The sequence below is a fragment of the Mycobacterium sp. P4_H6 genome, assembly GCF_056400845.1.
On the sequence record NZ_JBFUKN010000049.1, the window covers coordinates 1 to 44,004 of the forward strand.

Genomic DNA, 44,004 nt, shown 5'->3' on the forward strand with positions numbered 1-44,004 from the left:
CCACAGTCCAATCCGCGCAGCACGACCGTCGACTGTGCCTCCGCGGTGGCAGGCTCGTCGACGATCGCGCCGCCCCGTCGCTCCAGGTAGGCCTGCAGTCGGGGTGCCGCCGCAACGACGGCCGCGCGGAAGAAGGTGAAGGTGGCCAGCCATCGGGTCACCAGATAGCCGGCGTGCATATCCCAGCCCTGGTAGTAGCCGCGTTCCAGGGCCCGGGTCACCAGCCGGTGATGCCTGCGGATCGCGGCCACCACCTGGTCGTCGTCACCGACAGGGAACACCTGGGTGGAGCCGTCGGCGATCCACACCCCGGTCTGCGCGGCGGCGGTCTGCATGACGGCCTTGGCGTGGTCGGCGATGGGATGATCCAGGGACTGCTGCTGCGGCGCGATACCGCACGCCGCGCTGTAGTCGTAAGTGCCGTAATGCAATCCGCTGCACCGGCCGTCGGCCAGGTCGATGGCACGGGCCACCGTCGCGGCGCCATCCGCACCGATGACGGCCTGCGGGCTCTCGATCTGCAGTTCGAATTGCAGCGTGCCGGGCGCCAGGTCATGTGCCTGCTCGAGGGCCTCGCACAGCCAGACGGTGGCGGTGACCTGTTCGGCCGCACGCAGTTTCGGCACGGTGAACACGAAACCGGGCGGTACGCCGCCATCGAGCACCAGTTCCAGGGTGCGCACCGAACGTCGGCGGTCCGCTGCGGTCAACCCCTTGATCCGGATGCCTGAACTGCCCAGTGCCAGCGCACGCAGGGTGTCCCCGGCCTGCACCGCGTCGGCGTCCTCGGCCTCGTCGGCCCGCCGCCCGTAACCGTCCTCGAAATCCAGCCGCAGATCCGCGATGGGTGCGGTGCGCAGCCGGTCCCTGACCATCGCCAACGTGGTTTCGTCACCGAGCTCGGCGAACACCTCGGGGTGGCGGTCCAGCAGTTCCAGCGCGTGCGCGCCCCATTCGATGACGGTGGCCGGGCCCGCGTCGGCGGCGCTGATGTACACGGTGTGCACGGGCTGGCTGCCAGGGCGATCCCCCGGGTACCTGGCCGCCAGCGCCGCATCGACACCCTCGAGCAGGGCGTCGACGCGTGTGAGCGTGTCCTCGGGGACTCGGCGCACAGCGGGCATCGGTCCATCCTGCCGTGTCAGCGTGACTTGAGCACCTCCAGGCGGCGGATCGCCTCGTCCATCGTCTCGTCGCGTTTACAGAAAGCAAAGCGCACCAGGTGATTCCAGCCATGATCGCCGCTGGTGAACGCCGACATGGGGATCGCCGCCACCCCGGCGCGCTCGGGGAGTTCGGCGCAGAATGTGGTGGAGTCGGCGTATCCGAGCGGCCGTGGGTCCGCGCACAGGAAATAGGTGCCGTGGCTGTCGTGCACGGCGAATCCGATATCGGTCAGCGCGGCGGCCAGCCGGTTACGCCGGGCCTCGAAGGTATCGCGCAGCGCCAGCGACCAGCCGTCCTCGTCGTTGAGGGCCTGGGCGACGGCGGGCTGGAACGGGGCGCCACCCACATAGCTCAGGTACTGCTTGGCCGCCCGCACGCCCGCGATGAGGTCGGCGGGCCCGCACGCCCAGCCGATCTTCCAGCCGGTGACGTTGAACATCTTGGCCGCACTGGAGATGGTGACGGTGCGCTCCGCCATCCCGGGCAGCGCCGCAAGCGGCAGGTGCCGCAGGCCGTCGAAGACCAGGTTCTCGTACACCTCGTCGGTGATCACCAGTAGGTCGTGCGCGATCGCGAGCTCGGCGATCGCAGCAAGCTCCTCGGCGGAGGCGACGGTGCCGGTCGGATTATGCGGCGAGTTGAGGATGAGCGCCCGGGTGTTGGGCGTCACCGCAGCGCGCAGCGCCTCGACGTCGATGGCGAACCCGCGGCCGTCGGCCACCATCGGCACCGCGACCCGATGACAGCCGGCCATCGCGATCACCGGGGAGTAGGAGTCGTAGAACGGCTCGATCACCAGGACCTCGGAGCCTGGTTCGACCAGCCCGATGACCGACGCGGCGATGGCCTCGGTCGCCCCGACGGTGACCAGGATCTCCGAGTCGGGGTCGTAGCTGACCCCGTAGAGCCGCCGGCGCTGATCGGCGATGGCCTCGCGCAGTGCCGGGATGCCCAGGCCGGGTGGGTACTGGTTGGTGCCCTCGGCGATCGCGTCCTGGGCGATCTTCAGCATGCCCGCGGGCCCGTCCTCGTCGGGGAAGCCTTGGCCGAGGTTCACCGCACCGATGCGGGCAGCCAGTGCCGACATCTCGGCGAAGATCGTCACCGCGTACGGCTGGAGTCTGCGCACGGTCATGGCGTCGACCCTATCCGTGCTGGGACTTGAACCCGGGCGGCACCACCCGCAGCTTGCCGGCGATCCGGGTCAGGGCCGCCAGGTCGGCGCTGGTGAGTGGGTCGATGACCAGTTCGCGGACCGCCCGCACATGGATCGGCGCGGCCGCGATCACCAGCCGGTAGCCGTCGTCGGTGAGTTCGGCCAGCGTGTAGCGGCCGTCGTCGGGGTCGGGGAAGCGGGTCACCCAGCCGCGCTGCTCGAAGCGCTTCACCACATTGGACAGTCGGGACAGCGATCCGTTGGCCAGGAACGCCAACTCGCTCATCCTGATTCGCCGATCCGGGGCGTCGGAGATGTGACTCAGCGTCAGGTATTCGAAGAGGGTCAGGTCGACCTCCCGCAGCGGTGCCTCGAGCTTCCCCGGCATGAGCAGGATCAGCGAGATCAGACCGGTCCACGCCTGCTTCTCGTCCTCGGACAGCCATTGGGGGTCATCGCCGCTCGCCATCCCCATGACTTTACGCATGAAGTCATCAGGTGTACGTTTTACTTCATGCATGAAGTAAAACGAGACATCGAGTTCTTCACCACGCCCGGTTACGGCGAGACGGCCCTGGTCGAGCGCCACTACCACCAGGCCGTGCGGATCGGCGACCGCGTCGAGATCTCCGGCCAGGGCGGCTGGGACGACGACCTGAACTTCCCGGAGTCACTCGAGGACGAGATCATCCGGGCCTTCGAAAACGTGGAACGCACGCTGGTCGCAGCGGGCGCATCCTGGCGCGATGTGGTGCAGGTGAACTCCTACCACGTACTGCACGAGCCGGACGAGAACTTCGACGCCCACAACGAGGTCATGTTCGCGCAACTGCGTAAGTGGACGCCGGACCGGCCGCCCATCTGGACCGAGATCGGCGTCACCGCGCTGGGCGCGCCCCGGATGCGCATCGAGATCCGCGTCACCGCGGTGATCGAAAACTGATGCGCGCCATCGTCTTCGACCCCGACGCTCCGCGCAAGTTCGCGATCGCCGACGCCCCCGACCCGGTGCCCACGGCGCCGAACGAATTGCTCATCGCCGTCAAGGCCATCTCGCTGAACTTCGGTGAGGTGTACTACGGCGACAACGCCGAACACCCCGGCGACATCCCCGGCTGGGACAGTGCCGGCGTCGTGGTCACCGCCGCCGCGGACGGATCGGGCCCGCCGGTGGGCGCCAGGGTGGCCGGTGCCGCCTGGTCGCAGGGCTGGGCGCAGCGACGGGTGCTGGCAGCGGAAAACGTTGCGGTGATTCCTGATTCGGTCGACTTCGAGACGGCGGCCGCGTTGCCGGTCGCCGGGGTGACCGCCGTGCAGACCATCCGCCGGCTCGGACCCGTGCTCGGCAAACGGGTGCTGGTCACCGGCGCATCGGGCGGTGTCGGCCGGCTGGCCGTCCAGTTGGCCGCCCGGGCGGGCGCACACGTGATCGCCGCGGTCGGCAGCCCCGAGCGCGGTGCGGGCCTACACGAACTCGGGGCCGACGAGATCGTGGTCGGCCTGGACGGGGTCGCCCCGGTGCACGGCGTGCTCGAACACGTCGGCGGCGCCATGCTGGCCGACGCGTACGGTCTGCTCGAAGACGGCGGCACGGTGATCTCCGTGGGTGCGGCATCCGGTCAGCCGACGGTGATCGACTTCGAGGCGGCGCGAATGGCGCACAAGAACAACAGGATCGAGTCGTTCATGGCGAGCTGGCCGGTGGGCGAGGAGCTTCAGTACGTCCTGGACCTCTCCGGCCGCGGACAGTTGGACGCCCAGGTCGGCTACCGCGATTCCTGGGACAACCTCGACGCGGCGATCRATGCCCTGCTGGGCCGCCGGGTGGCCGGCAAGGCGGCGCTCACGGTCAGCTGAGCAGCGGGCGCAGATCGGTGTCGATCCAGTCGGTGAAGCTCTGCCACCCGACCTGCGGGTACTGCGCGTGCAGTGCCGGGATGTCCACGGTGTAGCCGCCGGCGGCCAGGAATCCGAACATGGCCCGCATGTCGTCGGAGCCGATATCGTCCGGGTCGCTGGTGGCCAGCCGCACCGGCTTGCCCAGTGCCGCCGCGATCGCCGCGGTCATCTGCTGCGGAGTCGGTTCGTCGGAGGCGATGTCGATACGCATGCCGCGGACCGGATCCGGATCGGTCAGCACCGCCGCGACGAACCGCCCGAGATCGCGACGGGACAACTGTTGCAGCGTCGTGTCGGCGGGCAGTGGCAACGCGAACACCCCGGCCTTGATGTCGTCGAGGCCGCCGAGCATGTTGTCGTAGAAGTACGAGGGCCCGACGATGGTGTACGACAGCCCGGACCGGGCGAGCGACTCCTCCACTTCAGCCTTGCTGTCGAAATGCGGTATGCCGGTGTGCTGGTCGGCATCGGCGACCGAGGAAAACACCAGGTGCGGCACCTGCGCCGCCAGCGCGGCGTCCAGGATGGTCCGGCCCTGGGCGACCTCGGCCTCGGGACCGTCCTCGAACGGCGTGGTCAACGCGTAGGCGCCGTCGACCCCGGTGAAGGCCTGTGCCACCGAGGTCTCATCGGACAGATCCGCGGCGACGACCTCGACACCGGCTGCGCTGAGACGTCGGGCCGAGGCGGAGTCGGTGCGACGGGTGATCCCCCGTACCGTCGACCCGCTGTCCAGCAGCGCCCTCACCACGGCACCGCCCTGCGCGCCGGTGGCGCCCAGCACTACGAAATGTCCTGTCATCACTGCAGCCTAATGGCCGCTTATCCCACGCCTTCCAGGGTGTCCGTCTCGGTCTGGCCGATCCTGGCGATGACCTCGGGACGGTTGCGCACCAGGTGGTAATACCAGGCCAATGCCACGGCGACCGTCGCCAGGAACAGGTACGGCAGGATGTTCAGCGGGAAGCTGGGCACCGGGTACACGTTGGCGAAGAAGGTGTAGGCCATCGCCAGGATCGCGATGACGGCGGTGACCCACACCAGCCGGTTCGGCTGGCCGGTGCGCCGGGTGTAGACCACACAGGCGGCGGCGACCAGCGAGTAGGCGACCATGTATCCGTAGGTGGCGTAGGTATCGACCCACACCACGATGTCCATCGGATGCACACCGACGGCCAGCAGGACGACGTCCAGGACGATGGCTGCCGGCCCGGCGATCAGCAGCACCCGGTGCGGCGTCAGGTGGCCTTCGTGGGTGCGGCCGAACCTGTCGGCGACCACGCCCTCCTTGCCCATCACGTAGACGATGCGGCCGACGACGTTCAGCGGGGCGACCACCACCGCGAAGAACGAGGCGCCGACTCCGAACAGCAGGATCGGATTGAACCACGAGGGCATGCCGATCAGAATCGCGATGTCCTGCAACGGATTGGCGCTGTCGGCCAGCCCTTCCTGGAGCACCGCGATCTGGGTGTAGGCGGCGAACACGTACAGCACACCCACCACCAGCGCGCTCCACATGATGGCGCGCGGGATGGCGGTGTACGGGTTGCGTGCCTCCCGGCCCAGCGCATCCGCCGAGGAGAACCCGACGAAACCGAGGATGCCGAGCACCATGCCCGCGGCCACACCCTGTCCGGGGATGTTGCTGAACGAGAACTGGGACGGATCCCAGGCCGCCGGTCCCGCCCACACCAGGGCCAGCACCAGCAGGACCGTGATGATGGTGACCGAGACCAACTCCAGGGTCAGCGATACCCGCGCCGAGAGCCGGATGCCACGGATGGTGAACAGCGTTGCGAGACCGCCCAAGACGATCGCGAGCACGATCKTCGACCCGACGCCGCCTGCCGGAATCCCCAGGGAGATCAGGAAATCGCTGGTGTAGGAGATCGCCCCGCCGAGCGAGCCGGCGGCGATGCCCCAGCAGCCCACCAACAGTGCCACCCCCGCCAGGTAGGCCCCGAACGGCCCGAGGCCCTTGGACACATAGGTGTAGAGCGAGCCGGCCGACGCATTGCGGCGGGCGAACACCACCACGCAGTACCCGACCGACAGGATGACCACGGTCGCCAGCGCGAACGACACGATGGTGCCGGTGCCCGCGCTCAGGTAGATGGCCGCCGCCGTGAAGGCGATGACGGCACTGGGCGCGATGTTCGCGATGGCCTGCGCGGCCAGTTCGGGACCCGACATCACACCGTGGCGCAGGCCGGCGTCGACGGGAGGGGTTTCGGTGGCCATTCGGCTCCTTGAGGTTCGAAAGTCGTTATCGGCGAGAGGTTTCAGGGGATGAGCAGGGTACGTAGCGCTTCGCCGGACTCCAGGTCGTCGAACGCTGCCGCCGCCTCCTCCAACGGTCGGCTGGCCCAGACCAGCGCGTCGAGTTTGAGCTGGCCGTCCATGTAGCGGTCGACGAGCGCGGGGATGTCGATGGAGGGACGCACCGATCCGTAGTTCGAGCCGAGGATGCGCTGATCGGCTTCGGCCAGCACCAGYGGTTCGAACGACGCCTTGGCCCCGGTGGGCGGCAGGCCGACCACGACGGCCGCCCCACCCAGTCCGAGCATCCGGATGGCCTGCTCGGTGGTGCCGGTGTGGCCGAATGCGTCGAAGGCGTAGTCGACGCCGTCGGGGATCAACTCCCGCAACTGCTCCTCGGCATCGCCGGCAGAGGCATTGATGCGGTCGGTGGCGCCGAACTGCACGGCCATCTTGGTCTTGTCGTCGCGGACGTCGATGGCGATGATCCGGCTGGCGCCGGCCAGCTTCGCGCCCTGGATGACGTTGAGACCGACGCCGCCGCAGCCGATCACCGCAACGGAGGCACCCGGCTCGACCGCGGCGGTGTTGAGCACCGCGCCGACCCCGGTCGCCACGGCGCACCCGACCAGCGCGATGACGTCCAGCGGCGCATCCTCGCGCACCTTCACCGCGCCGGACGCCGGGACGACGACCTCCTCGGCGAAGGAGGACACCCCGAGATAGTGGTGCACCACCTCGCCGTTGCGCGACAGGCGCGAGGTGCCGTCGAAAAGGGTGCCCAGCGGTGCGACCACGGTGGCGACCTTCTGGCAGCGCGCCTCGTGGCCGGACCGGCAGTAGCGGCACTCGCCGCACGGCGGTACCCAGGAGAGCACCACATGGTCACCGACCGCGAGCGTGGTGACGCCCTCACCGAGTTCGGTCACCACGCCGGACCCCTCGTGCCCCATGACCAGGGGCGCGGGTGCGTCCCACTCGCCGCGTTTGACGTGCAGATCCGAGTGGCACACCCCGGCGGCGGCGATCCGCACCCGCACCWCGCCCGGTTTGGGGCCGGCCAGGTCGACGTCCACGTACTCGATGGGCGTGGCGGGATCTCGGAAGACGATCGCTTTCACGGTGCTCCTTTACAAGCGGGAATCCACCGAATCGTAGGGAGCACGCAGCGCCGGCGACAGCCGCAAAAAGTGTGATCGGAGGAGCCTGATCCATCATTTTGTACACTCGGTCGTGGCCTATGACGTGCGGGCGATCGCCGAGCATTTCGGTGCCGAGCTGATCACCGGTGCCGTCGACGGCGCGACGCCGGTGGAGGGCAGCGTGGCCCTGGCCGACCTGGCGCTGGCGAGCTCGCCCGGTTACGCCACGCTGGTGGTGGCCGCCCCGACGGACTGGGCGGCAGCACTGGAGTCCGGCGACGCGCGGACGCCACTCGCCGGATCCGTCGCGATCATCGCCGGCGGCGCCGCGGCCGACACACTCCGCACACTCCTTGTCGACAGGGAGATCACCGCCATGGTGGTGCCCGAGCTGGCCGCCGACCTGGTGCGCGCGCGGCTGACGGCCCTCATCGCGGCCGACCAGGCCGCCGAGGACCGGCGGGTCACCACCGGGACCAAGGTGCTCACCCAGGTAGCCCGGCGCGGCGGGGTGGTCGCGGTGGTGGCCGAGCTGGCGCACCGGATCGACGGATGGGCGGTGCTTCTCGATGCGCACGGCGAGGTGATCACCACCGCAGGCGCCGGCAGCCTGCATGTGCGTGACGCGGGCTCGGTCGCCTTCGGGCGCCGGGTACGGATCCGTCATCCCGGGCTGCAGGTGCATCCGGTCGGTCAGGGCGAGGACGTCAGCGCCTATCTGGTCATCGGTGCCCGCGGTTCCACCAGCCGCAGCCGGGATCTGGCATCTCAGGTGGCCGCCCTGCTCGATCTGCTGCTGCACACCACCGACCATCCGGCGACCGAGCGGCTGGGCCGCGAGGTGATGATGTCCACATTGCTGCGTGGTGGCGACGAGGCGTCAACTCTGCTGCGCCGCTGGGGAGTTCACGATCAGTCGTTGACGGCGTTCGCGGTGGCGTCGAGATCGACGGCGATCGATCCGGAACGGCAGTCCATCCGCTGGCTCGACGAACTCGGTGCGGTGCACATGGTGTCGGCCGAGCGCGGGCGGGTGCTCGGGTTCATCGGCGCCGACCGTGCGCAGGAACTAGCCGCCCTGGTGGAGCGGCTGACGGCCGACGCGAGCCTGCCGCTGAGGATGGGGCTGGGGTCGGCCGCGACGCCACAGGTGTTGGCCCGCAGCGCCGCCGAAGCCCGGCAGGCACTGGAGACCGCCGTCGTCGACTCCCGGCCGGTCGTCTGGTACCGCACCTTGGCCACCGTCTCCTACGTGCTGGACCACCTGGACCACAGCGCGATGACCCGGGTGGCTGCGGTGCTGGATCCGTTACGCGACGACGGCGGCCGGCACGGGGCGCTGACCCGCACGCTGGAGGTCTACCTGGCAGAGCACGGGGCGTGGGGTTCCTCGGCGACCCGACTGCAGGTGCATCGGCAGACGCTGGCGGCGCGGATCCGCCGCATCGAGGAGCTCACCGGATTGTCGATGGCCAGCCCGGACGACCGGGCCGCCGCCTGGCTGGCCATCCGCGCCCTGAAGAGCCCGGCGCTGGGCTGAGGCGCTCTTATTCCCGCGCGAGGGGGTACATCGTGTGACTCCCTGATCTGTGCCCACCGAGCTGGAATGAGTACATGACCAACACTGATGACCCCATCGCCTTGGTGACCGGTGCGAACACCGGCATCGGCTTCCATCTGACTCAGCAACTCGCCCGCACCGGCGCGCGCGTACTGCTGGCATCGCGTGATCCCGAACGCGGCAAAGCGGCCGCGCAGCAGCTGGCGGCCGAAGGTCTCGACGTTGACGTCCTCACCCTCGATGTCACCGACGACGAGACCATCACCGCCGCCGTCGGCCACATCACCGACACCTATGGGCGCCTCGACATTCTGATCAACAATGCGGCGATCGTGGGTGACGGGTTGCCGGCGTCCCAGGTGAGCCGCGCCTCCCTGTTGCAGACCTTCGACACCAATGTGGCGGGTATCGCCGCCACCACGAATGCCCTACTGCCGCTGCTGCGGGCCTCGTCGCGGCCGCGGATCCTGAACGTGTCCAGTGAGCTCGGATCGACCCGACTGGTCAACGATCCCGAATGGCCGCACAGCGATGTGGCCGCAGCCGCCTATCAGGCGTCCAAGAGCGCTGTGGACATGCTGACCGTCCTGTACGCCAAAGAACTGGCGCACGAGGGCATCTCGGTGGTATCGGTGAGCCCGGGCTACCGGGCGACCGGCCTGAACAACGGCCAGCCGATGGAGGGCGCCGGTGATCCTGCGGTGGGCGCGGCCGGCATCGTCGGCGTTGCGCTGTCCGCTGAATTCCGCACCGGTCAGTTCCTCAGCGATCAGGGGGAGCTCGTCGCCTGGTGAGGCGTGCCAGTATCGAGGTATGGATGGACAGGTGGCCGGGGAGTTCCTGCGGGCGGTTCGGGAAAGCCGCGACCCCGGCGCCTTCGGGTTCGCGGCGAACGGGCGGCGCACCAGCGGGCTGCGGCGCTCCGAAGTGGCGGAGCTGGCGCACATCTCGGTGGAGCACTACACCAACCTGGAGCGTGCCCGGGGCAGCGGCCCGTCCGAGCAGGTACTCGGTGCGCTGGCCGATGCGCTGCGCCTCGATGACGATGAGCGGCGGCATCTGTTCCAGCTCGCCGGCCGCAACGTCCCCGCGGGGAGCGAACCCAGCACGGAGGTCAGTCCGAGCGTCGCGACGATGGTGCAGGGCCTCGGGAGCACCGCGGCTCTGGTGCTCAGCGCGCGTTTCGACATCCTGGCCTGGAATGCCGCTGCTGCGGAGTTGATGGAGGATTTCGGCGCGCTGGCGCAGGCCGAGCGCAACATCGCACGCCGCCATTTCCTGTCCGAGCAGGGGCATTACGGCATGAGCGAGGCGCAGGAGTTCTCCCGGATGGTGGCGGGCCAGCTGCGCGCCACGGCGGCCCGCTACCCCCGGGACGCGGGTACGCAGCAGTTGATCGCCGATCTGCTGGCCGGCAGCCCGGAGTTCGCCGGACTCTGGTCCGACGCCACGGTGGTGAACACCACCCACATGATCAAACGGCTCGACCATCCCGAGCGCGGCCGTCTGACGCTGTCCTGCGACGCCCTGATGGACCCGCACCGGGATCAGACGATCGTGCTGTTCGYGGTCGTCTCGACCGGTTGAAGCTGCCCCTACGTCAACGACGTCAGGACAGCTGCGGTGCCGGTTGCGGGAGCGGATGCGCACCCTGCGGGCGCAGCCCGTCGAAGATGATGGCGAGGTACCGCTGCCACAGTAAAGGCTTTGGCGTCGAGAGGTTTTCGACGATATGGACCGGCGCACACATCATCAGGAAGACGTCGGTTTCGGTGATGTCATCACGGATGGCACCGGCAGCGCGGGCGCGGTGAACGAGCGTGCCGAGCCGGGTGTGCAACTCGTCTCGGAGCGCGGTCACCGTCGGGTGGTGATCGCTGACGGACTGCAGGAATGTCAGGTCGTGCTGTTGGCGTTGATCGGCGGCCACCGTCAGGAATTCCAGTAGCGCTGCACCCGGATCCGGTGCGCTCTCCAGCTGGTGGGCGACCGTCGTGAGGGTCGTGAGATGACCCGACACGATCGCCGCGATCAGGTCCTCCTTCGAGGCGAAATGCCGAAAAACGGTGCCCTTGGCGACACCCGCCCGACGGGCGATGTCGGCGATCGAGGCGGACGGTCCCCGATCGGCGAACTCGGCTTCCGCGGCAGCCAAAAGCGACTCGCGGTTGCGAGCCGCATCCGCACGGAGCGTGCGATCTGGCGTGGACACACCTCAGCGTATCAAGTTGACCGATCGGTCACCTTGGCGTTACGGTGACGGCACCAAGGTGACCGATCGGTCACCTTGAGCTTCGGTCAAACTCTCGGAGGACATATGCAGTTACGCGGCGCCACGGTCCTGGTCACGGGCACGAACCGGGGAATCGGTCGGCATTTCGCCATCGAACTTCTGCGTCGGGGGGCCAAGGTCTACGCCACCGCGCGGCGGCCCGAACTGGTCGACATCCCGGGTGCCGACGTGCTGCACCTCGACATCACCGATCAGTCGTCCGTGGAGGCGGCCGCCGCACTGGCCCAGGATGTCGACGTCCTGATCAACAATGCCGCCGACACGGCCGGTGGCAATCTCGTCACCGGAGATCTGACCGCCATCCGATCGACGATGGATTCGAACTACTACGGCACCCTCGCGATGATCCGGGCCTTTGCGCCCATCCTTGCGCGCAATGGCGGAGGTGCGATCCTCAACGTGTTGTCCGTCGTCGCGTGGAACACCGTGGACGGCAACACCGCATACGCCGCAGCCAAGTCGGCGCAGTGGGGCCTGACGAACGGAGTGCGTGTCGAGCTCGCCGGGCAGGGCACCCTGGTCGCCGCACTCGTCCCCGGACTGGTGGGCACCCAGACCCTGCTCGACTACGCCGAGAAAACCGGCGTGGACCTGCCCGGTGAGGTGGTGACCGATCCTGCCGATCTGGTCCGGCTGGCTCTCGACGGCCTGGAAGCCGGGGACATCGAGATCCTGGACCAGCTCGCCGTCGCCGCCAAGGAGTCACTGAGCGGTCCGCCCCGCGCTCTCGCGTGGTGATTCAGGTGGCGAACAGCCGCGACGTACGCTCTTCGTGACACATCCCGCTGATCTCGAGGGTGGGGGACAGGCTGCTCAGCTCCGACAACGGGCGCTCGCACGCCGATGCCGCCGCCCGCGTCATCGTTGCGGCAGTACGCAACTGGATACGCTGGCTCTGCAGCGGGCCGAGCCGGCCCAGCCGTACCGCGGCGCTGAGCATCGAGGCCATCAGCGACCGCAGTGATCCGAGGACCGCGAGCTGTTCGCTGACACCCAGATAGGCCTGCACCACGCCGTCGACGACGGCGGCATGACCGGGGGTGCTGCCGGCCAGCACGGCTCGCAGGTACGGGTGCTGCGCCGCGATGCCGATTTCGCAGGCGGTGGCACTCAGCTGCCTGCCCGCCGACACCGACGCCGTGCGGGCATTGTCGAACAACTTGTAGGACGCCATCAGCTCGTCGAGCTCGCCCAGGTGTTGCGCCGACTGCCAATCCCGCCACGCTGCGGCGGTGACGGTGGCATCCAGCGTCGCGTACCCGTGGAGGAGGTAATTACACACCGCCGTCTCGATCGCTTCCGCGTCGGCGTCCGGCCGCTGAGCCAGCCACTCTTCCAGGCCGTGGCTGTGCACCATCCGCCCGGCCGGAAACGCGCTGTCGTGCAACTGCACCCACAGTGCGATCGCGGTGGCCGGGTCAGTGGTGATGGCCGGCATGGTGATTGGCCGCGCGGTGATCGGATGACGTCGCCGACCACCCGTCGGCGGCCATCGCGATCTCGGTGACCTCACCGATCACGCCGAGCCCGGCGAGCATTTCCCGGGCGGCGGCCGCGCTGGTGAACAGCGGCACGGTCAGCGTGTCATGGTCGACGTCGATGGGTGCGTGCTGATTGCCCAGCGTGTGGCCCAGCAGCAGCATGGCGCGGGCGGTGTTGTCGGCGAAGCGGACCCGGATGGCCGGTTCGTGCGGGCGCCGCACCACCACGGCATCGTAGCCGTCGTCGGCGATCACCATGCCGTGGCGCAGGAAGGCGCCGCGCGGCAACATGATCCGCACCTCGAGTCCGGTGTCGGTGGTCACGAGCTGGCGGTGCTTGCCGGCATCGCCCCAGCCGATGTCGACATGGTGGCGGCGGCGCCCGGCGAAGGCCGGGTCATCGGCGGTTCCGAGAACGGCATCGGCTATCACGTCAGGCGCTCCTTGCGATCGGCGGGGACAACACGCTGTGGCGGGCCGCGGCGTGCAGCGCGCGACACACCTGGTTCAGTTCGGGTGCGCGGCGGGCCGTCAGCCGCGCGAAAACACCGGCCCGGTGCGGAAGTTCGCCTGCCCCGCCGAGTACGCCCGGAAAACGACCGAGGGTGGCGCGGACCGTGGACAGTGCGGGTGCGGGCGATCGACCGGGGGTGACGATGAGCAGGGTGGCCAGATAGTCGCTGTCCAGACCGGCTTGCGCGGTGATCAGCTGGCGGTCCCGCGCGATGACGCGGCCCTGCACCCGCACGGTGAAGGAGTTGTCGACGCCTGCGTACCGGAAGCGTTCACCGTGCGCGATCCGTCCCCCGGCGATGGCGTCCCAGCCGATATAGGTTCCGCCCTCGTCGACGTCGAGTTCGATGCTTTGGGTGAACGTCGAATCCGATTGCGGAATGATCGTTTTGGGAAGGTACTCCAGCACGGCACCGGAGTCGACGGCGAAACGCAATCGGTGCCGGGCGCCCGGTCCTGTCCCGGCGAACACCTGGGTGGCCGCCTGGCTGGTCATGTAGAGATGGGTGCCGCCCGCGGAATGGACGGTGGTCTGCAGATCGTCATCGGAGAACGTGCCACCGCTGGGGCTCTGCACGCACAGCACCGCCGCGCGCGGGTAATCGGCGTCGGTGTGCAGCGCGGTGGTCACCCGTTGCGGATAGCGTTGCCGCAACTGCGCGATCCGGGTGGTGCCGGTGGCATCGGCCAGGGTGTGCACGGTCAATTCTCCGGGCGCGATCATGCTCTGGCCGTGAGCATCACACCGCGCAACAGTTCGTCGGTCAGCGCGTCCAGGCCGGTACCGGTGCGCAGGTCGGTGAACACCGTGGGTTTCACCGGGCGGGCGATGGCGCAGTCGCGGCGCATGCCGTCCAGATCGGCACCCACCAGGTCGGCCAGGTCGATCTTGTTGACCACCAACAGATCCGCCTGCAACAGGCCGATGCCCTTCTTGCGGGGGATGTCGTCACCGCCCGCGGTGTCGATGACGAAGATCCAGTAGTCCACCAGGTCGGAGGTGAACGTGGCGGCGAGATTGTCGCCGCCGGACTCGATGAGGATGATGTCGAGGTCGTCGAACTCGGCGCACAGCCGCCGTGCCGCGGCCAGGTTGGCGGACGGGTCCTCGCGGATGGCGGTGTGCGGGCAGGCCCCGGTCTCGACGGCGAGTACCCGGTTCGGGTCGATGACGCCGCTGCGGCGGACCCGCTGGGCATCCTCGTCGGTGACCAGGTCGTTGGTGATGACGGCGACGCCGAGGCCCTTGCCGATGAGCTGGGGTACCAGCATCTCCACCAGCCGGGTCTTTCCCGACCCGACGGGTCCGCCGATGCCGACCCGGAGTACCTCAGACATGGTGATCTCCTCGCTATTTCAGTGTGTAGCGGCGGCCCAGCGGCACTGTCGTCATCGGTGTGCTGGTACACACCTGACCGTCGACCATGACCCGGTAGGTGTCCGGTTCGATGCTGATCTCGGGCAGGTAGTCGTTGTGCAGCAGATCGGCCTTGGTGAGCGCGCGGGCGCCCCGGCACGCCACCAGCGGGGTGTTCAGTCCCAGCCGGTTGCCTAGGCCCGCCGCGATGGCCGCTGCGGCGACGAAGTTGACCGACACATCGGCCGGGGTGCGGCCGTAGGCGGCCCACTGCGGCCGGTACTTCAGCGGCTCGCAGGTCATCAGGGAGGCGTTCGCCTCGCCCATCACCGACCAGGCCGGGAACCCACCCTTGAACACCACTTCGGGGCGGATGCCGAAGAACTTGGGTTCCCACAACACGATATCGGCGAGCTTGCCCGGTTCCAGCGAACCGACCTCGTGATCGATGCCGAAGAGCTTGGCCGGGTTGATGGTCAGCTTGGCGACATAGCGCAGGATCCGGGCATTGTCGGCGCCGGTGCCCTCATCGGCGGGCAGCGGCCCGCGGGTGGCCCGCATGTGGGACGCCAGTTGCCAGGTACGCGCGATGGTTTCACCGATGCGGCCCATGCCCTGGGAATCCGAGCCCATCGCCGAGATGGCGCCCAGATCATGCAGCACGTCTTCGGCGGCGATGGTCTCCCGCCGGATCCGCGATTCGGCGAACGCCACATCCTCAGGAATTCGCGGGTTGAGGTGATGGCACACCATCACCATGTCCAGGTGCTCGTCGAAGGTGTTCAGCGTGTACGGGTTGGTCGGATTAGTGGAGGACGGAAGGCAATACGGCTCACCCACCACCCGCATGATGTCGGGTGCATGACCGCCGCCGGCGCCCTCGGCGTGGTAGGTGTGGATGGGCCGGCCGCCGATCGCGGCCATGGTGTCCTCGAAGAACCCGGACTCGTTGAGGGTGTCGGTGTGGATCTGCACCTGCAGGTCGAGTTCGTCACCGGCGTCCAGGGAGGCCCGGATCGCGGCCGGGGTGGCGCCCCAGTCCTCGTGGATCTTGTACCCGATGGCGCCTGCCAGACCCTGCTCGATCAGCGGTGCGGTGCTGGAGGCGCTGCCGTTGCCGATGAAACCGAAGTTCATCGGGAAGGCCTCGGCGGCACCGAGCATGCGGGCCAGGTTGTTCGGTCCCGAGGAGGTGATGCCGACGGTGACCGGCCCGAGGCCGCCACCGATCATGGTGGTGATCCCGCTGGAGATGGCCTCCTCGACCAGTCCGGCGCTGTCGAAATGCACGTGCACATCGATGGCGCCGGCGGTGGCGATCATGCCCTCACCGGAGCGGATGTCGGTGCCCGCACCGATGATCAGTTCCGGATCCACCCCGTCCATGGTGCGTGGATTGCCGGCCTTGCCGACCCCGACGATACGCCCGTCGCGGATCCCGATATCGGCCTTGCGGATGCCGAGCACCGCGTCGATGATCAGCGCGTTGGTGATCACGAAGTCCAGTGCGCCTGCGGCATTGGTGAGATCGCCGTGCACCGCCATACCCTCGCGCATGGTCTTGCCGCCGCCGAAGACGGCCTCGTCACCGTAGACCGTCGCGTCGGCCTCGACCTTGGCCAGCAGCTCGGTGTCGGCCAGGCGCACCCGGTCGCCGGTGGTCGGTCCGTACAGTTCGGCGTAGCGGGCCCGGCTGATGCGATAGGCCATCTCAGGAGCCCGTGTCCAGGAAGCCGAGGGCGTGCATGTCGGTCATGAGCTCCTCGCTCGGGGTCGTGTCGGTGGGTGCGTTGGTGACATCGTTCTGGCCGATCACCAACCGTTCGCCGCCGTAGCTGGTCAGCGAAACATCCTGTGCTTCACCCGGTTCGAAACGCACCGCGGTGCCGGACGGAATGTCCAGGCGCATGCCGAAGGCCGATCGCCGGTCGAATCGCAGTGCCCGGTTGGTCTCGAAGAAATGGAAGTGCGACCCGACCTGGATGGGGCGGTCGCCGGTGTTCTCCACCGTGACCGTGGCGGTCGGCCGCCCGTCGTTGAGTTCCAGATCGCCCTCGGCCGGAAACAACTCCCCGGGGATGACGGCCAGTTCCTCGGCGCTGCGGTTCCCGGGTCCGATGGCGTCGTGCACGGTGACCAGTTTCTGGCCGTCGGCGAAGAACGCCTCCACCTGAACCGAACCCAGCAGGGTGCGCACACCGGGCAGCACATCGTCATCGGTGAGCACCCGCGCCCCGTGCGCCGCCGCGTCGGCGACGTTCGCGCCGGCGCGGGCGGCCTCCACGACCTCGTCGGCGATCAGCGCACGGGCCTCGGCGTAGCTGAGTGCCAGCCCGGCGGCGCGGTGCTTGCGGGCCAGTTCCGCGGCCAGGAAGAGCAGTAGCCGGTCTTCGTCCTTGGGGGTTAGATGCATGGTGTCAGCCCGTGATGCCTTCGGCCCAGGGGTATTCCTTGAGGTAGGGGTCCGGGGTGATCGGCTGCGGGGATTCCCACACCTGCTGGATCAGGCCGTCCGGCGCGACCTTCCCGATGCGTGCGGTCTTGGTGACGTGATGGTTCTCGCCGTCGATGGTGACGGTGCCCTCCGGTGCGTCGACGCTGACGCCGCCGGCCGCGCCCTGGATGTCGGGAACCGCGAACGACTGCGCCTTCTCGACGCTGGCCTGCCACAGTTTGACTGCGGTGTAAGCGGATTCCATCGGATCGGAGGTCACCCGGTCGGCACCGAAGCGTTGCTTGAAGTCTGCGACGAACGCGGCGTTCGCGGGGGTGTCCAGGGTCTGGTAGTAGTTCCACGAGGACAGCTGCCCCACGAGGGAGGCGGCGCCGATGCTCTTCACCTCTTCCTCGCCGACGCACATGGAAATCACCGGCATCATCTCGGGAGTCAGCCCGGCGCTGTTGTATTCGCGGAAGAAGGAGGTGAGGGACCCGCCGACGACGACGTTGAACACGGCGTCCGCGTCGGCGGAGCGGATCTTGTTGACGATGGTGGAGAAGTTGGTGCTGTCCAGCGGCACGTAGTCCTCGCCCTTGATCTCGATGCCGTTGGCCGCGGCGTAGGCCCTGACGATGGCATTGGAGGTGCGCGGGAACACGTAGTCGCTACCCACCAGGTACAGCGACTTCACCCCCTGCTCCTTGAGATAGTCCAGGGAGGGAATGATCTGCTGGTTGGTGGTGGCGCCCGAATAGTAGATGTTGGGCGAGGATTCCAGGCCCTCGTACTGCTGGCCGTAGTACAGCAGTGCATCCGAGCCTTCGAAGACCGGCAGCATCGCCTTGCGGCTGGCGGAGGTGTACCCACCGAAAACCGCTGCGACACAGTCACTGTTGACGAGCTTCTGCGCCTTCTCGGCGAACGTGGTCGGCTCTGAGGCGCCATCCTCGGAGAGCAGGTCGAGCTGCTTGCCCAGCACCCCGCCCTCGGCGTTGATCTGCTCGACGGCCATCACGATGGCGTCGTGGATCACCGATTCGCTGACCGCGAGACCGCCGGACAGCGAGTTGACCGCCCCGACCTTCACGCTGGCGCCCGAGGTGTCCACACAGTCCTGTGCCGCCGCGGTGTCGGTGTCACCGGCCCGGCTGCCGCATCCGACGGTGAGCATGGTGGTCGCCGCGAGCAGTGCCACGCCGACGCGCAGTCGTTTCATGAGGAGCCGCCTTCGAGGTCAGGGATCGTTGGCGCCCAGCGTAGGAATAGCCGGTGGCCGGGGGCTATGGGAGGAATCTCCCATTTGTGCCGCCACCGTTTCGTGTCCGCCGCAGCCCGGAAACATCCTCGAAACATGGCCTGCACATGATGCTTTCGAGGGGCAGAACCACGCGAAGGATGACCGATGGGAGCATACGGCGAGGTGCTGGGCAGCACGTCCAGTATCGAGACCCGGGCGCACGAGATGCTGGACGCGCTCGGCGCCAAAGCGGCGTCCTCGGCGTCGGCGATCAGCCTGTGGGATCCCATCCGGCGCTGCCATGTCGCGGTGGCCAACCACGGATATCCCGACGCGGTGATGGATCACCTGAACACCTGGTTCATCGATCACGATCCGCTCTTCGAGACCATGCGGGCCCGTGGTCTCGGCGCGCTGCGCTGGCGGGACTTCCCCGAGTACCGCGACACCTATTCGGTACAGGGTGTTTTCGCGCCCGCCGGCTTCGACGAGGGCCTGTCCGCACGACTGATCACCGCCGACGGCACCTACGCCGGTACCATCCACGTCAACTGTGACGACGCCCGTTACCCCAGCGATGACGATGTGGGCGAGATCAATTCACTGCGCGCACAGATGGCCGAGCATCTGGACTTCTCGGTGCGGCCCCGGATGGTGGCCGAGCTGCTGGCACCCCAGGCCCAGGCATGGGCGGTGGATGCCGCCGGCCGTGCCCATCTGCTGAGCCTCGGTGACACCTTCGACCGGCCGATCGACCGCGACCTGGTGGCCGATATGGCGCTGGCGGCGCACACCCCCGGGCTGGGCTTCCGCCCCGAAACCACCCGCTGGAACGACGGCACCGGCTGGCTGCACGTCCGCCACATCGCCACCGCTCCGCGCTACCACCAGGACAGCCTGGACGCGGTGATACTGATCACCGCCGACCCTTTGCCGTTCGCGATCACCCCGCGCGAACTGGACGCGCTGACCCTGGCGACGCAGGGTCTGACGAACAACCAGATCGCCGCGCAGCTGTTCATCAGTGTCCGCACCGCAGGTCACCACCTGGAAAGCGCGATGTCCAAACTCGGTGCCGGAAACCGGGCGTCCTGTGTGTCGCAGGCGGTCTCGTGGGGTTTGGTCTCGGGCCGGTTGCTGGCCGGGAATGAATCGGCCGCCCGCAGCGCTTAGCCCAGGGTGACCGATCCTGCTTTCCGCCTCGCCCCCGATGCCACCCTGCTCAAGCCGCTGCGCGTCGGCGCGACCGAAGCCGCCAACCGGATCTTCATGGCGCCGCTGACCCGCTCGCGTGCCCAATCCGACGGCACCCCATCGGATCTGGCCGCCGAGTACTACTCGCAGCGGGCCGGCGCCGGCATCATCATCAGTGAGGCCACCGCGGTGTGCGAGCAGGCCAACGGTGCCTACATGAACACCCCGGGCATCTACACCGACCGCCACCAGGCCGTGTGGGCCGAGATCGCGCAGGCGGTGCACGCCAAGGGCGGCAAGATGTTCGTCCAGCTCTGGCACGTCGGCCGGATGGCCCATCCCGAGATCAGCGGCTTCGACGTCGTCGCCCCGTCGGCCATCGCCGCGAACGCCGTGACCCACACCCCGTCGGGCAAGCAGCAGCTGACGGTCCCGCGGGCGCTGCGGGTGGACGAGATCGAGTCCATCGTCGGGCAGTTCCGTTCGGCCGCGCGCCGTGCCGTCGACGCCGGGATGGACGGGGTGGAAATCCACTCCGCCAATGGCTACCTGCTGCACGAATTCCTCTCCGATGTCGTCAACGTCCGCACCGACGCCTACGGCGGTTCGCCGGAGAACCGGGCCCGGTTCACCGCCGAGGTCGTCGAGGCCGTCGCCGACGAGATCGGCGCCGAGCGGGTCGGGCTGCGGATCTCACCCGGGGGAACTGCCGGGGACATGCGCGAGAACGACACCGTCGGCACCTACGAGGCCCTGCTGGGCCGCATCGCAGGTCTGGGCATCGCCTACCTGCACGTGCTGATCGATCCGTCGACCCAGACGTTCGGGGCGCTGCGGGCGCTGTGGAGCGACACCCTGGTGCTCAACACCGGCCGCGACACCGGCACCGACTTCTGCCAGCTGGAAAGCCTCGCCGACTGGGGCGCCGCCAGCGCCGTCGCCGTCGGGCGTACCTGGCTGGCCAACCCCGACCTGATCGACCGGCTGTTGCTCGGGGCAGAGCTCAACGAACCGGACGCCGGCACCTTCTACGCGTCCGGTCCGGCGGGTTACATCGATTACCCGACGCTCGACGAGCTGGAAGAAGCCCGCACCGCCTGATTTCCGGCGCTCAATGGCCACTTGTTGCACGTTCTCTCCGCGGAGGCGTGCGATAAGTGGCCATTCGCGTATAGCGGAAAGGACGCCCAACCAACAGGTTGGTTTGCGGTTTTGTTAAGCTGCGCGATCAGTGGACCACCGTCCGATGGACGTCCCCTGTCACCCACCCGAAAGGGAACAACACATGTCCGATGCCTTCATCTATGAGGCGATCCGCACGCCGCGCGGCAAGCAGCGCGGCGGCGCCCTCAACGAGATCAAGCCCGTCAACCTGGTCGTCGGCCTGATCGACGAGATCCGCGCCCGCTACCCCGACCTGGACGAGAACCTGATCAGCGACCTGATCCTGGGTGTCGTCTCCCCGGTCGGTGACCAGGGCGGCGATATCGCCCGCACCGCCGGCCTGGTGGCCGGCCTGCCGGAGACCACCGGTGGTTTCCAGCTCAACCGCTTCTGCGCCTCCGGCCTGGAGGCCGTCAACCTCGGCGCCCAGAAGGTCGCCTCCGGCTGGGACGACCTGGTGCTCGCCGGCGGCGTCGAGTCGATGAGCCGCGTCCCGATGGGCGCCGACGGTGGTGCCTGGGCATCTGACCCCGACACCAACTACCGCATCGGCTTCGTCCCGCAGGGCATCGGTGCCGACCTGATCGCCACCATCGAGGGCTTCTCCCGCGAGGACGTCGACGCCTACGCCGCACGCTCGCAGGAGCGCGCCGCGGCCGCATGGTCGGGCGGCTACTTCGCCAAGTCCGTCATCCCGGTCAAGGACCAGAACGGCCTCGTCGTGCTGGACCACGACGAGCACATGCGTCCGTCGTCGACCGTGGAGAGCCTGGGCAAGCTGAAGACCGCGTTCGACGGTATCGGCGCCATGGGCGGCTTCGACGATGTGGCGCTGCAGAAGTACCACTACGTCGAGAAGATCAACCACGTGCACACCGGCGGCAACAGCTCGGGCATCGTCGACGGCGCCGCCTTGCTGCTCATCGGCAACGAGGCCGCAGGCAAGTCGCAGGGCCTGACCCCGCGCGCCCGCATCGTGGCCACCGCCACCAGCGGTGCCGACCCGGTCATCATGCTGACCGGACCGACCCYGGCCACCAAGAAGGTGCTCGACCGCGCCGGGCTGACCGTCGATGACATCGACCTGTTCGAGCTGAACGAGGCCTTCGCCTCGGTGGTGCTGAAGTTCCAGAAGGACCTCAACATCCCGGACGAGAAGCTCAACGTCAACGGTGGCGCCATCGCCTTCGGCCACCCGCTCGGCGCCACCGGCGCCATGATCACCGGAACCATGGTCGACGAGCTGGAGCGCCGCGGCCTCAAGCGCGCCCTGATCACGCTGTGTGTCGGCGGCGGCATGGGCGTGGCCACCATCATCGAGAGGGTCTAAGGAAAAGTCATGGCAGAGAACACCATTCAGTGGGACCAGGATGCCGACGGCATCGTCACGCTGACGCTGGACGACCCCACCGGCTCGGCCAACGTGATGAACGAGCACTACAAGGAATCCATGCACAATGCGGTGGAACGCCTTGTGGCCGAGAAGGATTCGATCACCGGCGTGGTCATCGCGAGTGCGAAGAAGACCTTCTTCGCCGGCGGCGACCTCAAAGGCATGATCAACATCGGCCCCGATGACGCCCAGCAGGCGTTCGACGAGGTCGAGTTCATCAAGGCAGACCTGCGCAAGCTGGAGACCCTCGGCAAGCCCGTCGTCACCGCCATCAACGGCGCCGCGCTCGGTGGTGGCCTGGAGATCGCGCTGGCCACCCACCACCGCATCGCCGCCGACGTCAAGGGCGTCGTCATCGGCCTGCCCGAGGTGACCCTGGGCCTGCTGCCCGGCGGTGGCGGCGTGGCCCGCACCGTGCGGCTGTTCGGCATCCAGAAGGCGTTCATGGAGGTCCTGAGCCAGGGCACCCGGTTCAGCCCGGCCAAGGCCAAGGAGATCGGGCTGGTCGACGAGCTCGTCAAGAGTGTCGACGAGCTGGTTCCGGCCGCGAAGAAGTGGATCAAGGACAACCCCGAGGGTGGCGTGCAGCCGTGGGATGTCAAGGGCTACAAGATGCCCGGTGGCACCCCGTCCAGCCCCGGCCTGGCCGGCATCCTGCCGTCCTTCCCGGCGCTGTTGAAGAAGCAGCTCAAGGGTGCGCCGATGCCGGCGCCGCGAGCGATCCTGAACGCGGCCGTCGAGGGCGCGCAGGTCGACTTCGACACCGCCACCCGCATCGAGAGCCGCTACTTCACCCAGCTGGTCACCGGCCAGGTCGCCAAGAACATGATCCAGGCGTTCTTCCTGGATCTGCAGGCCATCAACGGCGGTGCCTCGCGGCCTGAGGGCATCGCGCCGGTCGAGATCCGCAAGATCGGCGTGCTGGGCGCGGGCATGATGGGCGCCGGTATCGCCTACGTCTCGGCCAAGGCCGGCTATGACGTCGTGCTCAAGGACGTCACCATCGAAGCCGCCCAGAAGGGCAAGGCCTACTCCGAGGCCATCGAGGCCAAGGCGCTCAAGCGTGGCAAGACCACCGAAGAACGATCTGCTGCGTTGCTTTCGAAGATCACCCCGACGGCYGACGCGGCGGACTTCGCCGGTGTCGACTTCGTGATCGAGGCCGTCTTCGAGAGCCAGGAACTCAAGCACAAGGTGTTCCAGGAGATCGAGGACATCGTCGAGCCCAACGCCCTCCTCGGCTCCAACACCTCCACGCTGCCCATCACCGGCCTGGCCAGTGGGGTGAAGCGCCAGGAGGACTTCATCGGTATCCACTTCTTCTCGCCGGTCGACAAGATGCCGCTGGTGGAGATCATCAAGGGCGAGAAGACCTCCGACGAGGCGCTGGCCCGGGTGTTCGACTACACCCTGGCGATCAAGAAGACCCCGATCGTGGTCAACGACAGCCGCGGCTTCTTCACCAGCCGGGTCATCGGCACCTTCGTCAACGAGGCGCTGGCGATRCTGGGTGAGGGCGTCGAGCCCGCCAGCATCGAGCAGGCGGGCGCGCAGGCCGGTTACCCGGCGGCACCGCTGCAGCTCTCCGATGAGCTCAACCTGGAGCTCATGCACAAGATCGCCGTCGCGACCCGTCAGGGCGTCGAAGAGGCCGGTGGCACCCACGTGCCGCACCCGGCCGAGGCCGTCGTGGAGAAGATGATCGAGATCGGGCGCCCCTCGCGGCTCAAGGGCGCCGGTTTCTACGAGTACGTCGACGGCAAGCGCACCGGGCTGTGGCCGGGACTGAAGGAGACCTTCAACTCGGGTACCACCGAGATCCCGCTGCAGGACGCGATCGACCGCATGCTCTTCGCCGAGGCACTGGAAACCCAGAAGTGCATCGACGAGGGCGTTCTCACCACGACCGCCGACGCGAACATCGGCTCCATCATGGGTATCGGCTTCCCGCCGTACACCGGTGGCTCCGCGCAGTTCATCGTCGGCTACGAGGGACCCCTCGGTGTCGGCAAGGCCGCGTTCGTGGCCCGGGCCAAGGAACTGGCCGCCCGCTACGGCGACCGGTTCAACCCGCCCGCCTCGCTGGAGGCGTAACCAGCTAGACCCAAGAACCCCCGGCCTCACCGTCCTCGAAGCGGCGAGCCCGGGGGTTTCTTGCGTTCGAGGCCTTGGCGGGGCGCACCCCGTGTGCCAGGCCGTGGGCGGTGTGCAGGCCGGCGGCGAAGGCCGCGAGAGTGCGGAAAGGCTTGCGTTGCTTCGTCATGTTCTCGACCATGCCGGAAGGGCACCGGGTCGAACAGTGGCACTGAGGCCGCTGTTCGTTAAGATAGTGACATGCACACGGTGGCGATCCTGGCCTACGACGGCATGACGGGCTTCGAGTCCGGGCTGGCCGCGGAAATCTTCGGCATGGCCGAACTGGCTGGCCGGTTCTCCGCCGGCGTCGCGCCCACCGGGTACGCGGTGAAATTGTGCTCCGAACAGCCCGAGATCCGGATGCTCGGCGGGGCGGTGGTGCGCACGTCCTACGGCATCGAGGACCTGGCGACCGCGGACACCGTGCTGATTCCCAGCGTGCGCGATGTGGATCAACCGCCCTCGGGCGGACTCGTCGAGGCGATCCGGGCCGCGGACGGCCGTGGCGCCCGGTTGGTCTCGATCTGCTCCGGAGCCTTCGCGCTGGCCGCCGCCGGTGTGCTCGACGGCCGCACGGCCACCACCCACTGGATCTACGCCGACCTGCTGGCCCAGCGGTATCCCGAGATCGACGTCGACCCGGCGCCGCTGTACGTCGACAACGGGCGGGTACTCACCAGCGCGGGCTGTGCCGCGGGCCTGGACCTCTGCCTGCACATCGTGCGCACCGATCACGGGATGCGGGCGGCCAATGACGTCGCGCGGCGCTTGGTGATCTCACCGCACCGTGCCGGCGGGCAGGCGCAGTACATCGACACGCCCGTTCCCGAGCCCACCGCCGATGGCCGGATCGCCGCCGGAATGGCTTGGGCCATCGAGCATCTCGACAAGCCGATCGCCCTCGACGAGCTGGCTGCCCAGTCGGCGATGTCGCGGCGCAGCTATCTGCGCCAGTTCGCCAAGGCCACCGGGACCACGCCGATCAAATGGCTCATCGAGCAGCGCATCCAGGCCAGCCTCGCGCTGCTGGAGTCCTCCGACTTCTCGGTCGAACAGATCTCGGCGCGGGTCGGGTTCGAGTCCCCGGTGACCTTCCGTCACCACTTCGTCAAGCAGATGCACACCACGCCCAGCGATTACCGCAGTTGCTTCACCGGGTAGCACCGGGTGCACAATGGGCCGGTGACCGAAAGCTTTACCGAAAGGTTTGCGGCAGGGCTGGCGAGCTACGGTGACCGGCCCTGCATCGAGTTCGGGGGCCGCTGGTATTCCGGTGACGAGGTCGCCGCTTACGGCGCCGCCGTCACCGCGCTGCTCGACGCCGCCGGCCTCGCCCCGGACGCACCCGTCGGCCTGGTGGTACGCAACCGCTATCCGCACGCCGCCGCGACCATCGCGGCATTGGCCACCGGACGCCCGCTGGCGATGATCTACTCGTTCCAGTCGCCCGAGGCGATCGCCGCCGACATCGAACGCCTCGATGTCSCCGCGGTACTGGCCGACCAGCAGGACTGGACCGACGCCGTCACGACCGCGATCCACCGCATCGGCGCGGCCGGCGTCTCGCTGGGTGCCGAGGTGACCGCCCTCACCGCAGCCGGCACCACCCGGCAGCGTCTGCGGCTGGATGGCGCCCTGGCCATCCTCACCAGTGGAACCACCGGTCCGCCAAAGCGTTTCGTGGTCCGCGCCGCGGTGCTGGAGCACACCGTGTTCAGCGTCACCGGGGGACAGGCCGCGCCCGACGAACCCCCGGAACTGGTCTACTGGCCGCTCGGCGGGATCGGCGGGGTCTGTCAGCTGGTCACCGGGGTCTACGTCGGTAAGCGCATGGTGCTGATGGAGCGCTTCAGCGTGCCTGCCTGGGTGGACGTGGTCAAAACCCATGGCTTGCAACGCGTCGGGGTGCAACCCGCGGTGGTGCGCATGCTGCTGGAAGCCGACCTGCCCGCCGCCGACCTGTCCTCGCTGCAGTACGTGATGAGCGCGTCGGGTCCGCTCGATGTACCCACCCGCGACGCCTTCGAGCAGCGCTACGGCATCCCGGTGCTCACCGCCTACGGTGCAACGGAGTTCGCCGGATCGGTGTGCACCTGGACACCGGATCTCTACCGCGAGTTCGGCGCGCGCAAACGCGCCAGTTCCGGGCGCGCGCTGCCCGGTGTCGAGGTCCGCATCATCGACGGCGATACCGGTGCCGCGGTGCCGACCGGTGAGCAGGGCATCCTGACCGCGAAGGTGCCCCTGTTGGGCCCGGACTGGGTGCGCACCACCGATATCGCATCGGTCGACGAGGACGGGTTCATCACCCTGCACGGCCGCGCGGATGGCGCGATCAACCGGGGCGGCTTCAAGATCATCCCGGAAACCGTTCGGGGCGTGCTCATCTCGCACCCCGAGGTGCGGGACGCCGGCGTGGTCGGGGTGCCCGATGCCCGGCTCGGTGAGGTGCCCTTCGCGGCCGTCGAGACCGTTCCCGGCGCCACCGTGACCGAAGACGATCTGCTGGCGGCGGTGCGGGAAGCGCTACCGGCCCATCATGTCCCGGTGTCGGTCGCCTTCGTCGACGAGCTGCCGCGCACCCCGTCGCTCAAGGTGAGCGCGCCCGGTGTGGTCGCTTTGTATCGGCCCGCGACGTAGAGCAGGCTGTCGGTCATGTCCCGCATCACCTCGCTCGCCGGGGCGAGAAGTCATTTCGTCGTCGAGCAACGTGTCAGACTGCTGCGCATCTACCTGGGCGCGACGACATTTCTCTACACCTACGGTGTGGTCTTCACCCTCTTCCCGGTCCGCACCGATCTGACCTACGGCAACCCCGTCGGCGGCATCATCGCCATCGTGCTGGGTGTGCTGGGCCTCGCGCAGCTGGCCGTCAGGCCGAACCGGGCCATGTTCGCCACCGCGGTGGCCGTCATCGCCACCCCGATCGTGATGGCCTTTCACGTCACCCTCGCCGCCGAGTACGTCTGCCTGATCGCGCCGATGTTTCTGGCGATGTACATCCGGGCCTTTCATCCGCCCCGGCAGGCGTGGGTGCTCATCGGCATCCTGATCCTGGCCTGTGTGGTGGCGGTCGTCGTCGCGCCGGCGCCGCACGTGGGAGTCATCACCGTGCTGATCATCGTGGTGGCGATCGCCGGCGCGGCCGAGTCCTTCGGGTTGCTGATGCGGGCGATGTTCACCGCGGCCTGCACCGATCCGCTCACCGGGCTGCTGAACCGGGCGGGATGGGAGATCGCGACCACCGATCTGCTCGCCGCCGTCCGCGCACCGTCGGCGCTCACCATCGTCGCGCTCGACATCGATGATCTGAAGGGGCTCAACGACACCCAGGGCCACCCCGCGGGGGACCGTCTGATCGTCGAGTACGCCCGGCACTGGGCACGCGCGGCGCCGAAGGGCGCCGTGCTCGCGCGGCTCGGCGGTGACGAGTTCGCAGCCTGTATCGCCGGGGACAACGTGGAGGGGTTCCTGGCTGACGTGCGGTCGAGGACACCGCGGGTCAGCATCGGCACCGCCACCCGGACGTCGGGACCGGTCGACATCGCCGATCTGTACGCGCAGGCCGACACCGAGCTGTACCGGGGACGCGACAGTGCGCGCCGCGGCGGCTCAGACGCCGGTTGACGCGTACTGCGGCACCTCGATCGAGTCGTAGAGCCGGATGCCCTTGCTGTTCAACCCCGCCAGCGCGGCGGTCAGAGGCTGCGGCAACACCGAGATGAGCCGACCCGCACCGATCAGCGCCCGGACCCCGAGCGGTGAGGACGGCAGAATGTTTTTGGCCATGGACTTGGCCAGCGCCCGGGCGCCGATCACCGGCTCGCGCATCACCCGCTCGTAGGCGGCGTACCCGACGGCCGGATCGCCCTCGGCCCGTTGCAGCTCACCGGCCAGCACGTAGGCACCGATCACCGCGAGGCTGGTGCTGCCGCCGACCGCGGGGCCAGGGCAGTAGCCGGCGTCGCCGACCAGGGTCACCCGGCCACACGACCAGCTGGTCAGCTGCAGCTGGGTGATGGCATCGAAATAGAACGCCGGTGTGCGCCCGAGCTCGTCGAGCCAGCGGTCCACCTCGGTGCTCATCCCGGCGAACCGGTCGTGCAGCTGGCGCTGCTGGCCCGCCGTATCGCGGTGGTCGTAGCGGAAGTCGTTCGCCGGCCGGAAGAGGAAGACCGCCCGCCCGTCGTCGAGATGATCGGCGGTGTAGATCATCGCAGTGCGGTCCACGTCGATGTATCCCGTCATGTCCCCATCGCGGGCAAGCGATTTCGGCACCGAAACCACCGAGAGGTAGGCGCCCAGGAACTCGGTGTGTCCCGAGTCCGGTCCGAAGACCAGCTGCCGGACCCCGGAGTGCAGCCCGTCGGCGCCGATCACCAGATCGAACCGTCGCGGCGCATGGTGGGCGAACGTCACCTCGCCGTCCTCGCCGATGCCGGTGATGTGATCGCCGAACAGATACTCGACCGCGTCGCGGCCGGCGTCGTAGAAGATCTCGCTCAAATCGTCACGCATGATCTCGACGTGACGGTCCGACAGCGCGGACGACAACTTGCCGTAGTCGATATATGCCGGACGCCGGGCACCGCGGCGGTGGAAGTAGATCCGCTCGGTACCGGTGGCGTGGGCCATCACGGCGTCGAGCACACCCATCTTCTCGGCGATCTCCATGGCCGGTCCGAACAGGTCGATCGCGTGCCCGCCGGTCTTGCGCAGGCGCGGTGCGCGTTCGACCACGGTGACCTCGAAACCACGACGGTTCAGCCAGTAGGCCAGCACCGGTCCGGCAATGCTCGCTCCAGAAATGAGAACCCGCATGTCACGCTCCTTACTTAACGGTCGGTAAGTGAATGTACATCACCTTACTTAACGATCGGTCAGTTAGGGTGGGTACGTGAGCGCGCCACGGTCGGACACCCGCCAACGGATCCAGAATGTGGCCCGCGAACTCTTCGCGGAAAAGGGCGTCCAGCGCACCAGCCTGCAGGACATCGCGGCCAGGCTGGGCATCACCAAACCGGCACTGTACTACCACTTTTCGTCGCGGGAAGACCTGGTGCGCAGCATCGTCGCGCCACTGATCGACGGCGGCGAACAGTTCGTGGTGGAGTGCGAGCAGACCGCCTGGCTGACACCCACCCGGCTGCTGGAGGGCTACTTCGACTACTTCTACGCCCACCGGGTCGACCTGGTGACCGTGGTGTCCGAACTGAGCACCATCGCCGATCTCGGGCTGATCGACAGCATGCTGGCCTGGCGTGAGCGCCTCGGCCGGGTGATCTTCGGACCGGATCAGACCCTGGAGCAAGCGGTGCGCGCCGTCATCGCGCTGGGCGGACTGCAGGACTGCTGCATGCAGTTTGCGGATGCGCCCGCCGAGGAACTGCGGGCCGCCGGTATCGCCGGGGCGCTGGACGCGCTGGGGCTGAGTTAGAAGCCGCCCATATCGGCCGACAACCAGTGCTGCGGTTTCAGATACACCGCCACGCTGGGGCCGTGTTCGCGGCGGGCCATCTCCAGATACGGCTCGACCGCATCCGGCGGCAGATAGCGCTTGGTCATCTCGACGAGCTGCTCGTCGGTGCCCTCTTCGATCCGGTCGACCGCACCGTCCACCGCCACATAACGCACGGTGGGTTCGACCCGGTCGACCATCAGCGACAGATAGCCGGCGGCCTCGATGAGGCGGTGCTTGCGCGATCCGGTGCCGGTGATGAACCAGGGCTGACCGCCCGGGGTGTACTGGTACCAGATCGGCACGGTCAACGGGCCGCGATCTTTCCCGGCACTCACCGACAGAGCGGCCACGTGCGGCTCAGCAAGAAACTGTTCGCGTTCTTCCCGAGAGAGCGGCATGGCTCAGAGGCAGGGAGTGAAGAACAGCAGCTTCGGACCGCAGATACCCGAGGCACCCAGCTTCGGCGGGCCGATGCGCGGCATGCCGATCTTGGGCAAGCCGATCTTCGGGTGCGGCGGGAAGCCGAGCTTCGGTAGCTTGGGCAGTCCGACCTGCGGGGACGGCAGCGCCCGGGCGACCTGGGCGATGTCACCGGCGGCCGAGAAGGTTTGACCGGCGGAACGGAGTGCGGAGCCCTGGCCGGGGACCAGGCCCAGGAAGGCCAGCGTGCCCGCAACGTCAGCGGCGGCGGAGGTGGCCAGCACGGGCCAGCCGACCACGGTATCCACTGTGCCGACGACCGAGTTCCAGACGCGGGTGCCCTCAGGAACCAACTTGGCCTGCTGGGCCAGCTGCCAGGCGCCGCCCATCTGCTCGGGGGTCAGCTTGGCGACGGCCGGGGTCTCGGCCTTCTGCAGCGCGGCGGACAACAGCGACTGGCACTTGCCGGTATCGGAGTTGCGGACCTGCGACTTGTTGCAGTTGTCCACGCAGCTGCCGTTGAACTCGGACTGGCCGGCGCCGCAGGTGGTTTCTGCAACGCTCGGTGCCGCGGTGGCGATCGAGATGGCAGCCAGCGGCATCAGCGTGGCCAGTGAAGCGGCCGCGAAGCGACGTTTGATGGCGGTCATGACCAGTCCTCAGCGTTGATCCAGCGAATGATTTATCCAGAGTGTAGACGATTTAAGAATCGGGTGGGGAGGCCTAGAGTTTGAGGCTATGCGCTTCGGACTCTTCATCCCGCAGGGTTGGCGACTCGACCTCGTCGACATTCCCACCGATAAGCACTGGTCAGTGATGCGTGACCTGGCTACCTACGCCGATAACAGCACGTGGGACTCGGTGTGGGTCTATGACCACTTCCACACCGTCCCGGTGCCCACCGACGAGGCAACCCACGAGGCCTGGACCCTGATGTCGGCCTTCGCAGCAACCACCGAGCGAGTCAAACTCGGCCAGATGTGTACCGCCATGAGTTACCGGAATCCGGCTTACCTGGCAAAAGTCGCAGCAACCGTCGACGTCATCTCCGGCGGCCGCACCCAGATGGGTATCGGCGGCGGCTGGTACGAGCACGAGTGGCGCGCATACGGGTACGGCTTCCCCTCCGCGGGTGAGCGACTGGGCCGCCTCGACGAGGGCGTGCAGATCATGCGGGACGCCTGGCGCGACGGCCGGGTCACCTTCGACGGCAAGTACTACCAGGTGGACGACGCCATCGTCGCCCCCACACCGCCGCAGGAGGGTGGGCTGCCGCTGTGGATCGCCGGTGGCGGCGAGAAGGTCACCCTGCGCATCGCCGCGAAGTACGCGCAGTACACCAACTTCAGCAGCGCGCCCGAGGAGTTCGAGCGTAAATCGCAGATCCTGGCCGGGCACTGCGGTGAGGTCGGCACCGACTACGACGCGATCGTCCGGTCGGCGAACTTCAACTCCGTCATCGCCGGCTCCGAGTCCGAGGTCAAAGACCGGCTGAAGGCGATCCGGGATCGGCAGGTCCCCAAGGCCGGCGAGGACGCGGTCGACGCCATGCTGTCCAATGTCGCCTCGCCGGACTCGGCCACCGGCACCCCGGAACAGGTGGTCGAACGGCTGACACGGCTACGCGACCTCGGGTGTGAGTACGCCATCCTGTACTTCCCCGAGGCCGCGTATGACCGCTCCGGTATCGAATTGTTCGAGCGTGAGGTCATCCCGGCACTGGGCTGACTTGGTAGTGCGCGATCTGCCAGCCGTCCGGTGTGCGGGTGACGAGCACGCTCAGGTTCAGGCTGACACCGGTCCCGTCGGCGAAGGTGAAATCGGCCTGCGTGTAGCCGAGCACCACACCGTCGGCGGGAGTGCGGGTCTGTAGGATCCGGTACCGCACCGTCAGCCCGAGCGGCTGTGACGCGTAGTAGTCGCGGACACCCGCGCGGCCCACGCTGTAGGGCCGCAGCCCCTGGAAGATCGCGTCGGTGGTGAACACCTGCGCCACCCGGTCGGGTTCGTGGGCGTCGATGCCCGCCTGCCAGATGTCCAGGACCTCGCGAATCACGTCGTCGCTCATTTTCAGTACCCCGCTGCCTGGCCGCCGTCGACGTGCAGGATCTCACCGGTGACGAAGCCGGCGTTCTCCAGGTAGAGCACCGCGTCCACCACATCGGACTGCTCACCGATGCGCTTCTGCGGGTTCAGCTGGGCCAGGCCCGCGTACTCCTCGTCGGAGTGCATCGGGGTGCGGATGATGCCGAGCGCCACCGCGTTGACCCGGATACCGCGGGTGGCGTACTCGACGGCCAGCGATTTGGTGGCCGCGTTCAGACCGCCCTTGGTCAGCGAGGCGAGCACCGACGGTGCCGCGGTGGTGGCCTGATCGACCAGGCTGGTCGACACGTTGACCAGGTGGCCGCCGTGGTCCCCCATCGCGGCGACCGCGGCGCGGGACACCTCGAAGAAGCCGCGCAGGTTCACCCCGGTGATGGCGTCGTAATCGGCGTCGGTGTACTCGGTGAACGGTTTGGCGATGAAGATGCCTGCGTTGTTGACGACGGTGTCGACGCGGCCGAAGTGCTCCAGTGCGGCGTCGATGATGCGCTGGCCGACACCGGGTTCGCCGATATCGCCGGGTACCGCGAGCACCATCGGGTCATCGCTCGCGGCGATGGTGCGTGAGTTGGCGACGACGGCGTAGCCGAGCTTGCGGTAGCCCTCGACCAGTGCCGCGCCGATTCCCTGGGATGCGCCGGTGATGATCGCGACGCGGGTGGTGTTGTTCATGAGCTGAGCCTTTCTAGGGGTGATCTGTTCGCCTCAACCGCATTCAAGGCGGCACCCATGCCTGGTCGATAGGACCGGAAAACTCGCTGGTGATAGCGCGGGCCTACTAGGCTGCACCGGGTGGAACTGCGGCAGCTGCGGTATTTCGTGACGGTCGCCGAGGAACTGAACTTCGGCAGGGCGGCCGAGCGGCTGCGCATCGCGGGACCGTCGCTGTCCCAGCAGATCAAGGCGCTGGAACGCGACCTGAAGGTCCAGCTGTTCGACCGCGACCGCCGATCGGTCGCGCTCACCCCGGCCGGCACCGCGCTGCTGCCCGATGCCCGCTCGCTGGTCCGCCATGCCGACGAGTTACGCAGGCGGGCAATGAATCTGGCGACCGACGATCCGGTGCGCATCGGCTGTGTGAACTGGTGCCCGGTCGACTGGTCCGAGCGGGCCGCCGGCGTCGCCACCCTGCGGGTGGACACCTGGGTGATGCCCTCGCACGCGCAGGCCGCCCGGGTCGCCGACGGCAGCCTCGATCTGGCGATCTGCTGGGTGCAGAACGAGGACCTGCGCGAACTGGAGCTCGAGGCGCGTCTGGTCGGGGTGGACCGGCTCTACGCCGTCTGTCCGGGCACCGATGACGCGCCGGTGCCCGCGAAAGACACCGTGGTGTTGGTCGATACCGACACCGCGAGCTGGTCGTCGTGGAACCGCTACGCCGAGCAGTTCGCCGCCGATACCGGCGCGCGGGTCATGCGCACCGATGACGGCGGGGTCACCGGCCCGACATTCTTCGAGCACGTGCGCCGGCTCGGCCGGCCGGTCCTCAACAATCCGAAGGGCCAGAACGACACCGAGTCCAGCGATCTGGTGCGCCGCCCGGTGACCGGCCCGGTGCCGTTGTGGACGTGGTCACTGGTGTGGCGGCGGGATGAGGACCGTGCGTCGGTGCTCTCCGTCGTCGACGCCTTCACCCGCGACATCGGTGACCTCGGTGTCGATACCCCCGGTGTCTGGCTGCCTGCCGATGACCCATATCGCCGCGCAGACCAGCCCAGCCACTGACACCACGATCGCGCCGGCCATCAGGGCGTGATGAAAACCGTTGTCCAGCAACGGGGTCACCAGCAGCGGCCCGGCGATCTGGCCCGCCGAGTAGCCCGCCGTCAACAACGCGACCGCAGCGGGCACACCCAGCACCCGGCCCTCGGCGAGCGCCAGCGTGCTCACCCCGATGAACGTGCCGCCGAACAGGACCGCACCCACCAGCGCGGCGACGGCACCGCTCGCGCAGGCCAGCGCGATCCCGCCGGCCTGCAGCATCAGGGCCACGGTGAGCAGCGCGGGCCTGCTGAAGCGTTCGCTGAGCCGGTCCCACACCATGGCCGACGGAATCACCGCCAGGCCCACCACCAGCCACGCCGCCCCGCCGAGGCGTCCGGGGGAGTGCTGCGCCACCGCGGCCACCAGGAAGGTTCCGGCGACGATGTAGCCGACACCTTCCAGTGTGTAACCCGCGAACAGCAGCCCGAACTGTCCGCGGCCCGCCTTCCCGGCCGGGGCCGCGGCCGGTGCGGGTGCGGACGGCGACGGTAGCCGCCATGCCAGCACCGTGAGCGCACCGGCCAGCCCGCCGGCCGCCCACCAGGACACCCGCCAGTCGGTACCGATGGGCAGCGCGAGCACCAGCGCGGCGGACAGCGCGATCCCGATGYCGACACCGCTGAAACCCCATCCGGAGTGCCGCGGGGACGAGTCCAGCAGGGCATTGACCGCGATGACGAAGGCCAGCGCGCTGCCCACTCCGGCCACCGCGCGCAGCATCAGCCAGCCCGGCACCGCGACGGTCAGTGGCATGCACAGCAGGCTGAGTGTGACCGCGACGAGGCATGCCTGAAACACCCTGTGCGAGCGGGCGATCCGTGGGGACAGTGCGGCTGCCACCGCGCCGGCCAGATACCCGGCGTAATTGGCGGTCGCGATGTGTCCGGCGGCGTGCGGTCCCAGTCCGGCCTGGGCCGTCATCAACGGCAGGATCGGGGTGTAGACGAAACGGCCGATCCCCATCGCGGCGGCCAGCGCCGCCGTGGTCCGGATGACGGGTCCATACGTGTGGTGCTGCATTGCTCCAGGATGCGAACACCCGGTCGGTCGCACCACGACCCGCACGCTCTCAGCTGCGAGGCGGAACCTACCAATCCACGGGATGGCCGCCGCGGCGAAACCCGTTGAGACCGAACAGGCAAGACATGACAAGGAGCGGATCATGAACGAGAACATCACCGTACTGGTCACCGGTGGCAACCGCGGGCTGGGCAAGAAGATCGCCGAAGAGTTCGTCGCCCGCGGCGCCAAGGTCTATGCGGCCGCGCGGCGCCCCGAGACCGTCGACACCGCCGGTGTCATCCCGGTACAGCTGGACATCACCGATCCCGAGACGGTGCGCCGGGCCGCCGAGATCGCCTCCGACGTCACCGTTCTGGTGAACAACGCCGGTATCTCGACCCGCGCCGGGCTGTTGACCGGGCCGATCGAGGATGTGCGCGCCGAGATGGAGACGCATTACTTCGGCACCCTCAACGTCATCCGGGAGTTCGCTCCCGTCATCGAGCGCAACGGCGGGGGAGCCATCCTGAATGTGCTGTCGGTGCTGTCCTGGATGCATCCGGCCACCTCGGGCGCCTACGCCTCGGCGAAGGCGGCCGCCTGGGCGCTCACCGATGCGGTGCGCGATGAACTCGCCCCGCGCGGGATCGGGGTTTCGGCACTGCACGTCGGGTACATGGACACCGATATGGTCAGTTACATTCCGGCGGAACAGAAAACGGATCCCGCCGTGGTGGCCCGGCTGGCCGTCGACGGTGTGCTCAGCGGGGCCACCGAGATCCTGGCCGACGACTGGGCGCGACGGGCGAAGGCGGCCTTGTCAGAGGTGCGATAGTTGAGGTCATGGAAAAGATCTCGCTCACTGCCCTCGCGCGTGAGCATCTGGAAACCGCCCGCGCCGCCACCAGCGGTCGCAGTGCGCACACGGTGTACGGCGGCCATGAGCACAGCCTGCGGCAGACCCTGATGGCGCTGACCGCGGGCAACGGTCTCGACGATCACGAGAGTCCGGGGGAGGCGACGGTGCAGGTGCTGCACGGCCGGGTCCGGGTGAGCACCGCCGACGCCGGCTGGGAAGGTTCCGCCGGTGATCACCTGGTGCTGCCGCGCACCCGGCACGCGCTGGCCGCGATCGAGGATTCGGTGGTGCTACTGACCGTGGCCAAACAGGTCGGCCCGCACGTCTAGGACGGGCTTCCGCTTCAGAAGGGGCTTGAGTTGGACTGCCAGCGCGCCTCTTCCGGGCGGTCGCCGTAGCGCCGGGCATAGTCCTCGTGCAGGCGGGCGTTCTTCTCACGGTTGATGGCGTCGACGAGGTTGGGGTCCAGGCCGTGCTGGGCCAGGCGATGCCGGCGCCACACCTTGTTCAGCACGTAACCCATCACCAGCGCCCAGGTGTAGATCGGCACCGTCATCTCCAGGTGCACGTACAGCGAGGCCGGCAGCAGCCACAACGGGGCCAGGATCAGCGCCGGCGGGATCGCGTAGCGGATCATGTGCCGGCGGATCGCGCCCGGGCCGGAAAGGTCTGCGGCGACCCAGTCCCGCATGGAATCGGGCAGACGCCGCCCGTACGCGTAGAGAACCCGCTGAACGAAGGTGGGAGTGTCGGCCATGATTTAGATAGTACCCTAACTATTAGTGGGCTACCATTGTGAGCATGACCACGGTGTCCCACGAAGTCGATCCGCTCGCACTGGAGCGGCAGGTGTGTTTCGCGCTCGCGGTGACCAACCGCGCCGTGCTGGCGGTGTACCGGCCGCTGCTGGAGCCGCTCGGGCTCACCCATCCGCAGTACCTGGTGATGCTGGCGCTGTGGGACAACGCCAACGCCGACGGAGAACCCTTATCCGTCAAGCAGATTGCCGCGCTGCTGCAGCTGGACCCGGCCACCACCTCACCCATGCTCAAGCGGCTGGAGACGCTCGGTTTCATCACCCGCACCCGCAGCGCGGCCGACGAGCGCACCACCCACATCTCCTTGACCGCCGGGGGTGCGGCGCTGCGTCGCAAGGCGCTCGACATCCCGCCCACCGTGGTGGCCCGCCTCGGCGTGGATCTCGCCGAACTGGAGAATCTGCACTCGGTGCTGACCCGGATCAATGCGGCCGCGGTGGCCGCCGGCGCGCTGGACGCCTAACGCCGGTGTGACAGCACGTTGACGACGTTGCCCGAACCATCGGCGAAGAAGAACCGCCGCACGCCCCAGTCCTCGTCGGACAGTGGGTGCACGATCTGCAGGCCGGCCGCGACCGCGGCGGCGTACGCGGCGTCGACATCRTCGACCTCGATCGAGACCGTCGGATTGACCGGCGCGGTCTGATCCTTGGTCATCAGGCTGATCTGGTGCCGGTGCGCGGCATCGGCGAGGGTGACGATCCACCCGTGGTTCATCACCTCGGCCAGGCCGAGCGTGGCGACGTAGGCGTCGCGAGTGGCTTCGATGTCGGTGACGGTGAGGATCGGCACCACCCGCGCGACGGTCATATCGCCGGACCGAGCAGGTCGTCCGCATCCTTGATGATGTAGCCGTAGCCCTGTTCGGCCAGGAAGCGCTGCCGGTGCGCGGCGTACTCGGCGTCCAGGCTGTCGCGGGAGACCACCGAATAGAACACCGCACCGCCGCCGTCGGCCTTGGGCCGCAACAGCCGGCCCAGCCGCTGCGCCTCTTCCTGGCGTGACCCGAAAGTACCCGAAACCTGAACGGCCACAGAAGCTTCTGGAAGATCGATGGAGAAGTTCGCCACCTTGGACACCACCAGGGTGCGGATCTCACCGCGGCGGAACTGGTCGAAGAGCAGTTCGCGTTCGGCGTTCTTCGTCGACCCCTGGATCACTGGGGCGTCCAGTTCCTGGCCCAGCTCGTCGAGCTGATCGAGGTAGGCGCCGATCACCAGCGTCGGCTCCTTGGGGTGGCGCTCCAGGATCGACTTCACCACCGCGATCTTGGAATGCGCGGTGGAGCACAACTTGTAGCGCTCCTCGGGTTCGGCGACCGCGTAGAGCATCCGCTCGTTGTCGGTCATGGTCACCCGCACCTCGATGCACTCGGCCGGCGCGATCCAGCCCTGCGCCTCGATGTCCTTCCACGGCGCGTCGTAGCGCTTCGGGCCGATGAGGGAGAACACGTCACCTTCGCGGCCGTCCTCGCGGATCAGCGTCGCGGTCAGCCCGAGCCGGCGCCGCGACTGCAGATCCGCGGTCATCCGGAACACCGGGGCGGGCAGCAGATGCACCTCGTCGTAGATGATCAGGCCCCAGTCGCGGCTGTCGAACAGCTCCAGATGCTTGTACTCGCCCTTGGTGCGGCGGGTGATCACCTGATATGTCGCGATGGTGACCGGGCGGATCTCCTTGCGTTCACCGGAGTACTCGCCGATCTCCTCCTCGGTCAGCGAGGTCCGGGCGATCAGCTCACGCTTCCACTGCCTACCGGCGACGGTGTTGGTGACCAGGATCAGCGTGGTCGCCCCGGCCTTGGCCATCGCGGCCGCACCGACCAGGGTCTTGCCCGCACCGCAGGGCAGCACCACGACCCCGGACCCACCGGCCCAGAACGAGTCGGCGGCCATCTCCTGGTAGTCGCGCAGCACCCAGCCGTCCTGGGCGAGGGTGATCGGGTGCGCCTCACCGTTGACGTAACCGGCCAGGTCCTCGGCGGGCCAGCCGATCTTCAGCAACATCTGCTTGATGCGCCCACGCTCGCTGGCGTGCACGATCACCATGTCGTCGTCGATGCGGGCGCCCAGCATCGGGGCGATCTTCTTGTTGCGCAGCACCTCTTCGAGGACCGCGCGATCCAGGCTCACCAGCACCAGCCCGTGCACCGGGCTCTTGACCAGTTGCAGCCGGCCGTAGCGGGCCATGGTGTCCACGATGTCGACCAGCAACGGCTGCGGCACTGCGTACCGGGAGAAGCTCACCAGGGCGTCCACCACCTGCTCGGCGTCGTGGCCGGCGGCGCGGGCGTTCCACAGGGCCAGTGGCGTGATGCGGTAGGTGTGGATGTGTTCGGGGGCACGCTCGAGCTCGGCGAACGGGGCGATCGCCGCCCGCGCCGCACCGGCGAGTTCGTGGTCGACTTCGAGCAGCACGGTTTTATCGGACTGCACGATCAGGGGGCCGTCGGTCATTCCGTCCATTATCCAGAGTCGGCCGACACCACGGACGTCACGCGGTGGATGGCAAACTCCCGGACCCGCCCCGAGGCCGGGTCGAAGGCCGTCAACTGGCCGCCGCGGATGTTGATCGGCGCCACCACGCGCTGGGTGGCCACCCCCGCCGGGTCGACGTAACCCATGACCACCGAGGTCTGCTCCATGGCCGCCTGCTGCAGCAGCGCGATGAGCACCGCCGGGTCCAGGCGCTCACCGGAGCGCGGTGACGCCGCCACGCTGCGCATCACCGCGACGATCGCGCCCAGGGTCTGGGCCGGGGGAGCGGTCAGCGGCCGGAACACCCGGCGCCGACCCGGTGCCGGTACCCGGGCGCCACGGGCGCGGATATCGACGACGGCACCGGTGGAGTCCTCGGCCGCGGGCACGAACCCGCCGGCACGCAGCGCGGCCAGCACATCGCCGATGGAGGCCTGGGACACCGCGACGGTGGGTGCCAGGATGCGCAATTCCAGGGGTTCGGCGGCCGGTGTGGACACCGCCTGGGCCAGCAATGCGGGGTCCTCGCAGCGCACGAACGATGCCGCCATGCCGACCCGCAGCTGCCCGTGCCTGCGTGCGACATCGTCGATCAGATACGTCAAGCCTTGCGGCACAGGAGTTTTCGAGTGCTTCTCGAAGAAGGCGTGCAGGCCGCCCGCGGTGTGCCCGGCGTCGAGCGCCCGACGGATCGACGGTTCGCTGATCCGGTAGACCATCGCGGCGCCGGCCGATTCCACGGTGGCCACCGCATCCAGCTGTTCGGCGAGCTCACGCAGCAGCGGGCCGGGCACCACCACGGTGAGATCGGCCTGCAGCAGGAAATGGTCCAGCGGCGCGGGCAGCACCTTGGCCATCGCATTGATCACGGCCTCGGCGTCGTCCTCGCTGCGCTGGGCAAGCAGCAGCCGGGCCGGGCCGGCAATCGCGCCACGCCCGACCAGTCCGACCGCATGCGCCTCGCGCAGTAGGTTGGTCACCGGGTCGAGCTGCAGCCGGGCCGCCCAGCGCGGCCGCTGCCACACCATCGCCTGCGCCGCCGATTCGGGTTCCACACCCGCGCCGGCGGGCAGATCGTCGAGCACCGTCAGCAGCAGGCGGCGGTCCAGCGGGGCGGCCGTCGAGTACAGCGCATCCGACAGCACGCCGAACGGCTTGCCGTCGGGACCGCGGCTGCCGACCAGGCTCGGACGTGCGGGCAGGTTCAGCCAGGTCCAGGCCACCTGGTGCCAGCGCGYGGCGGTCGAGATCTCGATGAACCGGTCCGCGGCGACCGTCGGCGCCCAGTAGGGGGCGGTGCCGTCGGCAGGTTCGGGGTCCGGTTGGCCCGGCGCGATCAGTCCCGCCGCCGCGGCCACCTCCAGGATCAGGCCGAGTCGCTGCTCGTCGATGCCGGTCAGCTTGGTCAGCTTCTTGACCTCGCGGACACCGAGCCCGCCGCTGCGCAGTTCGGGCACCGGCGTCGACGACAACGTCTGGATCAGCACGTCGAACTCGCGCAGCAGATCGATGGCGGCGCCCGCGGCGACCGAGTCCACATCGGCCTGGGTCGTGGTGTGCATCGTCGGGTCCGGTGTCCGCAGCCCGGTCGGTCCGGGCAGGTCACCGCGCATCACCTGGGCGACGACGCGGGGCAGGATGACGGTGTCCCCGGTGTCACTGCCGATGTGGTGTAGCAGCCCGGTGGCCAGCAGCCGCTGCACCGGCCGGTCGGCGGGCGTGCCGGGCAGCGCGTCGCGGGTGCGGCCGACAGGTGAGCCCTCGACCAGCCGGGTCAGCAGTTCGCGTGAGGGTTCGTCGAGCTCCTCCAGCAGGGCCGGGATCTGGTCGGCGGGCAGATCGGGCACATCGGGCACGGCCTGTCCCGGGTACCACGGCAGCCCCGCCGCCGTCTCGGCCACCACCCGCAGCGCGTCCTCGCCCCAGACCAGGGCGCGGTCGGCCAACTCGTCGAGCGCCTCCTTCAGCTGGGCGCTGTCGGCGCGGGTGCCGAGGTACTCCAGCAGCATGTCCCGGGGTACCGGCGCGGTGTCGGCGTGCAGCACGAGCAGGGCGTCCAGCACCGCCAGGTGCAGGAAGTTCAGGCCGTCGGTGGCGGCCTTGACCGACTGGCGGGCCTGAGCCCGGGCCGCCAGCGCGGCGATCGTCCCGGGCGGCGGTTGGGTGAGGTCAGGCCTGCATTCGAGCAGCCGGACCAGGCTCTCGTCGGGCAGGTCGGCCAGCCAGACGCCGAGCGGCACGCCGGCCCCACCTGTTTTGGTCATTGCCGACCAGCCTAAGCCAGCGTCCCGCCCTCGCCACCGCTCGCGGTACCTGCCACAATGTGGGTGTGGCAGACAAGAAGCAGTACGTCGATAATGGCTGGCCCGAGGTGGCCGATGGTGATCACGCGGTGAGCGAGCTCGTCAGCGATCGCACCGGCTCGTTGTCCCCGTTCGGAGACGTGAGCTTCCCGTTGCCCGCAGAGGAACTGCCCTACATCCACCCGGTCACCGTCGTCAACAAGTAACCGGTGAGCGGGCTCTCGCACCTCGACGAATCGGGCGCGGCCCACATGGTCGACGTCACGGCCAAGACCGCCACCAAACGGACCGCGGTGGCCCAAGGTGCGGTGCACACCCGCGCCGATGTCATCGAACTGATCGCCGGCGGCGGGCTGCCCAAGGGTGACGCACTGCCCACCGCCCGCGTCGCCGGGATCATGGCGGCCAAGCGCACCAGCGATCTGATCCCGCTGTGCCATCAGTTGGCGCTCACCGGTGTCGACGTCGAATTCGCCATCGGCACAACCGAAGTCACCATCACCGCCACGGTGCGCACCACCGACCGCACCGGCGTCGAGATGGAGGCGCTGACCGCCGTGACCGTGGCGGCGCTGACGGTCTACGACATGATCAAGGCCGTCGATCCGGCCGCCCACATCGAGGACGTGCACGTGGTGCGCAAAGAGGGCGGCAAGACCGGGACCTGGACGCCCGCCTGATGCGCTCGGCGCGCGTCATCATCGCCTCCACCCGCGCGGCCGCGGGCGTCTACGAGGACCGCACCGGCCCCGTCATCGTGGAGTGGCTGACCGGCCGTGGGTTCGATGTCGGAGCGCCCGTGGTGGTGGCCGACGGCGCCGAGGTCAGCCGGGCACTGTTCGCGGCCGTCGACGCCCGCGTGAACGTCGTCATCACCTCCGGGGGCACCGGGATATCGCCCACGGACCGCACCGCCGACGCCACCGCGGACATCGTCGACTATCAGATTCCGGGCCTGGCCGACGGGATCCGCCGTTCCGGTCTGCCCCATGTGCCCACCTCGGTGCTGTCCCGCGGGGTGTGCGGGGTGCGCGACGGGGTGCTGATCATCAATCTGCCGGGGTCCACCGGCGGCGTCAAAGACGGACTGGGCGTGCTCGCCGACGTGCTGGAGCACGCGCTGGACCAACTGGCCGGAGGCGATCATGAGCGGCGCTGAAGTCCTGCGGGTCGGCCTCTGCGCGGAACCGATCTCACTGACCGAGCACGAAGCGCTGGTCGCCCACGAGGCGGCCGGCGCGGTCGTCGGCTTCTCCGGGGTCGTCCGCGACCACGACGGCGGCCGTGCCGTGACGCGGCTGGAGTACTCCGCGCATCCGTCGGCGCTGCAGACACTGACCGAGGTGGTGCACGAGGTGGCCCGGAACAGTCAGGGCGTGCGTGCCGTCGCCGTCAGCCACCGCATCGGCGACCTGCACATCGGTGACGCCGCCCTCGTCGTCGCGGTGGCCGCCGACCACCGGCGCGCGGCCTTCGAGACCTGCGCGCTGCTCGTCGACACCGTCAAGGACCGGCTGCCGGTGTGGAAGCACCAGCACTTCGGCGACGGCTCCGACGAATGGGTCAACTCCGCCTAGCAAGCACCGAAGCCGCACTCCCATCGGGAATGCGGCTTCGGTATCTGCGGTCTTACGGGGCCGGCAGCGGCGCGGGCGGCAGCACCGGTGCGCCGGGAGCGGGCGGCGGCGGAACCGGTGCATCCGGAGCCGGCAGAACCGGTGCATTCGGCGGGGGCAGCGGGGTCTGCTGGACACCCGCGGGGGCTCCGGTCAGCGAGCGCTGGGTGGTGACAGCGATGAGCGCGTCCTTGCCGGTGATCTGCTGGTCCTGCACGGCGTTCCAGATCTGGCGCAGGTAGCTGACGTTGGGGCTCTCGTTGGGCAGCGTGTTCGGGTCCAGCGTGGTGCCCGGCGGCAGGCTCTCCGGGCTGATCAGGTGCGGGACACCCTCGGCTGGGACGGGCGCCAACGGATCGGCTGCGGGTGCGGCGACCACGGCGGGAGCGCCGGGGGCGGCCACGGGTGCTGCGGGTGCGGGGGCCGGGACAGGCGCCGGGGCGGGCGGCACCGGCAGGACCGGCTCCAGCGGCATCGGGGCGTCCAGCGACCACAGCTGTGGCTGGCCTTCGGGTGCCGGGGCGGCGACATCCCAGTCGGCAACCTGGATGGCCGGCAGGGCGGCCAGCTGATCGTGGGTCAGCGAGGCGACGGTTTCGACGGGCGGCGCGGGCGGCAGCGGGGCATCGAGCGCCACGGCGACGAACTCGGGTGCCGGGGGGAGCGGGGCATCAACGGGCGGTGCGGGCGGCAGCGGGGCGTCCAGGGCCACGGGGGCGACCTCGGGTGCCGGCGGCGGCAGCGGTGCGTCGACGGGCAGCGGGGCCGGTGCGGCGAGCGCGT

General features: G+C 68.6%; 47 protein-coding genes and 2 pseudogenes. 23 read left to right on the forward strand and 26 right to left on the reverse strand.

All coding sequences use genetic code 11. The features are described 5' to 3' along the window. The 3 genes from AC1DTF_RS19725 to AC1DTF_RS19735 form a co-directional block, all read right to left on the reverse strand. Positions 1–1,124, reverse strand: a 1,124-nt coding sequence (locus AC1DTF_RS19725; protein WP_477475280.1) for a DUF6986 family protein, incomplete at its 3' end; no start/stop codon positions are given. A 17-nt stretch (positions 1,125–1,141) separates the two neighbouring features. Further along, positions 1,142–2,302: a pyridoxal phosphate-dependent aminotransferase gene (locus AC1DTF_RS19730; protein ID WP_477475281.1), complete on the reverse strand. Its 1,161-nt coding sequence runs from the start codon at positions 2,300–2,302 to the stop codon at positions 1,142–1,144. 10 nt (positions 2,303–2,312) lie between these two features. After that, positions 2,313–2,792, reverse strand: a complete 480-nt coding sequence (locus AC1DTF_RS19735) for a MarR family winged helix-turn-helix transcriptional regulator (protein WP_057168575.1) — start codon at positions 2,790–2,792, stop codon at positions 2,313–2,315. Positions 2,793–2,837: 45 nt separating this feature from the next. Here AC1DTF_RS19735 and AC1DTF_RS19740 point away from each other — a divergent pair, with 45 nt between their 5' ends. Both AC1DTF_RS19740 and AC1DTF_RS19745 read left to right on the forward strand, forming a co-directional pair. Beyond that, entirely contained in the window at positions 2,838–3,266 is a 429-nt protein-coding gene (locus tag AC1DTF_RS19740; protein ID WP_057168573.1) for a Rid family hydrolase, read from the forward strand. Beyond that, the gene (locus AC1DTF_RS19745) at positions 3,266–4,180 is read left to right on the forward strand and encodes a zinc-binding dehydrogenase (RefSeq protein WP_477475282.1); all 915 of its coding nucleotides are present in this window, start codon (positions 3,266–3,268) and stop codon (positions 4,178–4,180) included. The genes AC1DTF_RS19740 and AC1DTF_RS19745 overlap by 1 nt, the downstream gene beginning before the upstream one ends. Here AC1DTF_RS19745 and AC1DTF_RS19750 read toward each other — a convergent pair. The 3 genes from AC1DTF_RS19750 to AC1DTF_RS19760 are packed head-to-tail and all read right to left on the reverse strand — an operon-like array spanning position 4,173 to position 7,605. Then, a complete protein-coding gene (locus AC1DTF_RS19750; RefSeq protein WP_477475283.1) occupies positions 4,173–5,024 on the reverse strand; it encodes an NmrA/HSCARG family protein in 852 nt (283 codons plus the stop codon). The two genes, AC1DTF_RS19745 and AC1DTF_RS19750, sit on opposite strands and share 8 nt — an antisense overlap. Before the next feature lie 20 nt (positions 5,025–5,044). Next, on the reverse strand, positions 5,045–6,466 hold the full coding sequence (locus AC1DTF_RS19755; RefSeq protein ID WP_477475284.1) for an APC family permease: 1,422 nt from the start codon (positions 6,464–6,466) through the stop codon (positions 5,045–5,047). 41 nt (positions 6,467–6,507) lie between these two features. Further along, positions 6,508–7,605: an alcohol dehydrogenase catalytic domain-containing protein gene (locus AC1DTF_RS19760; protein WP_477475285.1), complete on the reverse strand. Its 1,098-nt coding sequence runs from the start codon at positions 7,603–7,605 to the stop codon at positions 6,508–6,510. A 112-nt stretch (positions 7,606–7,717) separates the two neighbouring features. Between AC1DTF_RS19760 and AC1DTF_RS19765 the strand changes: the two genes are divergently transcribed. The 3 genes from AC1DTF_RS19765 (at position 7,718) to AC1DTF_RS19775 (ending at position 10,774) form a co-directional block, all read left to right on the forward strand. After that, the gene (locus tag AC1DTF_RS19765; RefSeq protein WP_477475286.1) at positions 7,718–9,166 is read left to right on the forward strand and encodes a PucR family transcriptional regulator; all 1,449 of its coding nucleotides are present in this window, start codon (positions 7,718–7,720) and stop codon (positions 9,164–9,166) included. A 74-nt stretch (positions 9,167–9,240) separates the two neighbouring features. Then, positions 9,241–9,981, forward strand: coding sequence for an SDR family NAD(P)-dependent oxidoreductase (locus tag AC1DTF_RS19770; RefSeq protein ID WP_477475287.1), 741 nt, complete (start codon positions 9,241–9,243; stop codon positions 9,979–9,981). Positions 9,982–10,000: 19 nt separating this feature from the next. Then, positions 10,001–10,774 (forward strand): helix-turn-helix transcriptional regulator, encoded by a 774-nt coding sequence (locus AC1DTF_RS19775; RefSeq protein ID WP_477475288.1) that lies wholly within the window; start codon positions 10,001–10,003, stop codon positions 10,772–10,774. 22 nt (positions 10,775–10,796) lie between these two features. Here AC1DTF_RS19775 and AC1DTF_RS19780 read toward each other — a convergent pair whose 3' ends face one another. Beyond that, entirely contained in the window at positions 10,797–11,399 is a 603-nt protein-coding gene (locus AC1DTF_RS19780; protein ID WP_057168557.1) for a TetR/AcrR family transcriptional regulator, read from the reverse strand. A gap of 105 nt (positions 11,400–11,504) precedes the next feature. On the opposite strand from AC1DTF_RS19780, the gene AC1DTF_RS19785 reads away from it, so the two are divergent. Continuing rightward, the gene (locus tag AC1DTF_RS19785; protein WP_477475289.1) at positions 11,505–12,218 is read left to right on the forward strand and encodes an SDR family NAD(P)-dependent oxidoreductase; all 714 of its coding nucleotides are present in this window, start codon (positions 11,505–11,507) and stop codon (positions 12,216–12,218) included. A 1-nt stretch (position 12,219) separates the two neighbouring features. Here AC1DTF_RS19785 and AC1DTF_RS19790 read toward each other — a convergent pair whose 3' ends face one another. The 7 genes from AC1DTF_RS19790 to urtA are packed head-to-tail and all read right to left on the reverse strand — an operon-like array spanning position 12,220 to position 18,487. After that, entirely contained in the window at positions 12,220–12,918 is a 699-nt protein-coding gene (locus tag AC1DTF_RS19790) for an urease accessory protein UreF (RefSeq protein ID WP_477475290.1), read from the reverse strand. Further along, positions 12,899–13,393 (reverse strand): urease accessory protein UreE, encoded by a 495-nt coding sequence (locus tag AC1DTF_RS19795; protein ID WP_477475291.1) that lies wholly within the window; start codon positions 13,391–13,393, stop codon positions 12,899–12,901. The genes AC1DTF_RS19790 and AC1DTF_RS19795 overlap by 20 nt, the downstream gene beginning before the upstream one ends. A gap of 1 nt (position 13,394) precedes the next feature. Continuing rightward, positions 13,395–14,198: an urease accessory protein UreD gene (locus AC1DTF_RS19800; RefSeq protein ID WP_477475292.1), complete on the reverse strand. Its 804-nt coding sequence runs from the start codon at positions 14,196–14,198 to the stop codon at positions 13,395–13,397. Continuing rightward, a complete protein-coding gene (gene ureG / locus AC1DTF_RS19805; RefSeq protein ID WP_477475293.1) occupies positions 14,195–14,812 on the reverse strand; it encodes an urease accessory protein UreG in 618 nt (205 codons plus the stop codon). The genes AC1DTF_RS19800 and ureG overlap by 4 nt, the downstream gene beginning before the upstream one ends. Before the next feature lie 13 nt (positions 14,813–14,825). Further along, on the reverse strand, positions 14,826–16,541 hold the full coding sequence (gene ureC, locus AC1DTF_RS19810) for an urease subunit alpha (protein WP_477475294.1): 1,716 nt from the start codon (positions 16,539–16,541) through the stop codon (positions 14,826–14,828). A gap of 1 nt (position 16,542) precedes the next feature. Next, entirely contained in the window at positions 16,543–17,244 is a 702-nt protein-coding gene (locus AC1DTF_RS19815) for an urease subunit beta (protein WP_477475295.1), read from the reverse strand. 4 nt (positions 17,245–17,248) lie between these two features. After that, the gene (gene urtA, locus AC1DTF_RS19820) at positions 17,249–18,487 is read right to left on the reverse strand and encodes an urea ABC transporter substrate-binding protein (RefSeq protein ID WP_477475296.1); all 1,239 of its coding nucleotides are present in this window, start codon (positions 18,485–18,487) and stop codon (positions 17,249–17,251) included. Positions 18,488–18,673: 186 nt separating this feature from the next. Here urtA and AC1DTF_RS19825 point away from each other — a divergent pair, with 186 nt between their 5' ends. From AC1DTF_RS19825 to AC1DTF_RS19840, 4 genes are all read left to right on the forward strand, one after another. Further along, positions 18,674–19,681, forward strand: coding sequence for a helix-turn-helix transcriptional regulator (locus AC1DTF_RS19825; RefSeq protein WP_477475297.1), 1,008 nt, complete (start codon positions 18,674–18,676; stop codon positions 19,679–19,681). 6 nt (positions 19,682–19,687) lie between these two features. Further along, positions 19,688–20,803, forward strand: coding sequence for an alkene reductase (locus AC1DTF_RS19830; RefSeq protein ID WP_477475298.1), 1,116 nt, complete (start codon positions 19,688–19,690; stop codon positions 20,801–20,803). Between the two features lie 184 nt (positions 20,804–20,987). Next, the gene (locus AC1DTF_RS19835; RefSeq protein WP_477475299.1) at positions 20,988–22,196 is read left to right on the forward strand and encodes an acetyl-CoA C-acetyltransferase; all 1,209 of its coding nucleotides are present in this window, start codon (positions 20,988–20,990) and stop codon (positions 22,194–22,196) included. Positions 22,197–22,205: 9 nt separating this feature from the next. After that, on the forward strand, positions 22,206–24,353 hold the full coding sequence (locus AC1DTF_RS19840) for a 3-hydroxyacyl-CoA dehydrogenase NAD-binding domain-containing protein (RefSeq protein ID WP_477475300.1): 2,148 nt from the start codon (positions 22,206–22,208) through the stop codon (positions 24,351–24,353). A 4-nt stretch (positions 24,354–24,357) separates the two neighbouring features. Here AC1DTF_RS19840 and AC1DTF_RS19845 read toward each other — a convergent pair whose 3' ends face one another. Next, on the reverse strand, positions 24,358–24,522 hold the full coding sequence (locus tag AC1DTF_RS19845) for a hypothetical protein (RefSeq protein ID WP_156409261.1): 165 nt from the start codon (positions 24,520–24,522) through the stop codon (positions 24,358–24,360). Positions 24,523–24,593: 71 nt separating this feature from the next. Between AC1DTF_RS19845 and AC1DTF_RS19850 the strand changes: the two genes are divergently transcribed. From AC1DTF_RS19850 to AC1DTF_RS19860, 3 genes are read left to right on the forward strand one after another with little or no spacing between them, the layout of a single operon-like run. Further along, the gene (locus AC1DTF_RS19850) at positions 24,594–25,556 is read left to right on the forward strand and encodes a helix-turn-helix domain-containing protein (RefSeq protein WP_477475301.1); all 963 of its coding nucleotides are present in this window, start codon (positions 24,594–24,596) and stop codon (positions 25,554–25,556) included. Between the two features lie 21 nt (positions 25,557–25,577). Then, the gene (locus tag AC1DTF_RS19855) at positions 25,578–27,035 is read left to right on the forward strand and encodes a class I adenylate-forming enzyme family protein (protein ID WP_477475302.1); all 1,458 of its coding nucleotides are present in this window, start codon (positions 25,578–25,580) and stop codon (positions 27,033–27,035) included. Between the two features lie 15 nt (positions 27,036–27,050). Continuing rightward, positions 27,051–28,022 carry a GGDEF domain-containing protein gene (locus tag AC1DTF_RS19860; RefSeq protein WP_477475303.1) on the forward strand — a complete coding sequence of 324 codons (972 nt, stop codon included), beginning with the start codon at positions 27,051–27,053 and terminating at the stop codon, positions 28,020–28,022. Here AC1DTF_RS19860 and AC1DTF_RS19865 read toward each other — a convergent pair. Continuing rightward, positions 28,008–29,216 carry an FAD-dependent monooxygenase gene (locus tag AC1DTF_RS19865; RefSeq protein ID WP_477475304.1) on the reverse strand — a complete coding sequence of 403 codons (1,209 nt, stop codon included), beginning with the start codon at positions 29,214–29,216 and terminating at the stop codon, positions 28,008–28,010. The genes AC1DTF_RS19860 and AC1DTF_RS19865 overlap by 15 nt on opposite strands. 76 nt (positions 29,217–29,292) lie before the next feature. Between AC1DTF_RS19865 and AC1DTF_RS19870 the strand changes: the two genes are divergently transcribed. Beyond that, a complete protein-coding gene (locus tag AC1DTF_RS19870; RefSeq protein ID WP_477475305.1) occupies positions 29,293–29,832 on the forward strand; it encodes a TetR/AcrR family transcriptional regulator in 540 nt (179 codons plus the stop codon). On the opposite strand, the gene AC1DTF_RS19875 is transcribed toward AC1DTF_RS19870, so the two are convergent. Both AC1DTF_RS19875 and AC1DTF_RS19880 read right to left on the reverse strand, forming a co-directional pair. Further along, entirely contained in the window at positions 29,829–30,254 is a 426-nt protein-coding gene (locus AC1DTF_RS19875; protein WP_477475306.1) for a pyridoxamine 5'-phosphate oxidase family protein, read from the reverse strand. The two genes, AC1DTF_RS19870 and AC1DTF_RS19875, sit on opposite strands and share 4 nt — an antisense overlap. Before the next feature lie 3 nt (positions 30,255–30,257). Next, positions 30,258–30,926, reverse strand: a complete 669-nt coding sequence (locus AC1DTF_RS19880; protein WP_477475307.1) for a hypothetical protein — start codon at positions 30,924–30,926, stop codon at positions 30,258–30,260. Between the two features lie 88 nt (positions 30,927–31,014). On the opposite strand from AC1DTF_RS19880, the gene AC1DTF_RS19885 reads away from it, so the two are divergent. Beyond that, complete coding sequence (locus AC1DTF_RS19885; RefSeq protein ID WP_477475308.1) at positions 31,015–32,004, forward strand: LLM class F420-dependent oxidoreductase; 990 nt, start codon at positions 31,015–31,017, stop codon at positions 32,002–32,004. On the opposite strand, the gene AC1DTF_RS19890 is transcribed toward AC1DTF_RS19885, so the two are convergent. Both AC1DTF_RS19890 and AC1DTF_RS19895 read right to left on the reverse strand, forming a co-directional pair. Continuing rightward, the gene (locus AC1DTF_RS19890) at positions 31,985–32,344 is read right to left on the reverse strand and encodes a YybH family protein (protein WP_477475309.1); all 360 of its coding nucleotides are present in this window, start codon (positions 32,342–32,344) and stop codon (positions 31,985–31,987) included. The two genes, AC1DTF_RS19885 and AC1DTF_RS19890, sit on opposite strands and share 20 nt — an antisense overlap. 2 nt (positions 32,345–32,346) lie before the next feature. Continuing rightward, on the reverse strand, positions 32,347–33,054 hold the full coding sequence (locus AC1DTF_RS19895) for an SDR family NAD(P)-dependent oxidoreductase (protein ID WP_477475310.1): 708 nt from the start codon (positions 33,052–33,054) through the stop codon (positions 32,347–32,349). Between the two features lie 120 nt (positions 33,055–33,174). Between AC1DTF_RS19895 and AC1DTF_RS19900 the strand changes: the two genes are divergently transcribed. Then, the gene (locus tag AC1DTF_RS19900; RefSeq protein WP_477475311.1) at positions 33,175–34,107 is read left to right on the forward strand and encodes a LysR family transcriptional regulator; all 933 of its coding nucleotides are present in this window, start codon (positions 33,175–33,177) and stop codon (positions 34,105–34,107) included. Between the two features lie 42 nt (positions 34,108–34,149). On the opposite strand, the pseudogene AC1DTF_RS19905 reads toward AC1DTF_RS19900, so the two are convergent. Continuing rightward, positions 34,150–35,322: pseudogene (locus AC1DTF_RS19905) on the reverse strand (YbfB/YjiJ family MFS transporter); the annotation flags it as partial. Between AC1DTF_RS19905 and AC1DTF_RS19910 the strand changes: the two are divergent. Both AC1DTF_RS19910 and AC1DTF_RS19915 read left to right on the forward strand, forming a co-directional pair. Beyond that, positions 35,309–35,983 (forward strand): SDR family oxidoreductase, encoded by a 675-nt coding sequence (locus AC1DTF_RS19910; protein ID WP_477475312.1) that lies wholly within the window; start codon positions 35,309–35,311, stop codon positions 35,981–35,983. The pseudogene AC1DTF_RS19905 and the gene AC1DTF_RS19910 overlap by 14 nt on opposite strands. A gap of 8 nt (positions 35,984–35,991) precedes the next feature. Further along, positions 35,992–36,336 carry a cupin domain-containing protein gene (locus AC1DTF_RS19915; RefSeq protein ID WP_057168497.1) on the forward strand — a complete coding sequence of 115 codons (345 nt, stop codon included), beginning with the start codon at positions 35,992–35,994 and terminating at the stop codon, positions 36,334–36,336. A gap of 14 nt (positions 36,337–36,350) precedes the next feature. Here AC1DTF_RS19915 and AC1DTF_RS19920 read toward each other — a convergent pair whose 3' ends face one another. After that, positions 36,351–36,764, reverse strand: coding sequence for a DUF5313 domain-containing protein (locus AC1DTF_RS19920; RefSeq protein ID WP_057168496.1), 414 nt, complete (start codon positions 36,762–36,764; stop codon positions 36,351–36,353). Positions 36,765–36,808: 44 nt separating this feature from the next. Between AC1DTF_RS19920 and AC1DTF_RS19925 the strand changes: the two genes are divergently transcribed. After that, a complete protein-coding gene (locus AC1DTF_RS19925) occupies positions 36,809–37,288 on the forward strand; it encodes a MarR family winged helix-turn-helix transcriptional regulator (RefSeq protein ID WP_477475313.1) in 480 nt (159 codons plus the stop codon). On the opposite strand, the gene AC1DTF_RS19930 is transcribed toward AC1DTF_RS19925, so the two are convergent. The 3 genes from AC1DTF_RS19930 to AC1DTF_RS19940 are packed head-to-tail and all read right to left on the reverse strand — an operon-like array spanning position 37,285 to position 41,566. Then, positions 37,285–37,635 carry a VOC family protein gene (locus AC1DTF_RS19930; RefSeq protein WP_477475314.1) on the reverse strand — a complete coding sequence of 117 codons (351 nt, stop codon included), beginning with the start codon at positions 37,633–37,635 and terminating at the stop codon, positions 37,285–37,287. The two genes, AC1DTF_RS19925 and AC1DTF_RS19930, sit on opposite strands and share 4 nt — an antisense overlap. Continuing rightward, positions 37,632–39,281, reverse strand: a complete 1,650-nt coding sequence (locus AC1DTF_RS19935) for a DNA repair helicase XPB (RefSeq protein WP_477475315.1) — start codon at positions 39,279–39,281, stop codon at positions 37,632–37,634. Before AC1DTF_RS19935 ends, AC1DTF_RS19930 begins: the two co-directional genes overlap by 4 nt. A gap of 8 nt (positions 39,282–39,289) precedes the next feature. After that, entirely contained in the window at positions 39,290–41,566 is a 2,277-nt protein-coding gene (locus AC1DTF_RS19940; protein ID WP_477475316.1) for a helicase-associated domain-containing protein, read from the reverse strand. Positions 41,567–41,631: 65 nt separating this feature from the next. Between AC1DTF_RS19940 and AC1DTF_RS19945 the strand changes: the two genes are divergently transcribed. From AC1DTF_RS19945 to AC1DTF_RS19960, 4 genes are read left to right on the forward strand one after another with little or no spacing between them, the layout of a single operon-like run. Then, positions 41,632–41,811, forward strand: a complete 180-nt coding sequence (locus AC1DTF_RS19945) for a hypothetical protein (protein WP_200962200.1) — start codon at positions 41,632–41,634, stop codon at positions 41,809–41,811. A 3-nt stretch (positions 41,812–41,814) separates the two neighbouring features. Further along, the gene (moaC, locus tag AC1DTF_RS19950) at positions 41,815–42,285 is read left to right on the forward strand and encodes a cyclic pyranopterin monophosphate synthase MoaC (protein ID WP_477475317.1); all 471 of its coding nucleotides are present in this window, start codon (positions 41,815–41,817) and stop codon (positions 42,283–42,285) included. After that, positions 42,285–42,764: a MogA/MoaB family molybdenum cofactor biosynthesis protein gene (locus tag AC1DTF_RS19955; protein ID WP_477475318.1), complete on the forward strand. Its 480-nt coding sequence runs from the start codon at positions 42,285–42,287 to the stop codon at positions 42,762–42,764. Before moaC ends, AC1DTF_RS19955 begins: the two co-directional genes overlap by 1 nt. Continuing rightward, entirely contained in the window at positions 42,751–43,182 is a 432-nt protein-coding gene (locus tag AC1DTF_RS19960) for a molybdenum cofactor biosynthesis protein MoaE (RefSeq protein ID WP_477475319.1), read from the forward strand. The genes AC1DTF_RS19955 and AC1DTF_RS19960 overlap by 14 nt, the downstream gene beginning before the upstream one ends. 52 nt (positions 43,183–43,234) lie before the next feature. Here the strand turns inward: AC1DTF_RS19960 and AC1DTF_RS19965 are convergent. Beyond that, positions 43,235–44,004 (reverse strand): annotated as a pseudogene (locus tag AC1DTF_RS19965) (transglycosylase family protein); the annotation flags it as partial.

Bases quoted from the DNA above. Each gene is read 5' to 3' on its own strand.
- AC1DTF_RS19790 (WP_477475290.1), bottom strand. From the start codon at position 12,918: ATGCCGGCCATCACCACTGACCCGGCCACCGCGATCGCACTGTGGGTG.
- AC1DTF_RS19880 (WP_477475307.1), bottom strand. From the start codon at position 30,926: ATGACCGCCATCAAACGTCGCTTCGCGGCCGCTTCACTGGCCACGCTG.
- AC1DTF_RS19890 (WP_477475309.1), bottom strand. From the start codon at position 32,344: ATGAGCGACGACGTGATTCGCGAGGTCCTGGACATCTGGCAGGCGGGC.
- AC1DTF_RS19935 (WP_477475315.1), bottom strand. From the start codon at position 39,281: ATGACCGACGGCCCCCTGATCGTGCAGTCCGATAAAACCGTGCTGCTC.
- AC1DTF_RS19925 (WP_477475313.1), top strand. From the start codon at position 36,809: ATGACCACGGTGTCCCACGAAGTCGATCCGCTCGCACTGGAGCGGCAG.
- AC1DTF_RS19850 (WP_477475301.1), top strand. From the start codon at position 24,594: ATGCACACGGTGGCGATCCTGGCCTACGACGGCATGACGGGCTTCGAG.
- ureC (WP_477475294.1), bottom strand. From the start codon at position 16,541: ATGGCCTATCGCATCAGCCGGGCCCGCTACGCCGAACTGTACGGACCG.
- AC1DTF_RS19865 (WP_477475304.1), bottom strand. From the start codon at position 29,216: ATGCGGGTTCTCATTTCTGGAGCGAGCATTGCCGGACCGGTGCTGGCC.
- AC1DTF_RS19875 (WP_477475306.1), bottom strand. From the start codon at position 30,254: ATGCCGCTCTCTCGGGAAGAACGCGAACAGTTTCTTGCTGAGCCGCAC.
- AC1DTF_RS19770 (WP_477475287.1), top strand. From the start codon at position 9,241: ATGACCAACACTGATGACCCCATCGCCTTGGTGACCGGTGCGAACACC.
- AC1DTF_RS19860 (WP_477475303.1), top strand. From the start codon at position 27,051: ATGTCCCGCATCACCTCGCTCGCCGGGGCGAGAAGTCATTTCGTCGTC.
- urtA (WP_477475296.1), bottom strand. From the start codon at position 18,487: ATGAAACGACTGCGCGTCGGCGTGGCACTGCTCGCGGCGACCACCATG.
- AC1DTF_RS19955 (WP_477475318.1), top strand. From the start codon at position 42,285: ATGCGCTCGGCGCGCGTCATCATCGCCTCCACCCGCGCGGCCGCGGGC.
- AC1DTF_RS19785 (WP_477475289.1), top strand. From the start codon at position 11,505: ATGCAGTTACGCGGCGCCACGGTCCTGGTCACGGGCACGAACCGGGGA.
- AC1DTF_RS19800 (WP_477475292.1), bottom strand. From the start codon at position 14,198: ATGATCGCGCCCGGAGAATTGACCGTGCACACCCTGGCCGATGCCACC.
- AC1DTF_RS19845 (WP_156409261.1), bottom strand. From the start codon at position 24,522: ATGACGAAGCAACGCAAGCCTTTCCGCACTCTCGCGGCCTTCGCCGCC.
- AC1DTF_RS19750 (WP_477475283.1), bottom strand. From the start codon at position 5,024: ATGACAGGACATTTCGTAGTGCTGGGCGCCACCGGCGCGCAGGGCGGT.
- AC1DTF_RS19885 (WP_477475308.1), top strand. From the start codon at position 31,015: ATGCGCTTCGGACTCTTCATCCCGCAGGGTTGGCGACTCGACCTCGTC.
- AC1DTF_RS19735 (WP_057168575.1), bottom strand. From the start codon at position 2,792: ATGGCGAGCGGCGATGACCCCCAATGGCTGTCCGAGGACGAGAAGCAG.
- AC1DTF_RS19915 (WP_057168497.1), top strand. From the start codon at position 35,992: ATGGAAAAGATCTCGCTCACTGCCCTCGCGCGTGAGCATCTGGAAACC.
- AC1DTF_RS19815 (WP_477475295.1), bottom strand. From the start codon at position 17,244: ATGCATCTAACCCCCAAGGACGAAGACCGGCTACTGCTCTTCCTGGCC.
- AC1DTF_RS19740 (WP_057168573.1), top strand. From the start codon at position 2,838: ATGCATGAAGTAAAACGAGACATCGAGTTCTTCACCACGCCCGGTTAC.
- AC1DTF_RS19730 (WP_477475281.1), bottom strand. From the start codon at position 2,302: ATGACCGTGCGCAGACTCCAGCCGTACGCGGTGACGATCTTCGCCGAG.
- AC1DTF_RS19910 (WP_477475312.1), top strand. From the start codon at position 35,309: ATGAACGAGAACATCACCGTACTGGTCACCGGTGGCAACCGCGGGCTG.
- AC1DTF_RS19920 (WP_057168496.1), bottom strand. From the start codon at position 36,764: ATGGCCGACACTCCCACCTTCGTTCAGCGGGTTCTCTACGCGTACGGG.
- AC1DTF_RS19895 (WP_477475310.1), bottom strand. From the start codon at position 33,054: ATGAACAACACCACCCGCGTCGCGATCATCACCGGCGCATCCCAGGGA.
- AC1DTF_RS19825 (WP_477475297.1), top strand. From the start codon at position 18,674: ATGGGAGCATACGGCGAGGTGCTGGGCAGCACGTCCAGTATCGAGACC.
- ureG (WP_477475293.1), bottom strand. From the start codon at position 14,812: ATGTCTGAGGTACTCCGGGTCGGCATCGGCGGACCCGTCGGGTCGGGA.
- AC1DTF_RS19960 (WP_477475319.1), top strand. From the start codon at position 42,751: ATGAGCGGCGCTGAAGTCCTGCGGGTCGGCCTCTGCGCGGAACCGATC.